At 58.6% G+C, this 56,833-nt stretch carries 49 protein-coding genes and 7 pseudogenes (2 of these 56 only partly in view); 28 read left to right on the top strand and 28 right to left on the bottom strand.

Annotated elements, in window-relative coordinates:
- Positions 1-462, bottom strand: partial view of a DUF692 domain-containing protein gene (locus NVV94_RS14480; RefSeq protein ID WP_258443096.1) — the 5' portion only. It extends 381 nt beyond the left edge of the window; 462 of the gene's 843 nt are visible here — the first part of the coding sequence; it begins with the start codon at positions 460-462; the stop codon falls past the left edge of the window.
- A gap of 46 nt (positions 463-508) precedes the next feature.
- On the bottom strand, positions 509-778 hold the full coding sequence (locus NVV94_RS14485) for a hypothetical protein (protein WP_258447706.1): 270 nt from the start codon (positions 776-778) through the stop codon (positions 509-511).
- 299 nt (positions 779-1,077) lie between these two features.
- On the opposite strand from NVV94_RS14485, the gene NVV94_RS14490 reads away from it, so the two are divergent.
- The 6 genes from NVV94_RS14490 to NVV94_RS14515 all read left to right on the top strand — a co-directional run bounded on the left by NVV94_RS14490 (position 1,078) and on the right by NVV94_RS14515 (position 6,042).
- Entirely contained in the window at positions 1,078-1,284 is a 207-nt protein-coding gene (locus tag NVV94_RS14490; protein WP_258443097.1) for a co-regulatory protein PtrA N-terminal domain-containing protein, read from the top strand.
- 196 nt (positions 1,285-1,480) lie between these two features.
- The gene (locus NVV94_RS14495) at positions 1,481-3,358 is read left to right on the top strand and encodes a copper resistance system multicopper oxidase (protein WP_258443098.1); all 1,878 of its coding nucleotides are present in this window, start codon (positions 1,481-1,483) and stop codon (positions 3,356-3,358) included.
- 12 nt (positions 3,359-3,370) lie between these two features.
- Positions 3,371-3,679, top strand: a complete 309-nt coding sequence (locus NVV94_RS14500; protein ID WP_258443099.1) for a hypothetical protein — start codon at positions 3,371-3,373, stop codon at positions 3,677-3,679.
- Positions 3,669-4,754 (top strand): copper resistance protein B, encoded by a 1,086-nt coding sequence (locus NVV94_RS14505; RefSeq protein WP_258447707.1) that lies wholly within the window; start codon positions 3,669-3,671, stop codon positions 4,752-4,754. Before NVV94_RS14500 ends, NVV94_RS14505 begins: the two co-directional genes overlap by 11 nt.
- A gap of 9 nt (positions 4,755-4,763) precedes the next feature.
- Entirely contained in the window at positions 4,764-5,597 is an 834-nt protein-coding gene (locus NVV94_RS14510; RefSeq protein WP_258443100.1) for a cytochrome c, read from the top strand.
- Positions 5,587-6,042 (top strand): DUF411 domain-containing protein, encoded by a 456-nt coding sequence (locus NVV94_RS14515; RefSeq protein WP_258443101.1) that lies wholly within the window; start codon positions 5,587-5,589, stop codon positions 6,040-6,042. The genes NVV94_RS14510 and NVV94_RS14515 overlap by 11 nt, the downstream gene beginning before the upstream one ends.
- 159 nt (positions 6,043-6,201) lie before the next feature.
- On the opposite strand, the gene tnpC is transcribed toward NVV94_RS14515, so the two are convergent.
- The 3 genes from tnpC to tnpA all read right to left on the bottom strand — a co-directional run bounded on the left by tnpC (position 6,202) and on the right by tnpA (position 8,483).
- Positions 6,202-7,737, bottom strand: a complete 1,536-nt coding sequence (gene tnpC / locus NVV94_RS14520) for an IS66 family transposase (RefSeq protein WP_258443102.1) — start codon at positions 7,735-7,737, stop codon at positions 6,202-6,204.
- A gap of 81 nt (positions 7,738-7,818) precedes the next feature.
- Entirely contained in the window at positions 7,819-8,154 is a 336-nt protein-coding gene (gene tnpB, locus NVV94_RS14525; RefSeq protein WP_258443103.1) for an IS66 family insertion sequence element accessory protein TnpB, read from the bottom strand.
- Entirely contained in the window at positions 8,151-8,483 is a 333-nt protein-coding gene (tnpA, locus tag NVV94_RS14530) for an IS66-like element accessory protein TnpA (protein WP_258443077.1), read from the bottom strand. The genes tnpB and tnpA overlap by 4 nt, the downstream gene beginning before the upstream one ends.
- 249 nt (positions 8,484-8,732) lie before the next feature.
- Here tnpA and NVV94_RS14535 point away from each other — a divergent pair.
- From NVV94_RS14535 to NVV94_RS14555, 5 genes and pseudogenes are all read left to right on the top strand, one after another.
- A protein-coding gene (locus NVV94_RS14535; protein ID WP_258443104.1) for an IS3 family transposase occupies positions 8,733-9,895 on the top strand; the annotation gives its coding sequence in 2 pieces (ribosomal slippage) (positions 8,733-8,988 and positions 8,988-9,895; 1,164 coding nt in all).
- On the top strand, positions 9,837-11,681 hold the full coding sequence (locus NVV94_RS14540) for an alpha/beta hydrolase (RefSeq protein ID WP_258443105.1): 1,845 nt from the start codon (positions 9,837-9,839) through the stop codon (positions 11,679-11,681). Before NVV94_RS14535 ends, NVV94_RS14540 begins: the two co-directional genes overlap by 59 nt.
- Before the next feature lie 176 nt (positions 11,682-11,857).
- Positions 11,858-12,225: pseudogene (locus NVV94_RS14545) on the top strand (integrase core domain-containing protein); the annotation flags it as partial.
- A 75-nt stretch (positions 12,226-12,300) separates the two neighbouring features.
- Positions 12,301-12,525, top strand: a pseudogene (locus tag NVV94_RS14550) (hypothetical protein); the annotation flags it as partial.
- A gap of 8 nt (positions 12,526-12,533) precedes the next feature.
- Entirely contained in the window at positions 12,534-12,764 is a 231-nt protein-coding gene (locus tag NVV94_RS14555; RefSeq protein ID WP_258443106.1) for a hypothetical protein, read from the top strand.
- Between the two features lie 113 nt (positions 12,765-12,877).
- Here NVV94_RS14555 and NVV94_RS14560 read toward each other — a convergent pair whose 3' ends face one another.
- The 3 genes from NVV94_RS14560 to NVV94_RS14570 all read right to left on the bottom strand — a co-directional run bounded on the left by NVV94_RS14560 (position 12,878) and on the right by NVV94_RS14570 (position 13,902).
- Complete coding sequence (locus NVV94_RS14560; protein ID WP_258443107.1) at positions 12,878-13,099, bottom strand: hypothetical protein; 222 nt, start codon at positions 13,097-13,099, stop codon at positions 12,878-12,880.
- 272 nt (positions 13,100-13,371) lie between these two features.
- Positions 13,372-13,518, bottom strand: a complete 147-nt coding sequence (locus NVV94_RS14565; RefSeq protein ID WP_258443108.1) for a hypothetical protein — start codon at positions 13,516-13,518, stop codon at positions 13,372-13,374.
- A gap of 195 nt (positions 13,519-13,713) precedes the next feature.
- Positions 13,714-13,902, bottom strand: a complete 189-nt coding sequence (locus tag NVV94_RS14570) for a hypothetical protein (protein ID WP_258443109.1) — start codon at positions 13,900-13,902, stop codon at positions 13,714-13,716.
- Between the two features lie 654 nt (positions 13,903-14,556).
- Here NVV94_RS14570 and NVV94_RS14575 point away from each other — a divergent pair.
- From NVV94_RS14575 to NVV94_RS14600, 6 genes and pseudogenes are all read left to right on the top strand, one after another.
- A complete protein-coding gene (locus NVV94_RS14575; protein WP_258443110.1) occupies positions 14,557-15,333 on the top strand; it encodes a hypothetical protein in 777 nt (258 codons plus the stop codon).
- Positions 15,334-15,426: 93 nt separating this feature from the next.
- Entirely contained in the window at positions 15,427-16,272 is an 846-nt protein-coding gene (locus NVV94_RS14580) for a DUF6502 family protein (protein ID WP_258443111.1), read from the top strand.
- Complete coding sequence (locus NVV94_RS14585) at positions 16,269-17,765, top strand: DUF5666 domain-containing protein (RefSeq protein ID WP_258443112.1); 1,497 nt, start codon at positions 16,269-16,271, stop codon at positions 17,763-17,765. Before NVV94_RS14580 ends, NVV94_RS14585 begins: the two co-directional genes overlap by 4 nt.
- A gap of 165 nt (positions 17,766-17,930) precedes the next feature.
- Positions 17,931-18,704 (top strand): hypothetical protein, encoded by a 774-nt coding sequence (locus NVV94_RS14590; protein WP_408733404.1) that lies wholly within the window; start codon positions 17,931-17,933, stop codon positions 18,702-18,704.
- Positions 18,705-18,875: 171 nt separating this feature from the next.
- Positions 18,876-19,349: pseudogene (locus NVV94_RS14595) on the top strand (copper chaperone PCu(A)C).
- Between the two features lie 253 nt (positions 19,350-19,602).
- The gene (locus tag NVV94_RS14600) at positions 19,603-19,728 is read left to right on the top strand and encodes a hypothetical protein (RefSeq protein WP_258443113.1); all 126 of its coding nucleotides are present in this window, start codon (positions 19,603-19,605) and stop codon (positions 19,726-19,728) included.
- Between the two features lie 150 nt (positions 19,729-19,878).
- Here the strand turns inward: NVV94_RS14600 and NVV94_RS14605 are convergent, their stop codons facing one another.
- Positions 19,879-20,028 (bottom strand): hypothetical protein, encoded by a 150-nt coding sequence (locus NVV94_RS14605; RefSeq protein ID WP_309304247.1) that lies wholly within the window; start codon positions 20,026-20,028, stop codon positions 19,879-19,881.
- Positions 20,025-20,336, bottom strand: a complete 312-nt coding sequence (locus NVV94_RS14610) for a transcriptional regulator KorA (RefSeq protein WP_258443114.1) — start codon at positions 20,334-20,336, stop codon at positions 20,025-20,027. Before NVV94_RS14610 ends, NVV94_RS14605 begins: the two co-directional genes overlap by 4 nt.
- A gap of 304 nt (positions 20,337-20,640) precedes the next feature.
- Here NVV94_RS14610 and NVV94_RS14615 point away from each other — a divergent pair, with 304 nt between their 5' ends.
- From NVV94_RS14615 to NVV94_RS14630, 5 genes and pseudogenes are all read left to right on the top strand, one after another.
- Positions 20,641-20,946 (top strand): hypothetical protein, encoded by a 306-nt coding sequence (locus NVV94_RS14615; RefSeq protein ID WP_258443115.1) that lies wholly within the window; start codon positions 20,641-20,643, stop codon positions 20,944-20,946.
- 248 nt (positions 20,947-21,194) lie between these two features.
- Positions 21,195-23,054, top strand: a pseudogene (locus NVV94_RS14620) (NAD(P)-binding protein).
- Positions 23,055-23,868: 814 nt separating this feature from the next.
- Positions 23,869-24,117: a copper chaperone PCu(A)C gene (locus NVV94_RS26710; protein WP_309304248.1), complete on the top strand. Its 249-nt coding sequence runs from the start codon at positions 23,869-23,871 to the stop codon at positions 24,115-24,117.
- Positions 24,117-24,362 (top strand): copper chaperone PCu(A)C, encoded by a 246-nt coding sequence (locus NVV94_RS26715; RefSeq protein WP_309304249.1) that lies wholly within the window; start codon positions 24,117-24,119, stop codon positions 24,360-24,362. The genes NVV94_RS26710 and NVV94_RS26715 overlap by 1 nt, the downstream gene beginning before the upstream one ends.
- A gap of 55 nt (positions 24,363-24,417) precedes the next feature.
- Positions 24,418-24,534 (top strand): annotated as a pseudogene (locus tag NVV94_RS14630) (IS110 family transposase); the annotation flags it as partial.
- Here the strand turns inward: NVV94_RS14630 and NVV94_RS14635 are convergent.
- The 8 genes and pseudogenes from NVV94_RS14635 to NVV94_RS14670 all read right to left on the bottom strand — a co-directional run.
- Positions 24,535-25,188 (bottom strand): annotated as a pseudogene (locus tag NVV94_RS14635) (type II/IV secretion system protein); the annotation flags it as partial.
- A gap of 70 nt (positions 25,189-25,258) precedes the next feature.
- Entirely contained in the window at positions 25,259-25,789 is a 531-nt protein-coding gene (locus tag NVV94_RS14640; protein WP_258443116.1) for a response regulator, read from the bottom strand.
- A gap of 341 nt (positions 25,790-26,130) precedes the next feature.
- Positions 26,131-26,736 carry an SCO family protein gene (locus tag NVV94_RS14645; RefSeq protein ID WP_258443117.1) on the bottom strand — a complete coding sequence of 202 codons (606 nt, stop codon included), beginning with the start codon at positions 26,734-26,736 and terminating at the stop codon, positions 26,131-26,133.
- Complete coding sequence (locus NVV94_RS14650; protein WP_408733405.1) at positions 26,733-27,386, bottom strand: SCO family protein; 654 nt, start codon at positions 27,384-27,386, stop codon at positions 26,733-26,735. The genes NVV94_RS14645 and NVV94_RS14650 overlap by 4 nt, the downstream gene beginning before the upstream one ends.
- A 10-nt stretch (positions 27,387-27,396) precedes the next feature.
- Positions 27,397-29,334 (bottom strand): YncE family protein, encoded by a 1,938-nt coding sequence (locus NVV94_RS14655; RefSeq protein ID WP_408733508.1) that lies wholly within the window; start codon positions 29,332-29,334, stop codon positions 27,397-27,399.
- A 148-nt stretch (positions 29,335-29,482) separates the two neighbouring features.
- On the bottom strand, positions 29,483-35,236 hold the full coding sequence (mnxG, locus tag NVV94_RS14660; protein WP_258443119.1) for a manganese-oxidizing multicopper oxidase MnxG: 5,754 nt from the start codon (positions 35,234-35,236) through the stop codon (positions 29,483-29,485).
- 223 nt (positions 35,237-35,459) lie between these two features.
- Complete coding sequence (locus NVV94_RS14665) at positions 35,460-35,942, bottom strand: lytic transglycosylase domain-containing protein (RefSeq protein WP_258443120.1); 483 nt, start codon at positions 35,940-35,942, stop codon at positions 35,460-35,462.
- Between the two features lie 65 nt (positions 35,943-36,007).
- The gene (locus NVV94_RS14670) at positions 36,008-36,946 is read right to left on the bottom strand and encodes a site-specific integrase (RefSeq protein ID WP_258443121.1); all 939 of its coding nucleotides are present in this window, start codon (positions 36,944-36,946) and stop codon (positions 36,008-36,010) included.
- A 175-nt stretch (positions 36,947-37,121) separates the two neighbouring features.
- Here NVV94_RS14670 and NVV94_RS14675 point away from each other — a divergent pair, with 175 nt between their 5' ends.
- Together NVV94_RS14675 and NVV94_RS14680 are read left to right on the top strand one after the other, a co-directional pair.
- Complete coding sequence (locus NVV94_RS14675) at positions 37,122-38,123, top strand: DNA-binding protein (protein WP_258443122.1); 1,002 nt, start codon at positions 37,122-37,124, stop codon at positions 38,121-38,123.
- Positions 38,124-38,161: 38 nt separating this feature from the next.
- The gene (locus NVV94_RS14680) at positions 38,162-38,383 is read left to right on the top strand and encodes a BPSL0761 family protein (RefSeq protein WP_258443123.1); all 222 of its coding nucleotides are present in this window, start codon (positions 38,162-38,164) and stop codon (positions 38,381-38,383) included.
- 50 nt (positions 38,384-38,433) lie between these two features.
- Here NVV94_RS14680 and NVV94_RS14685 read toward each other — a convergent pair whose 3' ends face one another.
- From NVV94_RS14685 to NVV94_RS14715, 7 genes and pseudogenes are all read right to left on the bottom strand, one after another.
- Positions 38,434-38,820 carry an antitoxin Xre/MbcA/ParS toxin-binding domain-containing protein gene (locus NVV94_RS14685; protein ID WP_258443124.1) on the bottom strand — a complete coding sequence of 129 codons (387 nt, stop codon included), beginning with the start codon at positions 38,818-38,820 and terminating at the stop codon, positions 38,434-38,436.
- A 63-nt stretch (positions 38,821-38,883) separates the two neighbouring features.
- Positions 38,884-39,193, bottom strand: a pseudogene (locus NVV94_RS14690) (hypothetical protein).
- Positions 39,194-39,423: 230 nt separating this feature from the next.
- Positions 39,424-39,960 (bottom strand): reverse transcriptase N-terminal domain-containing protein, encoded by a 537-nt coding sequence (locus tag NVV94_RS14695; protein ID WP_258443125.1) that lies wholly within the window; start codon positions 39,958-39,960, stop codon positions 39,424-39,426.
- Positions 39,961-41,384: 1,424 nt separating this feature from the next.
- Positions 41,385-44,507 carry an efflux RND transporter permease subunit gene (locus NVV94_RS14700; RefSeq protein ID WP_258443126.1) on the bottom strand — a complete coding sequence of 1,041 codons (3,123 nt, stop codon included), beginning with the start codon at positions 44,505-44,507 and terminating at the stop codon, positions 41,385-41,387.
- An 11-nt stretch (positions 44,508-44,518) separates the two neighbouring features.
- Positions 44,519-44,860, bottom strand: a complete 342-nt coding sequence (locus NVV94_RS14705; RefSeq protein ID WP_258443127.1) for a P-II family nitrogen regulator — start codon at positions 44,858-44,860, stop codon at positions 44,519-44,521.
- 14 nt (positions 44,861-44,874) lie between these two features.
- On the bottom strand, positions 44,875-46,533 hold the full coding sequence (locus tag NVV94_RS14710) for an efflux RND transporter periplasmic adaptor subunit (protein ID WP_258443128.1): 1,659 nt from the start codon (positions 46,531-46,533) through the stop codon (positions 44,875-44,877).
- 41 nt (positions 46,534-46,574) lie between these two features.
- Entirely contained in the window at positions 46,575-47,807 is a 1,233-nt protein-coding gene (locus NVV94_RS14715; protein ID WP_258443129.1) for a TolC family protein, read from the bottom strand.
- 461 nt (positions 47,808-48,268) lie between these two features.
- Here NVV94_RS14715 and NVV94_RS14720 point away from each other — a divergent pair, with 461 nt between their 5' ends.
- Positions 48,269-48,940, top strand: coding sequence for a heavy metal response regulator transcription factor (locus tag NVV94_RS14720; protein WP_258443131.1), 672 nt, complete (start codon positions 48,269-48,271; stop codon positions 48,938-48,940).
- On the top strand, positions 48,940-50,334 hold the full coding sequence (locus tag NVV94_RS14725) for a heavy metal sensor histidine kinase (protein WP_258443132.1): 1,395 nt from the start codon (positions 48,940-48,942) through the stop codon (positions 50,332-50,334). Before NVV94_RS14720 ends, NVV94_RS14725 begins: the two co-directional genes overlap by 1 nt.
- Positions 50,335-50,571: 237 nt before the next feature.
- Here the strand turns inward: NVV94_RS14725 and NVV94_RS14730 are convergent, their stop codons facing one another.
- From NVV94_RS14730 to NVV94_RS14740, 3 genes are all read right to left on the bottom strand, one after another.
- Positions 50,572-51,897 carry an OprD family porin gene (locus NVV94_RS14730; protein WP_258443133.1) on the bottom strand — a complete coding sequence of 442 codons (1,326 nt, stop codon included), beginning with the start codon at positions 51,895-51,897 and terminating at the stop codon, positions 50,572-50,574.
- 532 nt (positions 51,898-52,429) lie between these two features.
- On the bottom strand, positions 52,430-52,651 hold the full coding sequence (locus NVV94_RS14735) for a hypothetical protein (protein WP_258443134.1): 222 nt from the start codon (positions 52,649-52,651) through the stop codon (positions 52,430-52,432).
- A gap of 213 nt (positions 52,652-52,864) precedes the next feature.
- The gene (locus NVV94_RS14740; RefSeq protein WP_258443135.1) at positions 52,865-54,190 is read right to left on the bottom strand and encodes an OprD family porin; all 1,326 of its coding nucleotides are present in this window, start codon (positions 54,188-54,190) and stop codon (positions 52,865-52,867) included.
- A gap of 427 nt (positions 54,191-54,617) precedes the next feature.
- Between NVV94_RS14740 and istA the strand changes: the two genes are divergently transcribed.
- Both istA and istB read left to right on the top strand, forming a co-directional pair.
- On the top strand, positions 54,618-56,132 hold the full coding sequence (gene istA, locus NVV94_RS14745) for an IS21 family transposase (RefSeq protein ID WP_258443136.1): 1,515 nt from the start codon (positions 54,618-54,620) through the stop codon (positions 56,130-56,132).
- Positions 56,133-56,149: 17 nt separating this feature from the next.
- On the top strand, positions 56,150-56,833 hold the 5' portion of the coding sequence (istB, locus tag NVV94_RS14750; RefSeq protein ID WP_258443137.1) for an IS21-like element helper ATPase IstB. Its footprint extends 72 nt past the window's final position; 684 of the gene's 756 nt are visible here — the first part of the coding sequence; it begins with the start codon at positions 56,150-56,152; its stop codon lies off the right edge, out of view.

The following is a 56,833-nucleotide window of genomic DNA, read 5'->3' on the forward strand; positions in this document are numbered from 1 at the left end:
CATGCTGGACGTCTTCCACTGCACGTAGGCTGAGACGTTTTCCAGAACCAGGGGGCGCTGCAAAACATCCTGAACCAGCCGAACCCGCGCTGCGACATGCAGCAGGCTTTCCTGAGTAAACGGCAGCGGTAGCAGATCATGCAGGTGATGAGCGCTGCCTCTGCTCCAACACAGATGATCGGAAATCCAACGAGGCTGCACCCGGTCGGCCAGGTTTTTCAATTGCCGCAGGTAGTCGGTGTCGACCGCGTGGGGGCCGCCGATCGACAGGGAAACCCCGTGCATGACCAGCGGATACTGTTCTTTGATTGCATCGAGAAAGTAGAGGGCTTTTCCCCCTCCGACCATGTAGTTCTCGGAGATGATCTCGAACCAGTCGACCGCGGGGCGCTGCTCCAGGATCTGCTGGTAATACTCACTGCGCAGGCCCAGACCAAAACCCAGTGCATTGCTCCTGCTCATTCGGGGCTCCAGGTCGAGGGAGTGACTTGCACTCCCTCAGATTGTCTTATTCGCTGGTCTTGCCGCCGGCTTCCTCGCACTTGGCTTGGGTCATCTTCTTGAAACCTTGGCCCTTGCATTCCCCTTGACCCTTGCAGGCGTTCTTCGCGGTCATGCAATCGTTCTGGCCTTTACAGCCATTCACGCCAAAGCACTTCACTTCAGCAGTTTGCGCATCCTGTGCAGCCTGGGCCGGCAGGGTTGCAAACAGACTGGCGGCAACAAGCGCCAACGCGGCACCGGTGGAGGCGGTATGTTTGGTCGACGTATTGACTATCGCATATTGAGCGTAAGGTGGAGGTCAAAACTATTTAGTCCCTGACCCGAAGAAACTTAGGCATCGCTGCCAGGCATGCCTACAACGAATCCGCACAGGCTTCATGACGGCATGAGGAAACACTACAGAGCAGTATGGCGGCTCGACAAGAAAGAAATAGCAACCTGACAGAACTGTAATGTTCAACTCAGGTTTATGACAGGTCGGTTTGGTTAATGTTGCTTCGAGCCTGAAGCTCTACTCCTGATAGCGATCAATCTGGTTGCCGGGATTATTGAACTGAATCGAGGAATATCCAGATGAAACCGATCAAAGCCCTGTTCGTAGTCGCCGCTCTTGCCGCTTCTTCTTTAGCAATGGCCGAAGGTGGCGCTGACCGCACTTTTGCGCGTATGGAGCAGGTCAGCAAAGCATCGATGGAAGCTTATCAAGTAGCTCAGCAGCAGAAAGCAGAGTCGCCGGTTGCAGATAGCAAGGTCAAGTCGGCTGATCACGCTAACTGCTAACAAGTGGTCAACCTTACAGAAATGTAATCACCCGGGCGGTTGGAATATGACAGCTTCTTAAGCTCGCTGTCGAATCTATTTGAAAATAGCGGCAGCGGGTAAGGCTGATAGGGAAAACCTCCCAGGATGAAGCTGCTCATCACCCGATATCATGGTTGTACAGCCCGGGTTCCTCTGACTGATTGGACATAATCGCATGCAATGCAAAACCTCAAGGCGAACCTTCGTTAAAGGCCTGGCCGCCACCGGCATCCTCGGAGGCCTAGGCTTGTGGCGTACACCCGTTTGGGCAGTGACCAGCCCTGGTCAGCCCAACGTGCTGACCGGCTCCGAGTTCGATCTATTTATTGGTGAGACGCCGGTGAATATCACAGGTGCGGCCCGAACCGCGATGACCATCAACGGTTCTATTCCCGGACCCATTCTGCGCTGGCGGGAAGGCGATACCATCACGCTGCGTGTGAAGAACCGTCTGAACGAAGACACCTCAATCCACTGGCACGGTATCCTTTTGCCGGCCAACATGGATGGCGTACCCGGCCTGAGCTTCCACGGCATCGCGCCCGATGGCATGTACGAGTACAAATTCAAGGTCAAACAAAACGGAACCTATTGGTATCACAGCCACTCTGGATTGCAGGAGCAGAGCGGCGTTTACGGTGCTCTAGTCATTGATGCCAAGAAGCCTGAGCCGTTCAGCTATGACCGTGACTACGTGGTGATGTTGTCTGACTGGACTGATGAAGATCCCGCTCGGGTCCTGGCCAAGCTCAAGAAGCAGTCGGACTACTACAACTTTCACAAGCGCACCGTGGGCGACTTCATCAACGACGTGAGTGAGCAAGGCTGGACTGCGGCTGTTGCCGATCGCAAGATGTGGGCCGAGATGAAGATGAGCCCCACCGACCTCGCCGATGTCAGCGGCTACACCTACACCTACCTCATGAACGGCCAGGCACCTAACGGGAACTGGACCGGCATCTTCAAACCGGGCGAAAAACTCCGTTTGCGCTTCATTAACGGCTCGGCCATGAGCTATTTCGATGTCCGAATTCCGGGTCTGAAAATGACAGTGGTAGCCGCCGACGGTCAGTACGTCAATCCGGTCAGCGTCGACGAATTCCGTATCGCCGTGGCCGAGACCTACGACGTCATAGTCGAGCTCGCTAACCAGGAGGCCTACACGATTTTTGCCCAATCCATGGACCGCACCGGCTATGCCCGCGGCACCCTGGCCATCCGTGAAGGTATGAGTGCTCCGGTCCCTGAAATCGATCCTCGTCCCCTAATCGCCATGGGCGACATGGGTATGGATCATGGAAGCATGGGCGGCATGGATCACGGCAGCATGCAAGGCGGCAAGGCCGACATGGACCACAGCAAGATGGCCGGTATGGGCTCTGGTGGTAAGCAAGGTGACATGGTGGGCATGGACCATAGCAAGATGTCTGGCATGGATCATGGCGATATGCAGGGCGACATGGCCGGCATGGATCACAGCAAGATGGCCGGTATGGACCACTCCGGGATGGCCGGAATGGGCGGGGGCATGCAGTCGCATCCGGCCTCTGAAACCAACAGCCCGCTGGTCGACATGCAGACCATGAGCCCGACCCACAAGCTGGACGATCCGGGTATTGGCCTGCGTAACAACGGTCGCCGCGTCCTGACCTATTCCGACCTTAGAAGCACCTTCCTCGACCCGGATGGCCGTGAGCCCAGCCGAACTATCGAGTTACACCTCACTGGGCACATGGAGAAGTTCTCCTGGTCGTTCGACGGCATCAAGTTCTCGGATGCGGAACCGCTGCGCCTGAAGTACGGCGAGCGAGTTCGAATCACCTTAGTCAACGACACCATGATGACCCACCCCATCCACCTCCACGGCATGTGGAGCGACCTTGAGGATGAGAACGGCAAGTTCATGGTTCGCAAGCACACGATCGATATGCCGCCAGGCTCGAAGCGCAGTTATCGAGTCACCGCCGATGCCCTCGGGCGCTGGGCCTACCACTGCCACCTGCTGCTCCACATGGAAATGGGTATGTTCCGTGAAGTTCGTGTGGACGAGTAAAGGAGATTTCTGATGAGTACATTTCTGAAACGAAAAACCCTGATTGGCAGTGCCCTCGCGCTTGGTTTGCTGGCTGCAATGCAAATACCTGCTGTGTTCGCCGGTGAAGGTCAGGGTGAGCACGAGCACTCTTCAGCCGCATCCCACGACTCTGGAGATAAGCCGGCAGTTCAGCCGCATGGGCAATCCTCAGGTAGCCAGCAGATGAACCACGGCCAAATGGATCACGGCTCGATGGACCATGACGACATGGATCACGACAAGATGAAGCATGAGCACGACGCCAACAAAGCTGAAGCGGGTTCGAACCATGACCACTAGGTTTTCACGTCCCACTTTCATCGCGCTGACAGTGTCGTTGTGCGCAATGACTGGCGGCTTGGCCAATGCAGCCGAAACTATGGATCATTCGATGCATAAGTCCCCAGCAGCCAAGCAAAAGCCGTCCAGTACCGCGCAAATGGATCATTCCGCGATGGGACATGGCACGATGCAGCCGGTAGATCACAGCAAAATGGACCACGGCGCTATGGACCATGGCCAAAAGGGCCAGGACAAGCCGGCCGAGACGGACCATAGCAAGATGAATCACGGCGCTATGCAAGGTCAAATGGGTTCCATGGATCACAGCACCATGGATCACAGTCAGATGAATCATGGTGGCGTGGAGACTCCAAGGACCACCAGCCGCAACCCAATCCCGGTTCTGACGGATGCTGATCGTGAAGCAGCGTTTCCGCCCTTGCCGGGCCATAAGGTGCACGACAGCGCCATCAACAACTTTTTTCTGCTTGACCAGCTCGAGTACCAGGATGCCGATGAAGGCAGCACGCTAGCTTGGGATGCGATCGGTTGGATCGGCGGAGACATCAATCGTCTCTGGCTCCGCTCCGAGGGCGAACGCACCAATGGCGTAACCGAAGATGCCGAAGTGCAGGCCTTATACGGGCACTCGATCGGTCCTTGGTGGGATGTCGTCGCGGGCGTCCGCCAGGACTTCAAGCCGGAGTCACCGCAGACGTGGGCCGCCTTCGGCATACAAGGCTTAGCACTGTATGCCTTCGAGGCCGAGGCTACTGCCTTTGTCGGCGAGAACGGCCAGACGGCAGCACGTCTCGAAGGCGATTACGACATTCTGCTGACCAATCGCCTAATTCTCCAGCCGACTGCTGAGGTGAATTTCTACGGCAAGAACGACCCTGAGCGTGGAGTCGGTTCAGGACTCGCTAATACCGAGCTTGGCCTGCGTCTGCGTTACGAGATCGTCCGCCAGTTCGCGCCCTACATAGGCGTCACCTGGAGTCGCTCCTACGGCAACACCGCCGATCTGGTGCGCGATGAGGGTGGCGATATCGATGAGGCGCGTTTTGTCGCTGGTATTCGCATGTGGTTCTAAGGGGCTGACATGAAAAGAACAATTAAGACCTTAGTGGCGGCGGGCGTCGTCGGAAGCGCTGCGGTAGTTGCCGGTGCCTATTTTGGCCTGGTCAATGTTGGTGCCGATGATCCCCACTTCCCAGCCGTGTATGCATTCCTGTCGATGGCCCGTGATCGTTCTATTGAGGTGCGCTCCCAGGACATTCAGGTTCCCAATCTCGACGACGAGGCCCTCATTCGTGCCGGGGCAGGTAACTACAACTCCATGTGCATCGGCTGCCACCTGGGACCAGGTATTGACGAAACCGAGCTGAGCCAGAGCCTCTATCCAGCCCCACCTAATCTGGCCAAGATCGGTGTCGATGGCAGTCCTGCTACAGCTTTCTGGGTGATTAAACACGGCATCAAGGCTACTGGCATGCCGGCCTGGGGCAAGAGCATGGGCGATCAGTACATCTGGGGCATGGTGGCATTCTTAAACGAACTGCCAAAACTTAATGCTGAACAGTATCGAGCCCTGGTTGCATCGAGCGGCGGTCACGAGCATGGGGGCGGCGAAACCCAGATGCACAACCATGAGGGGCAGCATGAAAGCGCCAGTGCCGATCACCATGCTTCGGACAGTTCAGCAGTAAATGCCAATGCCGACCATCACGGCGATGCTGCAGGCAGTGCGGATCATCACTCCTCGAATACCGCTGAACCTGCAAACGGTGCAGATCACCATGCTGCAGATAGCTCAAAGGCGAAAAGCGGTGCCGGTCATCATGACACCGAGCATGCCCATGAGGAAAAGGCCCCGGTAGCTGCGCCCAAAACTCACACCCATGCCGATGGCAAAGAGCACGTACATGAAAGTTAAAAGCAAAGGGGCGCGCCTGGCGGTGCTGGTCGCCTTGTTCGTAGCGTCGACCGCTCAAGCAGCGGATGCCCTGACCATCGATGTGCACCGTGATGCCAACTGCGGGTGCTGTAAGAAATGGATCTCGCACCTCGAAGCGAACGGCTTCCAGGTTATCGATCATGTTGAGCGCGATATGGCCTCGGTGAAGCAGCGCCTGGGCGTCGCTCCGAGGCTGGCTTCATGCCATACCGCAGTGATCGACGGCAAGTTCGTAGAGGGCCACGTGCCTGCTGCCCAAATCATCGAGCTTTCCAAGCGAAATGATCTGGTCGGCATTGCAGTTCCTGGAATGCCGGCGGGCTCGCCTGGAATGGAGGTAGGCGGCACTCAGCACGCCTATCAAGTGATCGGATTGGCCAAGGCCGGTACCGACCAAGTCATTGCCGACTACCCCGCCAAGTAGCATCTCTGCTAGAAGCCGAGCGCTCGACTTTCCCTCTCAAGGTCGGGCGCTCGGAATCCTGGCAACGCGTTCCGTAAACACCCATTTTCTCCAAAAGAAGCCTGCCGCCTGCCGAGATTGATGGCCGCTTTATGGACAATTATGGTAAGCGAATGGGCATTACAGGTTGCGTAACGGCATCCAATTATGTGGCAACAGCTCGGCGATCTGGCTCGCCCGCTGCGTCGGCAGCCGCGCCAGTACGTTCTTCAAGTATTCGTACGGATCATGCCCGTTGAGCTTGGCCGACTGGATCAGGCTCATCAGTGCCGCCGCACGTTTGCCGCTGCGCAACGACCCGGCAAAGAGCCAGTTCTTGCGACCCAGCGCCCACGGCCTTATCTGCTGCTCGGCGTGGTTGTTATCTATGGGTACCGCGCCGTCATCGAGATAGCGTGACAACGCCGCCCAGCGCTTGAGGCTGTAATCCAGAGCCTTGGCGATAGCCACCCCATCGTGCACAAGCTGGCGCTGGGCGGTCATCCAGGCATGCAACGCATCCATCGCTGGCGCGGCTTTTTCCTGGCGTATCCGTCGTCGAGCGTCAGGTGCGAGGTCGCGGACTTCATGCTCTATTTCGTATAGCACCTGGATGTAGCGCAAGGCCTGTTCGGCAAGCTGGCTTTTGTTCGTGACGTGCAGCTCGAAGAACTTGCGCCGGGCATGAGCCATACAGCCGATCTCGGTGACGCCGAGTGCAAAGCTGGCCTTGTAGCCACCAAAATCGTCGCAAACCAGTTGGCCCTTCCAGTCTTGCAGGAAAGCGCGGGCATGTTCACCCGAGCGGCTGGGGCTGAAGTCGTAAACAACCGCCTTTACGTCGGCAAACGAGCTGGTAGCGTAGGCCCAGACATAGGCGCGGTGAGTTTTCTTCGCGCCCGGCGTGAGCATCTGTACCGGCGTTTCGTCAGCGTGCACCACGTTGTGTCCAAGCACCACCTCGCGCAACGCATCAACCAGCGGTTGCAACTGCACACCGCAGGTGCCGACCCACTGCGCCAGGGTTGAGCGCGGGATGGCCAGGCCAGCCCGGGCAAAGATCTTTTCTTGACGATACAGCGGCAAATGATCACCGTACTTGGCGATCATCACCTGGGCCAGCAGGCCTGCTGTCGGGATGCCCTTGTCGATCACCTGCGCCGGAACCGGGGCCTGGATCAGGGTTTCGCACTGATCGCAGACCCACTTGCCACGGATATGGCGTTCGACGGTGAACACGCCCGGCGTGTAGTCGAGTTTCTCGCTGACATCCTCGCCGATGCGCTTGAGGGCGCAGCCGCAGGTGCACTGCGTGTTGTCCGGTTCGTGATGGATCAGGGTGCGCGGAAACTGCGGCGGCAAAGCCGTACGCTTGGGCTTTTGACGAGCCTCGGTCGGCACGGGAGCCGGTTGCAGAGCTGCAAGCTCGGCTTCGATGGCTGCGATGTCAGTGTCGATCAGGTCATCGAGCAGGCTGGCTTGATCCGGGCTTAATTGCTCGCTGCGCTTGGCAAATTTGAAGCGTTTGAGCTGCGCGATCTCGTGGGTCAGTTTCTCGATAACCGTTTGGTGACGATGGATTTGCTTGTCCATCGTCTCGACGCGCTGCATCAACTGCGCGGCCAGCGCGCGCAGTTGGTCAGGGTTTAGTTGGTCGAGATTGGAAAGCGAAGTCATGCCGCCGATTTTGCCAGAGCAGGCCAATACCGGCGATAGACTCATCGGACAATTGCGCGGCCAGGCTGGCCATGGCAGGCGTCACACGATGGAAATAGCGTCGCCCGGCCCGACTCGTTGCCAGGGCAAACCCAGCACCAGAGCGTGCAACTGCTCAGCGCCCAATTCCACGTGAGCGCCGTGTCGAGAACCCGGCCAGAAAAATTTGCCCTGGTGCAGGCGGCGGGCCGCCAGCCAGATACCTAGGCCATCGTGTACCAACACCTTGATGCGCGTGGCGCGACGATTGGCAAACAGATAAGCACAGTGCGGCTGCGCCGCACCGAACACGGCGACCACCCGCGCCAGCGCGGTTTCGGTGCCGGCGCGCATGTCCATGGGCTCCGTCGCCAGCCAGATGGAGTCGATGCGGATCATCGCAACAGATCTCGCAGAAAGGTGGCGCAGGCAGCCGCGCTTTCGGTCGGCCAGTTCACTTTGACAGTGCCACGCGGGTGCTGGATTTCAACGCAGATATTCGATGATGCAGTTTGCGAATTTGCTCCGGCTAGCTGCATGGGGAACGGAATAAAAGCAGGTTGCAGCTCCGTGTTTTTTTGCTTTTGCCCTCGAATCCACTTGTGGACGAGGTTCGCGTTGAGTCTATGGCTCAGCGCGACGCTGGCAATCGAGGCGCCGGGCTGGGCGCACTCTTGAATGACTTGGACTTTGAAGGATTTGGAGTAGGAACGGCGTTGTGGTTGCATGAAATACCCGCTTGAAAGGCTCGAACTGGTGCCCACTTAAATTTAAGTGCACACCATGTCTTGGCTTTGCAGGGCTGGGTAGATGACTTGGCCGGACGGATACCAATTATGCTCGCGTTTATAATTTATGCTGCCGAGCATAATTGTCTATAAAGCTAAGCATCCTCTTTCCTCTTCAGGCCCTGTGTAGTGGTCTAATGAAACCGGACACCCATTTAGGCGAGAATGCTCGCCAGATCGAGGTGTCAAATGACCAAACAACGCCGTTCCTTTTCCGCTGAATTCAAACGCGAGGCTGCCGACCTCGTGCTCAAGCAAAACTACAGCTACATCGAAGCCAGTCGTTCACTCGGCGTCGGCGAGTCGGCACTACGCCGCTGGGTTGAGCAGGTTCAGAAGGAGCGCCAAGGTGTCACCCCGCTAAGCAAAGCGCTGACCCCGGAGCAGCAGAAAATCCAGGAACTGGAAGCCCGGATCGCCCGCCTTGAACGGGAAAAATCGATACTAAAAAAGGCTACCGCGCTCTTGATGTCGGAAGATCACGAGCGTACGCGCTGATCAATCAGCTTAGCGTCCACGAGCCGATTGATTGGCTGTGCAAAGTGTTTGAAGTCACCCGCTCGTGTTACTACGCCCAGCGTCTCAGGCGCCGGACTCCTGATATTGAGCGGCTTCGGCTGCGCAGTCGGGTCAATGAACTGTTCACAGAAAGTCGTAGTGCTGCGGGCAGCCGCAGCATCTTGTCGATCATGCGTGAAGACGGCGAGCAACTGGGGCGATTTAAGGTACGCAGCTTGATGCGTGAGCTTGACCTCGTGAGCAAACAGCCAGGTTCTCATGCCTATAAACGAGCGACGGTCGAACGGTTGGATATCCCGAACATCTTGAATCGGGAGTTCGATGTCTCGGCCCCCAACCAAGTGTGGTGCGGCGACATCACCTACATTTGGGCCCAAGGGAAATGGCATTATCTGGCTGTTGTCCTGGATCTTTGCGCACGCCGGATAGTGGGTTGGGCATTGTCGGAAAAGCCGGACGCCGAGCTGGTTATCAAGGCACTGGATATGGCCTATGAGCAACGAGGAAGACCTCAGGGCCTGCTGTTTCACTCGGATCAAGGGTCGCAGTATGGGAGTCGTTTATTTCGCCAGCGGCTGTGGCGTTATCGCATGCGCCAGAGCATGAGCCGCCGGGGTAATTGCTGGGACAATGCGCCGATGGAGCGTGTGTTCCGCAGCGTGAAAACTGAATGGATACCGACCATGGGCTACCGAACTGCTCAAGAAGCCCAGCGCGATATCAGCCATTTCTTGATGCATCGGTACAACTGGATTCGCCCCCATCAATTCAACGGTGGGCTGGCGCCAGCTCAGGCCGAAGAAAAACTTAACGTCGTGTCCGGGATTAGTTGACCACTACATAGTGACGCGGAGCGTGGGAACGAGAGCAAACCCTCATCAAAGCGGACCATGCGCCAACGACACGGTTACCCTAAGCTCTTCAAAACCCAGCTCGTCCAAAACAGGAACCCATGCAATGAGCAAAAAAAGAACGAGCAATCAGGTCATTGTCGGCCCGCCGCGTAAAAGAACTCAGGCTAAGGCAACCAAGAAGGAATCGCTTTTCGCACGCTTGGCGCGTCTGGCAAAAAACAGCGCCCAGGTCGTCTCGGCCAGTGCTGAACTGACGACCCAACTGGCTTCAATCGGCCTTGGCACTTCACAGATTGAGCCTGAGAAGTCCGATAGGCGTTTCAACCACCCGGCCTGGCGCGAACATCCTGGTTACCGCCGTCTGGGTCAGGCCTATCTGGCTTGGTCACGCAGTGTCAATGGCCTGGCCGATCGACTCGAAACACCTGATTGGCGTACCAAGGAGCAACTGCGCTTTGCCCTCGATCTATGGACCAGTGTCGCCGCACCGACCAATACCTTGCTGGGTAATCCGGCGGCCTTGCAAAAAGCTTTCGATTCGGGCGGAACCAGCCTGCTACGAGGGAGCAAAAACTGGCTCCACGACGTGCTGCATAATCGCGGCATGCCAACTCAGGTGGACTCCAGCCACTTTAAAATCGGCGAGAATCTGGCGGTCACCCCCGGCTCGGTGGTGTATCGCTGTGAGGTGTTCGAGCTTATCGAGTATCGCCCGGTCACCACGACGGTGCGTGAGCGTCCGGTCCTGCTGGTGCCGCCGATGATCGGCAAGTACTACTTCCTCGACATGGCGCCGGGACGTAGCTTTATCGAATACGCGGTCAGCCGCGGCTTGCACTTCTTCACTATCAGTTGGCGCAACCCAAACCCTGAACAGGCCGCATGGAGTCTCGACACCTATGCCGCAGCCGTGCTTGAAGCGCTGGAGGTGGTGCGGGAGATTGCCGATGGCGCCGAAGTGAATGCCCATGGCTTCTGTGCCGGTGGCCTCGTTCTCAGCGCTGCCCTGAACCACAGTGTGGCTCAGGGTAAGTGCCCGGTGAATGCAGCGTCCTTTGGTGTGATGTTATTGGACTTTGAGTATCCAATGTCTCTCGGCGCGTTTTCGCCGGCCCCCTTGCTGAAGTTGGCTCGTCAGCGCTCCGCCAAGTCCGGCGTGATGAGTTCGAGCGATATGGCCGCGGCTTTTGCCTGGTTGCGTCCTAACGACCTGGTGTGGAATTACTGGCACAACAATTACCTGATGGGTGAATCGCCACCCTCTATTGATGTTATGGCCTGGAATGCCGATGGCACTCGCCTGCCAGCGGCGTTGCACAGTCAGTTCCTCGATATTTTCAGCGATAACGCCCTGGTCGACGGGCCATTGGCGGTGCTCGGCTCACCCTTTCAGGCAGGCGCTATCCACTGCGATAGCTATTTCATGGCGGCAGAGGGGGACCATTTGACACCCTGGCAAGGCTGTTATCGCTCGGCTCAGCTATTTGGTGGAGAACGCAGCTTCGTGCTCAGCAACGCGGGGCATATTGCCAGCCTGGTCAATCCACCGAGCAACCCCAAGGCGCGCCACTTTACCGGCCCGGCTCCGACCCTGGACGCAGACAACTGGTTGGCGCAGGCCAGTGAGCAATCTGGCACTTGGTGGAAACATTGGGCTGACTGGGTTACTGAGCGCGCTGGAGCAGAACGATCGGCACCGGAAATGGCTGGGCGCAAACGCCATGGCGAACTGGAGCCCGCTCCAGGCCGCTACATCCATGAGTGAGAAAGCGAGCGTGATTCAAAAGGGCGCCACTGAGCAAGCGTGGGTTGTGGCGGTGTTCGGTGCGGCGAAGCCAAAGAGCCAGGGGTAACAAACTTCGTTCTCGTTCCCACGCTCTGCGTCAGTAGTGTCCGGTTAAAGTTGAAGGAAAGTCGTGTCGCCCCTTGCTCTGTTTGGGCATCGGCTGGGTCGCCAGCCCGGCCGGGTACAGCGGTGATGATATCCGCGACTTGATGCTGGAAAGCGTGGAGAAGCGCTTCGGTGATCAACTGCCCACCACGCCGGTGCAATGGCTAAGCGATAACGGCTCGGCATACACCGCCGAACAGACGCGCCTGTTTACTCGGCAGATCGGTTTGCAGCCGGTGACCACACCTGTGGCATGGCAGAGAGTTTCGTGAAGACGATCAAGCGTGATTACGTGGCGCATATGCCTAAGCCGGATCGAGAAACGGCGCTACGCAACCTGGCAATTGCCTTCGAACATTACAACGAGCAGCATCCGCACAGCGCCTTGAACTATCGCTCACCGAGCCATAGCGCCCGCCAGGGTAAAACCCCGGTGTTGGAGCCGAGCGAGGCGCGGCAACTGCTCGACAGCCTCGACATCAGCACGCCCAGCGGCCTGCGCGATCGGGCGCTGATCGCGCTGATGGTGTTTTACTTTGCCCGGATCGGCGCGGCCTTGGCGATGCGCGTCGAAGACGTCTACACGCAGAATCGGCGGCTGTGGGTGCGCCTGCGTGGGAAGGGCGGCAAACGCCATGCGATGCCCTGCCCTGCCATCACACGTTGGAGGCCTACCTGCATGCCTATCTGGTGGAAACCGGGATCGAGGACGATCTAAAAGGCCCATTGTTTCGCACCATTCGGCGCGGTACCGGGCTGCTGAGCCATACCGCCCTCCCACAGGCCAATGCACATGCAATGGTCCGCCGGCGGGCGCTGGCAGCGGGGATCCAGACGCTGATCGGCAATCACAGCTTTCGGACCACCGGGATCACCGCCTACGTGAAGAACGGCGGCACCTTGGAAAACGCTGCGGCCATGGCCAACCATGCCTCGACCCGCACCACCCAGCTCTAAGACCGGCGCCGCGACGAGATCAACCTGGATGAAGTGGAACGGATTCGGGGGCTGATCCCAGGGGCCCTAGGCGGCCTCTTGATGTTAGGTCAGGAGGCTCGCGCCGGGCGGAATCAGGTCGAAGACTCGACGGCCAGCGGCGGAGTCTCAAGAGCGGCGCGCTCTTTCTCGATTCTTGTCAGTTCCTCAGCAAAAGCCAGTTCGCTCCTGGAGGGTCGTTTCCGCCACGGCGCGCGGGAAGGCATCGGCTGCTCGGCATAACGTGTGGTTTCCCCCTGGAACTGCTGAGCCAAGCGCTCCAGTTCTTCGCGGATTTCCTGCTTAGTTAGGGTCATTGGTTTTTTTCTATCCTTGAAGATGGGTTTCGTAGTTCTTCGCCATTTCCTTGATCTGCTTGACCTGTCTCAGGCGGCAGCCAGACCAGCACCGGAACCAGGCCGAGTGCTTTAGGGATCATGCCGAGATAAGGGAAAAATTAGGACAATTGCGCCGTAAGCGGTTGATCTATAGGGGCTCGTTCAGGACATCCCCTCCCGTTCTGATAAAATAAATAACCTTGCAAAATCAGAAAGTTACAGGAAGACTTTCCTATTATTGCCTTATCTCGTCATGCCCCCTCGATCAGGCGCATCGCTTGGCGAAGCTCGGCCATTTCCACCCGTAGAGCCTTCAGTTCGGCCAGGATTATGGCCATTTCCTGTGTGCAATTGGCTGTGTCGCCATGTGCCGTTTTTTCGGCTTCTGGCTGTGCCATGGGCAGAAGCGCGCCATAGACACGTATCAGCTCTGATGTTTCAAGCCGTCTGGCGCTATCGCCCTCTGGTGCCCATGATAGGCGGCCTGCGGCCATATCACGGTAGAGCGTTCTACGGCTTTTTCCGTCAGTTTTTGCGCCTCCTGGATGGTGTGCCAGGCCATGTGTCACCTCGCCTTGTTGGACTGTGCCACTTTACTCGCGCTTGCTCTGGGCGGCGATGAAGGTGGCGTGCATGAGCTTCGTCACTTGGTCCTGCATCTCCTCGCACGCCTCGAAGAAAGCGAGCGGCGCCTCGCCTGTGTCATCGTCCAGGAGGATCTCCATCTCGTTGACCAGCGCGCCGAGGTCGCGGAGGCGCTGCCGCAGTTCGTTTAGGGTCATTGATCCATCTCCTTGCCTTGGGCTTCAGGCTCTCTTACACAAGGCACCTCGTCCCTTGTGAGTGGCAACAGCTCCGTTTGGTCTGGCGGAGGCAGATCGCCCGTAGATATGGGATGTTCGCCAGCCTGCAGGACTGGGACGTGCCGCAGCTCGACGTTATCCCAGTCCTCAACCGGCCTCCCTTGGTCGCTTTCACTGGCCACGACCTCTACATAGAACGAAGCATAGCTGTAACGGCTTGCAATCGAAAACGGTCGGGCTCGCAATCAACGCGAATTTGAGCTCAGATTATCTGCGACTGACGAAGGGGTCGGGCTCAGATTAATTGCGAGCGAGCTTGCATTCAGCAACGCCGGCTTGCATTTCATCCAAGCAGGCTCACGCTTTCTGCGAATGAGCGATCCTCGATTTGCCCGTCCAATAAACCAGGGTTTGTTGGACGGCAACCATGCTTTCAGTGGGCAGCGCACCACGCATGGTGGCTCGTTTCCACAAACTGAGCACATATTTCAACGTCCAGATACAGAGCAGCGGTCGTCTGCCCCAGGCTCGACCGCCGGTCGGCATGCTCGTGCACGGTTTGAAACTTGTTCAGTACGGGCTAGTCTTCCGCTTGCGGGATATTTTCCCACGTACAATTCGGGAGACGAAGAAATGAAACGTACATGGTTTGCTACCTCGCTCTGCGCCAGCACTGTCCTCTTCCTGGCCCTGGGTGGTACAAGCGCCTTCGCCGCGGGCGCCGACGACGTCAATAGCCAAGGCATTAAACTGCGCGGCGATGGCAGCATCGACGATGTCCGATCAGGTGTCGCGCCAGCTAGAGGCGACCTCGTCAACGGCGTGAAGCTGCGCGGTGACGGCAGCGTCGACGACAGTCAGCCGGGCGCCAGACCGGTCAACGACGACCTCGTCAATGGTGTGAAGCTGCGCGGTGACGGCAGTGTCGACGACAGTCAGCCGGGCGCCGGACCGGTCAACGACGACCTCGTCAATGGTGTGAAGTTGCGCGGTGACGGCAGCGTCGACGACAGTCAGCCGGGCGAAACCCACAAACACACCGTCACCAGAACGACCAGCCCCGATGGCTCAACCGCCCAAATCCGAACCAACGCAGCTGGCACCGTCATCCGCGAAAAGACCACCAGCCTGAAGAATATCGATGGCACCCTGGTGCGTATTCGCACGGAAATCCGTCGCAACGACACAGGTGAGATAGTGCGCAGCCGGGAGCGCATGGATGTACGTGATCGTACTGAGCGCCACGAACGTCCGGAAAAAGCTGAACGTACTGAAAAAGCCGAGCGCGCTGAGAAAGTTCAGCGCCCGGAAAAGGTCGAACGCGCTGAGAGGGTTGAGCGCCCGGAAAAAGTCGAACGCGCTGAGAAGGTTGAGCGCCCGGAAAAAGTCGAGCGTAGCGGTCGCAGCTGAAAATGGGCGAGGTGGATGATGGCACGATTGGGACATTCGTGGGATTTCTTCCCTCATGCCTATACTGCCTTCATCTCTCAAGGAATGTACTGAATGCAATCGCCCACGCTAGCCGCCTCGCTACTGAACGCCCTGCGGCACGTCATGCGCCCCTTGGTACGGCTGATGCTCCGTAAGGGCGTCACCTATACAGTGTTCGCTGATCTGCTCAAGGATGTTTTTGTCGACGTGGCGGATCGCGAGTTCCGCCTCGATGACAAGCCGCCGAGCGACAGCCGCATCAGCCTGCTCACCGGCGTACACCGTAAGGATGTGCGACGTTTGCGGGCAACAACCGACATAATTGCCTCTGCGCTCCCCGAGAGCGTCACTTTGGGTGCACAACTGGTCAACCTCTGGACGAACAGCATGCCTTTCTGTAAGCGCTCCGGCCGGCCGCGGCCCCTGCCGCGCTTGGCCAGCGTCGGAGGCGACTGTTCCTTCGACGCCCTGGTGGCAAACGTCAGTAAGGACATCCGCGCGCGGGTGGTGCTGGACGAATGGCTGCGCCTGGGCATTGTCCGAGTCGACGAACAGGACTGCGTTCATCTCGAAACCCAAGCTTTCGTACCGCAGAAGGGGTTTGAGGAGAAAACCGCATACTTCAGCCATAACCTGCATGATCACGCCAGCGCAGCGGTGCATAACCTGACAGTGGAGGGGTCGGCTTTTTTCGAGCGCAGTGTCCATTACGACATGCTGGCCCCAGCCAGCGTCGACGAGCTGCGCGAGGCGGTCGCCAACGAAGGCATGCAGGTTCTGCTCGGTTTCAATCGGATCGCCGCCGAACTCGAAAGCCACGACGTCTCCAGCAGCGAGCCACGGCAACGTATCACCGTCGGTCTTTACTTCTACACTGAGCCCACCGCTCCCATACCGCCGGCGACCAACCAGCCATGACCATTGCCACAGGCCTCGTTCGTGCCATTGTCTTCAGTCTCGGGCTGAGCCTCGCGGCTCCCGCCTCAGTGCTGGCAGCGCCAGCCTGTGTCGACCCGGGCGGTATCGGCGGCACCGGTGCGCCGCGGCACGAAGGCGGCATGGGCGGTACCGGCGCCCCTCAGCGCAACGGTGGCATCGGTGGCACAGGCGCACCTCTCAGTCAGCGCCCCGGTGGCATCGGTGGCACCGGCGAGATGGCCGGTGCTGGCCACCTTGACAACGGCGGACTCGGCGGCACCGGCATCGTCGGCACCATCACCGGTTTCGCCTCGATCTGTATTAACGGCGTGGAAGTGCACTTCGGCGACAAGGTGCCGGTCAGCGAGAATGGCCTCCTATCCAGCAGCGTGCAGCTGGCGGTGGGCCAGGTCGTCGCTGTGGAAGCCGACACCTCGCGCCGCGGCCTCGAGGCTCGGCGCATCTCGATCCTGCACGCCTACGAAGGACCGCTTACCGCCCTGCCGGGCGCCTCGACGCCTCTGCGGGTCATGGGCCAGCCGGTGCGCCTGGCCAGCGGTGCACGGGTGGCCGAAGGTCTACGTCCGGGCGAGCCGGTGCGGGTCAGCGGCCTACGCAATGCCCAGGGCGAGGTGGTGGCCACTCGCATCGACCGAGCGCCCGGCCTCAAAGACGTCAGCGCCATCGGCCCGGTCGACCGTGCCGGCACGATCCAGGGGCTTGCATTGAGCACGCGACCGCCGTCGACGACCGAGGTGCTAGTGCGCGGCCACTGGACCGGACACCGCCTGACCGTCGCCCAAAGCCGCCCCGACCCCAGCATTCCCTTCGCTGGCAGGGTACGCCAGGCGGTAATCGAAGGGTTGGTGCACGGACAGCGGAACGGGCATCTGGTCATCAGCGGGTTCAGTGTGGAGCTTGAGCGCGACACCGCCTTTGCCGGCGGCCAGCCAGCCGATCTGGCGCGGGATCGGCGCGTGCGGGTGAGCGGAGTGTTCAGCGGTGCGCGGGCGGTGCGAGCGACGCGGGTCGAGTTCCCTCGTGAACTCTCCGAGACACCGAGCAAGGGGCGCCATGGACAAGCTGGGTTCGCCGCCGAGGATGCTGACCAAGGTAGAGATGAAGCGGACGATGACAAGAGTACGCGTAGCCGCACGGAAACCAACGACGGCTTGAGCCGCGAAAGCCGTCGCGAGAACGATGACAGCCGGGAAAGAATCGAGCTGCGCGGCGAAAGCTCCAGCGGCGATCTCGAGCGGCGTGAGCGCCGCGAGATCCGTGACTCGGGTGATCGCGTGGAAACACGCGAGCGTATCGAAGTGTTCGAGAATGGTGAACGGGTGGAGCGGATCGAACGAATCGAGAAAATCGAGAAACCGGAGAAGGTCGAGAAACCAGAGAAAGTCGAGCGGGCTGAGAAGGTCGAACGACCGGAAAAAGTGGAACGGCCTGAGAAGGTCGAACGACCGGAGCGACCCGAGAAACGGGACTAAGCAGTGCGGCCGTCATGCACAACCGTCATAAGCGGCTACGCTGGGAGAGAAAACTGCCAGGTTTCCTCGCTCCCCGCGAGCCAAAGGAAAGCTGGCGCCCGTCATGTATGCGTACTTATCAGTGCCACCGAATCGCGGGAACAACAAAATGTGGTGTGAACTTCAATGACTGGAGACTTACAAGTGAACTTGAAAACCAAGCGCACGTTGCTCGCCACCCTGCTTGCTAGCCTGACCTTGCCGGCCTTGGCCGACGAGTTCAGCACCTCAATCGGCATGGACTATTCACAGGGGGACTATGGCACTGGTACCACATCCGAAATCTGGTACGTCCCGGTCGTCGGCAAGTACGAAACCGGCCCCATGACATACAAGCTTACCGTCCCTTGGCTGCGCATCACCAACCCATCGGTCGGCCCTGATGGCGAGCCGTTGCAGGGCGGCTGCGAAAGCACCGAAAGCGGCCTTGGCGATACCGTGGCCAGTGCTGGCTATGCCATGCTCGACGGCAGCCAGGGCGGCGTGCTGCTGGATCTCGTCGGCAAGGTCAAGCTCCCCACCGCCGACGAGGACAAATGTCTGGGCACCGGCGAAACCGACTATTCGGCGCAGATCGATGTGGCCAAGGCCTTCGGTCCGGTGACCGGCTTCGCCACCCTGGGCTGGAAGAAATTCGGCGACCCCTCCGGATCCGACTTCGACGACCCGGTCTACGCCAGCCTTGGTTTCACCACGAAAGTCGCTGTCGCCACCACCGTGGGTGCGGCTTACGACTGGCGGCAGAAGGTCATCTCGACAGGGGACGAGATCCAGGAACTCACGCTGTTCGTTTCCCAGAGGCTCAACGAGGCCTGGAAGGTCCAGTTGTATGCGATAAAGGGCTTCTCCGACGCCAGCCCGGACGCCGGTGGTGGCTTGCTGCTCAGCCACATTTTCTGAGGGTTTACACGGCATCAAATAGTGGACCGGCCTATTTTTCCTACAGGGCGTTCTCACTCCTGGCATTCTGTGCGATCGCCTTCTGAGCATGACAATTTGCATTTGAGATACCGGCTACCTAATTCGTGTGCAACACCCCCATGTACAGTCTCTGACGACAAGGAACTCGCTATGGTTATTCGGATTCTGGGTCTTGCCGCTCTGCTCACTTGCGCCGTGCCGAGCTTTGCCCATGAGTACAAGGTCGGCGATTTGCTGATCGAACACCCTTGGTCGCGGGAGCTACCGGTCGACCTTCCGGGAGGCGCTGCGTATTTCACCGTGCACAACCAGGGTAGCCAGGCCGACCGCCTGATGGGGGTCAGTAGCCCTCGTGCGCAGAAATGTGAGCTGCACTCCTAGGCACCCCAGAATGGCCTGATGGATATGCAGCAAACTACTGCCGTGGATATCCCCGCCCATGGCGAGGTGACCTTCCAGCCCGGCGCAAACCATGTGATGCTGTCCGGTCTGGACAAGCCGCTGAAAGCCGGTGAGCCGTTCCTGCTGACTCTGGAGTTCGAGAAGGCCGGCAAGGTTGAAGTACAAGTCACAGTCGAGTCAGCCGATGCACAGACCAGCCACGACGCCCATAGCGGTCACTGAGCGGCTCAATCTATAAGAGTCGGCGCCGCGTTGGCGATGATGGTTGAGGATGTCTATACGCAGAACTGGCGACTGTAGGTACGCTTGTCCGAAAAAGGTGGCCAGCGGCATGAGATGCCTTGCCACCACACACTGGAGGCCTACCTGCATGCGTAGCTGGTCGAGCTCGCCTCGAGACCGATTTGAAAAGGCCGCTGTTGCGGACCATTCAGCGCGGTACCTGGCTGCTGGGCCGCAGGCCAATGCGCATGCTATGGTGCGCCGACGTGTGCTGGCTGCCGGGATCAAAACCGCGATCGGCAACCACACCTTTCGGGCCACCGGGATCACCGCCGACCCGAAGAATGGCGGCACCCTGGAAAACGCGGCGGCGCGATGACATCAGCCTGGATGAGGTGGAACGGATTCGAGTGTGACCCCACGGCGGTCTCTTTAAGGGGGACGCGCCTGGCGGAATCAGGTCGAAGACTCGACGGCCAGCGGCTGAGTCTCACGCGTGGCGCGCTCTTGCTCGATTCTTTCCAGTTCCTCAGCAAAAGCCAGTTCGCTCCTGGACGGTCGTTTCCGCCACGGCGCCCGGGAAGGCATCGGCTGCTCGGCGTAGCGTTTGGTTTCCCCCCTGGAACTGCTGCGCCAAGTGCTCCAGGTCTTCGCGGATTTTCTGTTTGGTTCGGGTCATTGGTTTTTTTTCTGCCCTTGAATAGGCGTTTCGTAGCTCTTCGCCATTTCCTTGACCTGCTCGGCCTGCTCAGGCGGCAGCCAGACCAGCACCGGCACCAGGCCGAGTGCTTTACGTTCGAGAATTTCGCGCACCCGTTTGACAGCGGCGTAAACCAACTGCGAAGACTCGCCCAGCTCGTCTGCGACATCAATCGGCCGTTTACCGTCCACGAGGACCGCGCGGGCTATCTGCACAGTGCCTACATTCATACTGCGCATAGCGGGGGAAAATTGCTCCCATTGCTCGAGGGTAAATCTGAGTTGCATCGATCTGCTCCTTGTTCGATTGGTCTTGCAGCTTAACGGCTTTCTTGATTCGGTTGATAATTTATCCGATTAGCTCGACCCATTCTTTAGACAATAGTCTCGATCAGCTTCTGTTCAGTCTTGGTTGGGCCTCCTCAACCTTGGGCACACCTCCACGCATGTCGATGTCCGGACGGGCGTCTTGCGTTGCCTCTTAATGACAATAGCGACTGGCTACTTCTCCTGAAACGGCTATGTTTTTAAGTCGACGCGAATCGACCTTCACGGCGACCGATCAGTCGCCAAAAAACTCAGGGAGGGGAAAATGCGACACAGAGGCAGTCAATACTGGGCCTGGTCGGACTGTCAGCTTCCCAGTCGATTACATGACGAGGCGCTTAGCGATGGAACTCAGCTAAATGTTCAAGTCAGGGTTTCCCGTCACGGCGTTACGCAACTCTTCATCGGCCTTTACGAAGGCGGGGGGACAATGATGTTCGAGGAGTATTACGATTCACTGCTAGACGAGACGATCAGCCATGCGCTGGTTTGGGGGGTTAATCGAGCCCGAGCACTTGCTATCGGTTCGGTTACCGCGGTGTCGGAGCCGACTCGCCAGAGGGCATTATGATCGGGCATATCTGCGCCTGCTCATGACTTCCTTCCCGCCTGCACTCTACTCATCCTCGGAACGGGTGGTGCTAGCTCGCCTCATCATCGGCAGGCTCTGGGCTCTATCGTGACATAAGAAGGTTGGCCGGCCAACGATGAAGCGGAGGGCACGGGGCGGTTCCAAGAGGGCGGAACTTGTACGGTCCCGTACCACCTTATAAGGCCCAGCGCTTGCCGTTGCCTGCAACCTGCAAGGAGCTGCTTGCTATGACCATCACCCGCCGCGACTTCCTCAACGGCGTCGCCCTGATCATCGCCGCCGGCCTGACACCGCTGGAAATCCTCCGCGCCGCGCCCGGCCGCTACTACCCACCGGCGCTGACCGGCTTGCGCGGCAGCCATGTCGGCTCCTTTGAAATCACGCACCAGCTGGGTTGGGAGAAGAAGGCCTTCGACACCGACAGCCTGCCGATCAGCGAGGAATACGACCTGGTGGTGGTCGGCGGTGGCATCAGCGGGCTGTCGGCGGCCTGGTTCTATCGGCAGAAGCATCCGCAGGCGCGCATTCTGATCCTAGAGAACCACGACGACTTCGGCGGCCACGCCAAGCGCAATGAGTTTGAAGCTGGTGACCGGACGATCATCGGCTACGGCGGCAGCGAGGCGTTCCAGTCGCCCAACCATCTGTTCAGCAAAACCGTGAACGATCTGATGAAGAGCCTGGGGGTGGAAACCAAACGTTTCGAAAGCGCCTTCGACCGTGATTTCTACCCTAACCTGGGCCTATCGCGCGGGGTGTTCTTCGACAAAGACAACTTCGGCGAAGACAAGCTGGTGACTGGCGACCCGACTCCGATGGTCGCTGACGATATCGCCCCGAACAAACTGCACTCCCGCCCGATTGCCGAGTTCATCAACGACTTCCCGTTGCCGGAAGCCGACCGCCAAGCGCTGATTGCCCTGCACAGCGCACCCAAGGACTACCTCGTCGGCAAATCAGCGGACGAGAAAGAGGCCTACCTGGGCAAAACCAGCTACCGCGACTTTCTGCTCAAGGATGTTGGTCTCTCGCCAGCAGCAGTGAAGTATTTCCAGAGCCGCACCAATGATTTCTCGGCTCTGAGCATCGACGCCGTGGCGGCTTACGATGCCTATTACGTCGGCTTCCCCGGTTTCAGCGCGATGAACCTGCCGCCGATCAGCGAGGAAGCCCAGGCCGAGATGGAAGAGCCGTACATCTACCACTTCCCGGACGGTAACGCCTCGGTCGCCCGCCTGCTGGCGCGCGACCTGACTCCGGCCGTGGCGCCGGGCAAAGGCATGGAAGACATCGTCCTGGCGCAGTTCGATTACGCCAAGCTGGACGTGGCCGGCAGCCCGATCCGCCTGCGCCTAAACAGCACCGCGGTCAGCGTGCGCAATGTCTCCGGTTGTGTCGATGTCGGCTACAGCCGTGGCGGTCAGTTGGCCCGCGTACGCAGCAAACACTGCGTATTGGCCTGCTACAACATGATGACTCCGTACTTGCTGCGCGACCTCTCTGCCGGGCAAGCCCACGCCCTGAGCCAGAACGTCAAATTCTCGCTGGTGTACACCAAGGTGATGATCCGCAATTGGTAGTCCTTCACCAAGCTCGGCGTGCATGAAATCTACGCGACGACCCAACCCTACAGCCGGATCAAACTGGACTACCCGGTGGACATCGGCGGTTACCAGCACCCGCGCGACCCCAAGCAGCCGATCTGCCTGCACATGGTCTACGTGCCGACCAGCCCGAACAGCGGCATGAACGCCCGCGACCAGGCTCGCGCCGGGCGCGGCAAGCTCTACGGCATGACCTTCGAGCAACTGGAAGCGCAGTTGCGTGATCAGTTGCAACGCATGCTCAGCCCAGGTGGTTTCAACCATGAGAAGGACATCCTGGCGATCACCGTCAACCGCTGGTCACACGGCTACTCTTACTTCAGCAACAGCCTGTTCGATGACGAAGAGGAAAGCGAGAAGCTGATGAACCTGGCGCGCCAGCGAGTCGGCAACGTCAGCATCGCCAACTCCGATGCGGCTTGGGACGCCTACGCCCACGCGGCAATCGACGAAGCCTGGCGTGCAGTGGGCGAGCTGAACTGATAGGAATCCGAGCGCACCAGGCTGAATGCAGGGCGCTCCACTCCCCTAGCTGTAACGGCTCGCGTTTGAAAACAGCCGGGCTCGCAATCAACGCGATTCTGGGCTCACATTAGCTGCGAGCTTCTACTGGAATAATGAAGGCCACCAGTGCTTCGAGTTCCGCGATTCGAAAGGACCCGTTGAGAGTTACAAGCTTGTCCGTCGAAACGGGGCGTGGTCATGCCATTGACCAGTCCAAGCCGCAACTGACCAAAGAGACTGTCATGTAGCAGAAAGAAATCAAAGCTGAGCGGCAGTTGAGGTCATCGATCTGCCAGATGGCCGAGTGGAAGAGCGTAAGGCGATCTTGGAACCCCTGATAGATACCGTTGTGGCTGCGTTGGGCTCTCCACGCTGACGTAAATGCAAGCCAGCCTGGGAAAAGTAAGATTAATAGGTTTTTCAATGGCCTACATGCCACCAGAACCTTAGCGTAAGATTTTTTCCGAATTCTGAGGGCTCCCCTGGTAGTTCCTTGCCAGTCGTTCATACCGGGTTTCGATACGGCGGAATCGCTTCAATTTCTTGAGAAGGTGCTCCACCAGATTCCGTCTCAAAGTGGTTTCACACAGCCTGGGTCGTCAGCGCCTCGTGTATGGACAATCCAACAGTACGGTGAGCACCTGGACTATTCAGAGCACTCCTCCGCAGTGCGTACCACTCCTGACATTCTGTGCGATCACCTTCTGAACATGGCAATTTGCATTCGGGATGCCTGCTGCCTATGTTGTGTGCAACGCCCCCATGTACAGTCGATTAAGACACGGAGCTCTCTATGGTTATTCGCATCCTGGGTATTGCCGCCCTGCTCGCTTGCACCGTGCCGAGTTTTGCCCATGAGTACAAGGTCGGCGATTTGCTGATCGAACACCCTTGGTCGCGGGAGTTACCGGTCGACCTTCCAGGGGGCGCCGCCTACTTCACCGTGCACAACCAGGGCAGCCAGGCCGACCGCCTGGTTGGGGTCAGCAGCCCTCGTACGCAGAAATGTGAGCTGCACTCTCAGGCCCCAAGAATGGCCTGATGGATATGCAGCAGGCTCCTGCCATGGAGATTCCCGCTCATGGCGAGGTGAGATTCCAACCCGGCGGAAACCACGTGATGCTGTCCGGTCAGGACAAACCGCTGAAAGCCGGTGAGCAGTTCCCGCTGACTCTGGAGTTCGAGAAGGCCGGCAAGGTTGAAGTGCAAATCAAAGTCGAGTCAGCCGATACCCAGATAGGCCACAACGCCCATAGCGGCCACCAAGCGGCTATCAATGGCGGATAGGTTACGGGGTTATCGCACCCCCAGAGAGAAACTGGCCGGGCGTCACGCCAAACCGACGCAGCAAACTCTTTCTGTTCTGCATTGCTTGCGTGAGTCGCTGGTGCGCGATCGCACCAAAACCGCCAATCAAATGCATGGCTTCCTGCTGGAGTTTGGCATCAGCCTGCCCATTGCGGTACTTGATCACCAGACCGCTGCCGGTCATGCCCAGGTGAATATCGCTGGCATGCATATTCAGCGCGTCGTACAGCGTGGAGTTGACCAGCTTGACCACCACGCTGGCGTCTTCGCTGATGCTGGTCAGCGACAGGCTTTCCAGCGCTTCGTGCACAACGCCGGTATCGGCTTGGGCGTTGAGCGACTCAACGGCGTGGAAACTCTCTTCATGGCGGGACAGGAAAGCGCCGAGGTCGGCGGCATGGGCCAGGTACAGCGGTGCGCCACGCAGGTTTTCATCGATCCAGGCCAGGCGGTGTTCATCGAAGGGGTCGGCAAAAACGCCGATCAGCTCTTCACCCTGGCGCACCATGACGAATTCGCGCTTGATGGCCTGGGCCAGGGTGATGTGCTCGAATACCGCAGTGGTGGCGAACAGGCTTTGGCTGTCGAGCACCGGGTAATGGAGCGTGCGGCCAAGGCACTGGGTGAAGGCCTGTGGGTCGAGTGTCGAAAGGGTTTCCAGTGCAGCGAGCGTGCGTTCGCCCTGACTGGCGGCGGTTGCCTTGGCCTGCTGCAACAGGTCCCGGGCAAACCGTGGTGGCGTGGTTTCAAGCTCCGGTATGGCAATGGCTGACGGCGACACGGCAGCAACAGACAGACGTTCCATGGCATGCACTCCAACGCTCCGGGGTTTTCACCCATCCGGCGCGCCAGCACATGCTCGTCTGTACGCGCCCCTATTCCCCGGTAAGCTGTTGCGTGTCGTCGGGATCCGGAGGCGTCGGCACGGTGCGTCGACGATCCGCCAATACCCAACTGCCGTCATACAGCTGCAGCGGGAAACTCTCCTTCCTGCATTGACGCCGCTCGACGAACCCTTCGCCTTGTGTGCCCGGCCTTGCCCCGGATTCCCTGCCCAGCAGGTCACAGACCACTCGTGCCAGTTCCGCCAATGGAAAGGGCTTCAACAGGATGTGGCTGATGCCCAATTGCTCTGCGCGCTTGTAAACCTGGTCACTCGGATGCGCGGTCATCAGTACGAAATGGCAATTCCTGTTGCGGCGGACAGCTTCGAGTACCTGGAACCCCTCCATGTCGGGCAAGCGAAAATCCAGTACGACGACTTCGGGTGCAAAACCTTCGGCAACGCTGATGGCTTTGGCACCGTCATGGGCCACACGGACATCCAGGCACCTGGTCTCAAGGAAAGCCTTGAGGTTTTGCGCAAGGATTTGTTCGTCCTCGACTACCAATACTGTGTTTGTCAAGGTGGACTCCTTGTAACTGTCAGGTCCGGTCTCGGGCCTGGGAGTGCGCGCCTCACTTAGGTTTACGCACACTTCATGCCAGACCGTACATCAATAATGTCGTTTTGCCATGCAACTGATTTAGCTTAATTTTTTGAAGACTGCCCCATCGCCTTCCCCAACTTCGAGGGAAGGCGGTCGACGGTGAATCTGGGTTTCCCCCCAACTTGGGCGCCGGCTGGTTACTGTCCGCGTGCCTGTTTGATCCAGTAACGCGAGTGCAACTGTTCTGTGGCCACACCAATGCAAAGGAGCAGGCCAGTCATCCACAGCGCAATGGGCTTCATGGCGGCCACCGGCACTCAGCGCCCGACCACGGGCAGGGTCAACAATTGCAGGCGCTGGGCGATGGCCGCAGCCGGTGCGTCCGGTCGGATCTTGCTCCAGCGTTTATTGGCGACGTCACCGACGATAAGCTGCGTCGAATGTTGCTCGGGGCTTGGAATAAGGTGGCCCAGACGGCCCAGCACCAGATCAATGTTCGCCTGTTCGCCGGTCAGGAACAGCCAATTGGGATTGTCCGCACCTTGCTTGCGGGCAAAGTCTTTGAGCACCGACGGACTGTCGTTTTGCGGGTCGCTGGTCAGGGAGATGAAATACACCTGGCTGGCCAGGGGCTCGCCCAGGGCGTCGCGTACCTCCTTGAGTTTACGGGTGATCAGCGGGCAGGCATCGTTGCAGTGGGTGAAGATCACATTGAGCAGCACCACGCGATTTTTCAGTACATCACTGTAAAAGCGCAGGGGCTGGCCATTCTGGTCGAGCAGCTGAGTGTCGGTAAAATACGCCTGGGCGTCGTGGGTTCCGCTTGGCGGCTGAGCCGGTGCAGGCGGCACTGCGGCCTCATGTGCCAGCGTCGGCAAGGCCCAGCAGCACAGGGTCAGGGCGATCCATTGAAGGCGCTTCATGGCTGCTCCCCCTGTGCGACGGCGGTATGCCGGGCGTGCACGCGCGCAGCCCCCAGTTCCTGCACGCGCTTGACCAGCAGCGCCGGGTCGGTGAAGCCGTAAAAGCGGGTCCAGTGATCACTGCGGCCATCGCCGACCAGGATCAGCGGCGGATGATTGCGATAATCGGCAGTCCAGGTGCCCAGGCCCTTGAGGGTATCGTTGATCGCCTGGGGGCTGCCGGTCAGCCAGCTCCAGCCGGGGCCGCTCTGGAATTTTTTCGCATAGCCAAGCAAGCGTGGCGGGTCGTCGCGTTGCGGATCGATGCTGATCGAGACCAGTTGCACGTCGTCGCCAACGCGCCCGCCGAGCTGCTGTTGCACTTTGCTCATGATCGATGACACCAACGGGCAAACCGTGGTGCAACTGGTGTAGATGAAGCCCATCACCACGATCCGGTCGCGGACCAGATCCTGGCTCAGGCGCACCGGCTTGCCGTTCTGGTCGAGCAACGACACATCGGCAAACGATACCTGCGTGCCCTCCTGCCGGGTGTCAGCTGCCTGTCGGGCGTGCTGGGCATGCTCGTCCATCGAGTGGGCCTGAACCTGCCCGCCCATCCCCACCAGGCCGAAAAGTGCCAGGGCAATGCTCGCAGTCATGGCTTTCATAGGTTGCTCCTTATGGCTTTGGGGCCGTTTGCTGGGTGGGGGCCGCGATCGGGGTTCCCGGCAAGACCCGCAAGCTGGTATAGGTCTGCTGATCGAAGGCGGCACCCAGGGTGGCCGAGCGGGCATGCAGGTAATAGGCACCGACCTGGGGCAGGTCCAGCGCGGCTTCATAAATGCCGTCGGCCACCTCTTTGGTCAGCACTTCCTGCGGCCGTGAAGAAGGCGCCAGGTAGTAACGCAACTGCAAATCCTTGAGGCCCTTGCGTGGATGACCGCTGCGCCCTTCGACCACCCGCAGGCGCACGGTGAACGGGCTGCCCAGGGGGGCGGCCACTTTGTCCATCAGGAACTCCAGGCGCGGGGTGGCCAGGGCTTTTTCCAGCGCGGGGTTGATCTCGACTTCAGTGTTGAAGCAATGCACGATCTGTGGCTGGTTGAGCAGAAAGGCCACATCGAAGCGCCCGGCCGCCGGCATCTTCACCCGCGAGCTGTACACCCCCGGCTCCACCTCGCGCAGGCTGCGATCGATGACCATGGCCGCCCGGGCGGTGTGCCCGCGGTTGGGGTAACCGGACATGGGAGCGTTCATGCCTTCGGCATAGAAGTAAGTGGTGTTGTCGACCGGATTGACCACGAACACCGAGTTGTCATCGCGCGACGGGCTCAACCCCGGGGCCAATGGCAAATCACCGGCCAGCCTCGGTGCCGCAGGGCCGGCCTCGAAACCCTGGAGGATCGGCTGACGGTCCTTGCCCAGGGTGGACAGGTTGATCATGGTCACTCGCGGCGAGGCCAGGCCGCGAATATAGGCATACGCCTTGGTGAAGGTCAGTTGAAAGGGTTCCGGTGACACTTCCAGGCTATGAATCACTTCGTCACTGGCCGCATCGATCACTTGCGCCCGGTTTTCCAGGGTATTGAGCACGATGCCGAAACGGCCATCTTCACTGAAGCGCATCGGCCCCAGGCCCCGCTGACCCTTGATCACCTTGCGCACCTGCAGGGTGGCGGCATCGATGACGGTGATGGTGCCGTCCTTGCCATCGGCCACATAGACGGCCTGGGACAAGGGTGAATAGGCGACCGACAGCGGGTGCGAGCCGGTTTGCAACTGCTGCACGACCTCCAGGGTGGCCACGTCGATCACGCTCAGCGTGCCGCTGTCGCGGTTGCTGACAAAGGCATGACGCGAGTCCTTGCTGAAGACAATCTCATGGTGCCCCTTGCCGGTGGGCAGGAACTTGAGGGTGTTGAGTGAGCGGGTATCGATGACGGTCACACCGCTCTTGGCTTCGTCGGGCGCGTTGTTGCCGACCCACAACAGGCGTTCGTCCGGTTGCAGGGCGACCCTTACCGGCGCGCTTCCGGCGCTTGCATTGGAGAGTACCTGGAATTTTTCCGCATCGATCACCGCCACCTCCCCGGCAGCCGGCATGGACACGAATACGCGTTTGTCATCGGCGGTTGCCACCCAGTCCATCGGCGGCTGCTTGAGGGCAACCCGGCTCATTGTGCTGGTGACCCCGCCGACTGAAACCGACGGGTCGATCACACTGAGACTGGCGTCCTTGTTCATTACCAACAGGTAGTAACTGTTGAGGTCGAGCAACGGCCGCGCGCCAATGCTGCTCTTGAGGTACAGGGCCACCCGCGCCTTGCAACTCTTGGCCTCATTGGCCGGAAATTGCAGCGCTTGGGCCTGATCGAGCCAGGCCCCGGGGGCGATGCCCGACATCGGCTGTCCCGAAGCACTGTCAGTGACGCGAAAGCGCATATCGGCAAACATGCCCTCGGTCAGCGCCGTGCCATTGACCGGGCGCGCCTCGAACTCGATCGCGACCCCGTCACGCTCCAGCCTCTGCTGGGGTTGAACAGGAGTAATGAGTGGCAAGACATCGTCACACTGTCCCTCGTACCAGTACAGCATCCCGGCAAGGAGCAGCCCCATCAGCATTGCAACAAAGGATCCTTTGACGATTGAGACGTTCACTGCACATCCCTCCTGGACCACCGGCGTGGCGCGGTGGCAGTTTTATTTTTTTGTACGGTGCGGGCCCTGGGTTCGGGCCCGCCCCTCTATCGCAGGCACAGCGTTGTCAAGGTGCTGGCGGTGGTGCCGGTGCCGGTGCCGGTTCAGGTTCGTTGGTCACCCGCAGGATTCCCCAGAGACCGCCAACGTTGCCGAAAGCAGTGTAGTCACGCATCAGGTAGTCGCCGGGAACTGCATTGGCCCCCCCGGCACTGGGCAGCATGAAGCTGAAGTGCGCGGCCGGCAGGACGCTTTCCTGCGCGCCGATGTACATCGCCATCGGGTTGAAACCGAAGCGCACCGACCCGATCCCCGGCGAAGGCAACGGGAAGCCAGCGGCGTCGGACTTCTCGGCTTGCAGCGCATGCAGCGGCCAGACGTGACCGTCGAGCTGGAAGGTCGAGCCGCGACTGCCGCCGCTGGGCATCAGCACATGGCTGCGGAACGGCTGGCCAGGCTTGGCATAGAACACCGGGGTGACCGGATCGCCGCCGACCAGGGCGTTGCTGTAGGCCATGTGGGCGTTGGGCACATCCGCCCAGCCATGGCCGTCGGCATGCCCGAAGGGCGCGTCCGGTGCCAGGCCGAAGCGGTACCACAGCGGCTCGCTCTTGTAGTTGATGGCCATGCCGGAGTTGTCTTTCGGATCGTTGGGTATGCCCATGCCTTCAGGCGCCATGTTCTCCACCGGACGGCCGTTGGCCCAGCGCATGTTCAAGGCCTTCTGCCAGACCATCGCGAAGTCGCGATAGGCCGTCTGCCCCGGAGCCTGCACCGTGGCCGAGGCACGGCTGCGCGCATCTTCGGTCCAGGTCGCCCCCACCGGCAGGACGCTCATGGCAGCGGCCAGGCCTTTCTGCGGTTGCTTGATCATGTCGGCCGCCAGCAGGTTCAGCCCGCCGAACTCGATGGCCGTGGCGTTGATGTTGTCGACGCTGCGCCCCAGTTGCGATACCGGTTTGCCTTCGCGCTCCAGGTGCCCGGCGTAGTACTGGTAGGTCCGGGTCGAGTACGCGCCGTTGCCGGTGCGCGGTGCCACGGTCTGCACCGGGTTGATGCCGACGTTGGCGCCATCGGACTTGGTGATGTCGTAGGCCAGCAACTGGGCGTGCAAGCCGACATGGCTCGACGGCCGCATCAGGTTGTTGTTGAAGGTGGTCGCTCCGTTCGAACTGAAGCGGTCGCGCTTGACCAGGCCTTGCATGATTGCCGTGGTGGGCAGATCCGGCATGACCGAGGGCAGGCGGTTTTCCAGGGTGATGTTGATGCAGTCACCGGATGCGGCGCGCAACACCAGCGGTTCGATCGGCACCCCGGCCTTGAGCTTGCCGGTCAGCGGGTCGAGGTCGGCCTTGCGCACGTACAGGATCGCGGTCGGGTCATGCAGCGGCCCGGATTGGCCACCGATGGTGAAGGTCTCGCCATCTTCGGGGTCGAAAATGGTGGCCTGGGGGATGCTGGTCGGCCGCGAGTTGAACACCAGGGTGCCACCGGCGGGGTTCAGCGGCCCACCCACATGCTGGCCGGTTCCGGCGGCATCACCGATAGTCAGCCCCAGGGGATTGCTCAGGATATCGTTGGCCAGGGCGGCGACCACTTCATAGTTGCGCTGTGGCGTCGGCCGCGTGCCGATCCCGGTCGGGTTGGCGCTGTAACGTGGGCAGATACCGTTGAAAGCAACCGTATTGCGGGCGGCCATGGGCTTGGGATTGTTCGGCAAGGCGAACAGATCGTTACGGCTGGCGGTGTAGTTGCGCATGACGCCCCAGATACCGCTCCAGTAGCCTTCGAGCGATGCATCCATCGAGTACAGGTAGTCGCCGGTGGTGGCCGCCGAACTGGACATCATCGCCACCGGTGCCATGAAGCCCAGCTGCTCGGAGGTGCCGACCATCTGCGACGCGCGCCAGCCCGAGTTGGAGCTGTTGCCGAAGCCCGTGCCGTTCTGCAGCCACTTGACGCCGTGCAGGGTCACGTTGTGCTCCTCTTCATAGCCGCCAGCGATGACCCGCAGCCGCACGTTGTCACCCGAATAGGTGCGCAACATGGGCGTGAACGGATCACCGGGCTCGTCGCCACCGCGGTTGATGTGCGGCGGGAACACCGTGGTGCCGCCGGTTGGCCCGGTGGCGGCGGTGATTGCGCTGGGTGCCAGGTTGAGCGCGGCAATGGCGCGGTCGGTACGGCTCTGCAAGGCGTAGGCGAGGTCGCCGGCCATGCCGTCGGCCTGCATGCCGGGCTTGCCGTCCGGTGCCGTGCGGTTTGGATCGTAGACGCGCAGACCCACCGGCTCGTTGCGGTAATTGACCACGAACATGCCCGGGTCATCGACCGAGATCGCCTGCGGGCAAGGCCGGTTCGGGCAACCGAGGATTTGCCCGCCGGTCACTTCGGTCGTCGACTCCAGCAGGTTGTCGGCGTTCTTGCGCACCGGCGGGTTGATCGCGTAGCGGAAGCTGTCGGCGGTCACCGGGAAGGCGTTGCCGTCAGGTACGCCGTTGGGGCCGGCGCCGACATAGACACCGGCCTCGTAGGCGTGCTGGAAGTCGCTGTACTCCAGGAAGAACTCACGGAAGCTGTCGTTGCGACCATCGCCATCGAGGTCGCCAGTCGAAACCACGGCCTGCCATGAGGTCGGCCCGCCATCCTGGCGCGTACCCAACGGCTCGCCGGTTTCGGCGTGGAACCAGGTGGAGCCGGCAGGTTCGGCCAGCACAGTGGCATACAGCCCCAGTTGCTGGTGCGTCGATGGGCCGAGGTGATCGTGAGTGAAGATAGTGCCCAGGCCACGGTCGATATTGCGCACGTTGACCACGGGATCGACGAACCAACGCTGCATGGCGGTCCGCGCACCGACCCAGTCGGCCCGCCCGTATTGCCCGAAGAACGGATGGTTCTTCGCTTGCGGGCAGGTCGCCGTACCGTCGCGCGGATCGGGCTGTTGGCATCCGTTGAACTCGCGAATGGCGTGGATGCGCTCGACCACCGTGGCTGGCGACAGAATGCCGTCCTCGTAGTTCCAGCCATTGGACGCACCATCGGCTGCGGTCAGGTCCCACTTGGGCAGGTGGATATGCTGGCCGATCACATCGGTCGGCGTGCGCACCTGATAGTCGTCCAGCTCGTAGTACGACGGGATCAGGTTGGTGTGCTGGTACATCACGCAGTCGAAGGTATTGGTGCGCATGACCAGAGGTTCCGGCGGCCGCTGCTTGTTGATGACCGCCCAGGCATCCTCCCAGAGCGAAATCATCCGTTGCTGCGGGAAGTGGTAGCCGACCTTGTTGAACACGGCGTCGAACTGAATGTTGGCACCTTTATAGATACGCGGGTGATCGGCGGAGAACGGCGAGGCGCCGGTGAACGACATGCCATCGATACGCTCGCCACTGTTGAAACTCCCCATGCCTGCGCTGGTGGTCAGGCGCTTTTGCCGGTCGTCCATGCACGGTTCGAAGAACGGCGCACCGGCCACCGGCGTCGCGCCGTTGGTGCGATAGGCACGCGGTTGCACCACGCCGCCTGGCAACACGGCGAAGCTTGGATGCTCGGGCCTGGAGTGGAAAATCATCGCCGCCTGTTCGACGTCGTTGCCCTCCTCCGGCAGATACACAGGCTTGGCCCGGGTGACACGCTTGGACAAGTCCAGGGCGCTGGTGATGACTTCTGCCACGCCCCCAGCGGCCACGCCGTCCAGGGCATGGCGTGGCAGGCCGCCATCCCAGCCGGCGACCTGATTGGGGTCCAGGTTCGCCCACAAGGCCTTGCCGCTGTCTTTCAGGGCCTGGGCCTTGGCCGGGTCGAGCATGTCCAGCGGTGGCGTCGGTGGCCGTTGGCCGACGGTGCTCTCGATGCCACCGATCCAGAATGGATAACCCGGGTTCTTCAGGGTGCCGTCACCATTGCGGTTGGCTTCGCTGCGATCGACCAGCGCTACTGAGCCGATCACCGCCGGTTCGCTGTTGGCGATCAAGCGTTCACCGAACTTGGGCACCACCGCGACCTTGCCCGGCATCGGCGGCATGGCCTTGCCGGGCAACGGCACCACGGCCGGAATCGGCGTACCGGCAACGATCTCGCCATCGGGCAAGGCCCGTGCTCCGGCCGCAGGTTTACCGCTGCGCAGCGCAAAGGGCGTGGTGTGATAACCGTCCTCGCCTTGCTGGGATACTTCAAGCCGCGTGCCCTCCTCGAACACATCGTGCACGCGCCACATGCTCCACATGCCTTGGGCGAAGTGCGGATAGAAGTGGCAGTGGTAGATCGAGTCGCCCGACACCCGGTTGCGGTTGCCCGAACCGCCGTTGGCGATTTCATAGGTGTAGCCGGCCCCTGGGCCTATGCCCTGCGCATCCATGTAATCGGAGTTGTCGTCATTGGGGTTGAACAGCCACTGGTGACCGTGCAAGTGGAAAATGTGTTGTTCGTAACCGTTGTGACTGTTGCGGAATTTGACGAAGTCGCCGATGTAGCTGTGGTTGACGTTCGAGGGTTCAGACGGGAACAGCGCCATCGAGGCCTTGATCCCGACCTGGTCGGCCGGCGGCACCTGGCCGGGAGACAAACGCTCCAGGCCGACGTTGGCCGGCACGTCCACCAGCATGGCGACATCGCCGACGGTGTGGGCGCTGAGGAAGAACTCTTCATAGGCACACGACAGGCAGTCGTGCATCGGCCCGACCCCCAGACGGTTGGCAATGACCTCGGCACCGATGCCGCCCGAGCCATAGTTGATCATGAACGAGTCACGGGTCGGCTCGAGCATGTGAGCCATGACCGGGTCCGCCCAGTAACCGGGGAAGGCCTGGGTGACGGCGGTTTCATCGTTGAACACCGCGGCGAAGTCACGGAACGGCTCGAGCCGGTTAGGGATGGCAGGGTTGCGCTTGCCCTGGCTTTCCAGCGGGTAAGTCGATGGTGGGAAGCTGCCGTCGGCGTTGGGCCCCAGGACGATGGCATCGGTTTCGCTGGAAATGATTTCGTTGCCGTCGACCATGCTCAGGATCGGCGTGCCGGCCTTGCCTTCGCTGATCCAGGGTTGGCGTTGCGGGAAGCGGCTTTCGTAGTTGACGATCGGCTGCCCGGCGGGTGTTCGGCCGCTGCTGGCCAGGCGCATTTCTTCTTCAGTGACGACGTTGCGGTAGGTCTTGCCGCCCTTGGGCACGACCACCACCTGGGCGAACAGACCGTTGGCAACGTTGCCGGCGGTGCCTTCGCCACCGAAGGTGGCGCCAAGGCTGCTGGCAGCAAAGGCGCCTTCGCGCTCGGCGTATAGGGTGTAGGAACGACTGGCGCCCGGGGCGAGGAGGAAATTGCCGTTGCGGCCGGTGTTGGCGGAGATGTCTTCGATGCTGCTCAACGCCTGCATGCCGTTGACCACGAACCCTACATGGCGATCGGTGACCTGGGCATCGACGCCATGTTCGTCCTCTTCCCCGCCCAGGTGCTTGTTGGGGTTGGCCTGGTGGGTCAGCAGGTTCTGCAGGTTGATGGTCAGGCAATCGCCCGCCGCGACGCGCAGTACCATCGGCCGCGGACGTTTGTCCGGGCGCAGGGTGACTTTGCCCGGTACGGCGGCGCCGCCCTGGGTCAGGGGCACATTGTGCTCATCGACCACGTCGCGGCGCAGGGCGAAGATCATGCCGTTGACGTTCTGCGCGCCCAGGCGGTTGAACATCAGCGGTTGGTCGAACGCGACGACATTGGCGACCAGCGTTCGCTCGCAACGCGCGGCGGCCTCGGCGAAGGAACCTGTGCCCAGCAAGGCAACTGCCAGCAGGCTCAGGTTTATCAGGCGATGGGGTTGGGTGTGCCATTTCATGGTGGCGGGCCTCCGGGGTCGTTGCGCCGCTGCAGGGATCGATAGAACCGCTTGAGCAAGGCCCGTGCCACACATTTTTCTTATTTGTATTCAGATAGTTATGAGTTATTACTCGAAATTGCGTTGGGATTTTACCCCCAACCCCCAGTATTCGGGGGCTGGCCATACGCGATGGAGGCTGTACCCGGTTATGGGTGCAGCTGGGGCATTGCTGCGCCGGCCTTCACAGCGGTGCATCCGGAGCAAGGCCTTGCAAGGCGCGGTAGGTGCGCAGCACGCTGGGCACATAGCGCTGGGTCTCACTGAACGGAGGGATGACCCGCCCCCGGCGCAATACCGCCGCAGGCCCGGCGTTATAGGCCGCCAGCGCCAGGGCCATATCGTTATCGAACATCACCATCAGGCGCTTGAGGTAACGCGCCCCGCCTTGGATATTCGAGGCCGGGTCGAGCACGTTGCTGACCCCCAGTTCCCGGGCGGTGCCGGGCATCAATTGCATCAGGCCTGCTGCGCCCTTGTCCGAACGTGCCTTGGGGTTGTACCGCGACTCGGCCTGGATGACCGCGTGCAGCAAGGCCGCCGGCAGCTGGAGTGGGACGGCATCGTTTATCGCAAACGATTCATCAGCCTTACGCTGGCCTGGCTTGCAGGTGAAGCCGGTCGGTAACCCCGCTCGCCAACGTCGAAGGCAGCCACTTATCAGCATGACACTCTCAGCCAGCCGCGCGCCGACCCAGTTTGCCTTTTTCAAGCGATGACATACATGAGGCCCTATTCCGCGATAAGTGGGGTGGCCGGTGGCAACTGAAACTCCATGCGGGCATCGACATAGCGTAACGCGGACTTGCTGTCCTTCCAGCCGACGTAACTCATCAGCGACTTCTGATCCCAGCCACTCTGACTGGCCCAGTTGGCGAAGCCGCGCCTAAGGGAGTGGCTGCTGTACAGTTCGCCCGCCACGCCCGCCCCTGCCAAAGCCTCGCGCAGGATAGGCGCCACGCTATAGGGATGCAGCGCCTGGTCGGATAGCCGCCCCCAGCGATCAATGCCGCGAAACACCGGTCCCTTGGCAATCCCCGCCGTGCTGATCCAGTCGTTATAGGCCTCGACGGGACACAGTCGCTCCAGCGCCGGGGCCGCATAGGTCGCCCCATTGCTGTCGCGATCGCCTTTGCTCCAGGGCAGAAAGATACGCATGCCCTCCCCGCGTTTGACCTGGATGAACTCCACCTCCAGCCGACAGAGCTCCTCGCTGCGAAAGGCGCGCCAGAAGCCGAGCAGAATCAAGGCGCGATCGCGTCGGCTGCGCAGCAGGCGCTTGTGATCCTGGGCGATCAACGCCACCTCGGCTTCTTTTTCAAGCCAACCAATGCAGCGCTCCAGTGCCAGCAATTGCAGCGGCTCGGCTTGTTTCTCCTGCTGCGGATGCAGGGTGCGGATGCCCTTCAACACCTGTTTGACCACTGGGCTCTTGGTGGGGTCGAGGAAACCCTGGCTCAGGTGCCACTGCGCCAACGCGGCCAGACGCAGGCGCAAGGTATTCAGCGACAACTTGCCGGCGTAGGCCACCAGGTAATCGGCCACCGCCGTGCTGGTGGCCGGCAGGAAGCCACCCCAGCTCACCTCGAAGTGCTCGACCGCGGCCTGATAGCTGCGTCGGGTGTTGTCGCGGGTACCGGCGGCGATGTAGCGATCAAGCTCGGAAAGCATGGGAGATGGGCCTGTGCGTACCGTTTCGGAGGGCAAAACCAGGCAAAAAGCGTCTGGCCTTGGATAATCTTATATTATCAAAAATGAGCTAACCTGAAATATCTGAATTTAATATGCAAATTGTGGTATGTATTTACATGGTATGTAATTCACTACGAAATCGTCGGAGCAAACCATGGCCCGTGGCGGCATCAACAAGGCGCTGGTTCAGAAGGCCCGACAGGCCATCCTGGCGCGGGGCGAGAACCCCAGCATCGACGCGATACGGGTCGAACTGGGCAATACCGGCTCGAAAACCACCATTCACCGCTATCTGAAAGAACTCGAAGACGCCGAGTGCGGCCGGAATGCGGCCGCAATACCGCTCAGCGAGCAGTTGGCCAACCTGGTCGGCCAGTTGGCGGATCAGCTAAAGGAGGAAGCGCAGGCCGCCGTGGCCCAGGAGCGCGAGCAGCTGGCACGCGAACGCCTCGACTATCAAAACCAGGTTCGGCAGGCCGAAAGCCGCATCCAGCAGTTGGAAAGTCAGTGCACTGGGCTCACAGAGCAGCTCCAGACTGCCCAGCAAGCACTACAGCAGGAACAGCAGCAGCGCCAACAGACCGAGGTTGAGAATGCCCGCTTGCAGCAAGCCAACCGCGATCAGGAAGCGCGCCTGCAGGACCGCGACGGGCAAATTCGCTCACTGGAGGACAAGCATCAGCATGCCCGTGATGCCCTGGAGCACTATCGCCAGGCCAGCAAGGAACAGCGTGAGCAGGAACAGCGCCGGCACGAGTCACAGATGCAACAACTACAACTGGAGCTGCGGCAGCTGCAGCAGACCCTGATCATCAAACAGGACGAGCTGACCCAACTGAACCGCGACAACGCGCGCCTGCTCGCCGAGGCGCGGCAGCTGCAGAAGGATCAGCATGCGCAGCAGCAGCTACTGGCACAGAAGACGCAGGCCCTGGAGACCGCCCAGAACGCTCTAGCCGGCGTCGAGCGCACGAACGAAGCCCTGGCGCAGCGTTGTCATACCTTGCAGGAGGAAGTGGCCCGGTTTGATGAAGCCTCCGCGATTCAGGCACAGCAAGCGCAGGGCCTGCAGGAGCGCTTGGTCGAAGCCACCGCACAGCTGAAACTGCTCGGACATGCGCCGCCCGCGAACAGCGGTGGTGCAAGTAGCCCATGATCCGGCACACTGAGGCCAGAAGCTGAGTGGAGGTGCAGATGACGCTACCCTACGAACGTACCCACGCCGTGGTGCAGACCCGCGAGTTTCTCGTCGAGGTCTCTCGTGACACCACCTTGCCGGAATCCATCCGCAATGAGGCCCAGCGGTTGTTACGTCACTATCCGAGCCAGGATGATGGGCTCCTGGCCGGCCGGATTGAGGAGCAAGCGGAAGGTTCGATTTTCGAGCCAATCTTCAGCTCCTCGATTGAACGCTGAACAGCCACCACTACCACGCCAGCCGCCGCCCGCTAACCCCACGCGATGGATCAAACCGGCAGGCCATATTCAATCGCATGAATGGCCTGCTGTACAGTACGCCTGCCAGTCTCTGTGACCAGCAGATCGGCCGGTCGCTCATTGGCCAGCGCCATATTCGGTGTTGTCGGCCAGTGGAGCGCACCCTCCAGGTTGTCGTCATACCGCTCCAGAAGAACATCCAGAGTCTCGACGAGACGACAGAAAATCTCGCCTGGCTGCATGGGCATCGTGGCAGGTCGGGTGGATGCCCCGACCCATTTCGTCACTCGTGCGGGCGGCAGCCCAAGCTCCCGCGCCAGATCGGCAGCCAGCGATACTGGCAGCCCCGCCAGTAGAGCGTGATGCAGCCGATAATGGCCTTTCGGCAATCCCAGCTTATCGTAGAGTTTGTCCATGCCGCCTCCGGGATCGCGATTCTTATCCCGTACCATTAGATACCGATATCTGCGCGGCCAGGCTCAGCCGTCGCCCCAGAATTCGCCACGGCGCACCAGACCGAACTCATCCTCTGTGGTATTGGGCTCCTCGTCGAACATGGTGTTGACCATACGTTCGCGACGCAAAGCGCTCAGCGTGCGGAAAAAGCAAGGCTCGCAAAGATGAACCTCATAGCGCTCACCATCATGCTTGGAACCAGACCCCCCACTGGGCTTGAAGGGTTCCAAACTGTTGGCCATAGCCTTCCACACGAGCGCTCTGGCCGCAGACATCACCGGTAATGTCTGCGACCGTTTCAGCCGGTTGAGTAACAATGTGCTCCACGGTCAGTACCTCCAGCGGCGGTCGAGAAGGGGCGCCATCCAAAAGCTTCAGAATCGATTCATTGCTACAGATTTCCTTAACTTGGCCTAGAAAATCTTCACTTATGAGGGAATAGGCAATTTTTTCTTCACTCATGGATTTCTGTACGACCATCATCGCGCAACAGAGCACTCAGCAGAAGGCGGAGGCGGAGGCGGAGGCGGAGGCGATTTGATGCGCTCGTCCTTCTGAAAAAACTAATTTAAATACAGCCACTTACAGAGCGAATGCCCTAGTTTTTGCCTTGTCTCGGCATTGCGCTGAGAGGGGCAGGCCTGAATTAGCCTCAACCACCACAGGCATGAACATAAACCGTTAAATAACAGTTGGTTACAGACAAAATGAATGAATTTCCCCCTTATCTCGGCATGACCCCAAATACGTCGAAGCGGCAACGCACGGTAGCTGCGATGTCGCATTGACTCCATCCCGCTCCACTTGGCCGCCGGGGTCGACCAGATTTTGCCATCGACGCCCGGCGTTCTCTTGCCACGATTTTCTGTCACTCGTTTGACAGCTAACATCTTGCCGCTGTGCGAGCGGGTCAGCAGGTGTTGCAGGGCTTTCACCTTGCCCCATCTGCCTTCCATTGTTGCCTTAGCGATACGCGCCTGGAGTCGTTTCACTTCTTCTTTGATGAGGCCCCAGTTAGCCTGAAGCCACATCTTTTCAGCGTGCGAAGGTGCACCAGTACCGATCGCATCTGTTTTCGCAGCGCTACCAATAGCCGTCATCTGCTTTCCTTCGAGTAACGATTAATCAAGTTCTCTCGCCATGAATGACCATACGGAAGTCTGCCCACTTTCGCGTCGAGCAATGTTTCAGCCCGTATCCCGCCCATTACAGGCAGGCCTTCGCTTTTTCCGCATTCCTCTACCCGCAGCACCCACAGCGTTCCTTGCGGTTCGCCTGCCGTTTCCGGCGGCACTAAGGGCTTACCCTGTTCCGCCTGAATTTCTGAGCGGGGCGGACCCCTCCTGTTCGCCGGCGGCCTACTGTCCATGATGACCCAGGAATAAAGGGGTCATACCTTACCGCGTACCGTTTTGGTTCAAGCCTGTCAGCACATTTGGCTTGTTGAGCATGACGACGTTTAACAGAGGTTCACATATGTTGGTCGTAGCCGCTCGTTCCTAGCCCCTCACCACCTTTGTGCTGGTAGATTCCGCTTCCCCTCGCGGGTAGGCGTACCGAGTAAATCGGCGGGTACATTGTCCCCAGAGCTTCACACCGAGCTGTTACCGGCCCCGCATGTCCAGGTAGGAAACGGTTGATGGAACAACCGGTTTCATCGGGAGAAAACTCTCCAGTAAAACAGAAATTCAGACGACCTCAGGTCGCACTGTTCCGTTGCTCCCCCAACCCCTATCCCGCCCATTACAGGCAGGCCTTCGCTTTTTCCGCATTCCTCTACCCGCAGCACCCACAGCGTTCCTTGCGGTTCGCCTGCCGTTTCCGGCGGCACTACGGGCTTACCCTGTTCCGCCTGAAATTCTGAGCGGGGCGGACCCTTCCTATTCGCCGGCGGCCTACTGTCCATGATGACCCAGGAATCAAGGGGTCATACCTTGCCGCGTACCGTTTTGGTTCAAGCCTGTCAGCACATTTGGCTTGTTGAGCATGACGACGTTTAACAGAGGTTCACATATGTTGGTCGTAGCCGCTCGTTCCTAGCCCCTCACCACCCTTGTGCTGGTAGATTCCGCTTCCCCTCGCGGGTAGGCGTACCGAGTAAATCGGCGGGTACATTGTCCCCAGAGCTTCACACCGAGCTGTTACCGGCCCCGCATGTCCAGGTAGGAAACGGTTGATGGAACAACCGGTTTCATCGGGAGAAAACTCTCCAGTAAAACAGAAATTCAGACGACCTCAGGTCGCACGGTTCCGTTGCTCCCCAAACCCCAAAATCGCACGTACGGTTCTCAGGGGGCCCTGGATCAGTAATGACCCGGGGCTACCCGACTAGCGTACTATTTTTGCCGAATTCTGTGGGCACCCGCAGAACAGCGCTCAAATCCTGTGCTACGGGCATAAAAATCCGGAATCCTTATCAGATTCCGGATTTTCCTGCTGCTCGAGGATTAGTCAACAATCCTTCAGTGAACAGCATTGCGCTTTTGAGCGGGGCTTTTGCTTGTACACGAATAGCGTTGTGAACTTAACGCATGCGATGGGCCAAGCGGTAGAGCAATGGCAGCACCAGCAGCGTCAGCGCCGTTGATGACAGGATTCCGCCAATTACCACCGTGGCCAGAGGCCGCTGAACCTCCGCACCCGTGCCAATGGCCGTGGCCATTGGAATAAAGCCCAGAGACGCCACCAAGGCAGTCATCAGCACAGGCCGCAGACGAGTCAACGCGCCTTCGCGAATGGCCTCGTCCAGCCCCATGCCGTTCTCACGCAAACTACGAATGAAGGAAATCATGACCAGGCCGTTGAGTACCGCCACACCCGACAATGCAATGAAGCCCACCCCCGCAGAGATCGAGAGCGGAATATCACGCAGCCACAAGGCCATGATCCCGCCTGTCAGTGCGAAGGGCACGCCGGTGAATACCAGCAGACCATCTTTGACATTGCCGAACATCATGAAAAGCAGCGTGAACACCAGCAGCAGCGACACTGGCACGACAATTTGCAGGCGCTTGGCAGCCGATTGAAGCTGCTCGAAGGTCCCCCCCCAGGTTGTCCAGTAACCTGTAGGGACACTTACCGCCTGGGCGATTTTGCTCTCGGCCTCGGCGAAAAAAGAGCCAATATCGCGGCCACGAACGTTGGCAGTAACTACCACACGGCGCTTGCCACTTTCACGGCTGATCTGGTTCGGACCAGGGGCGGAAATCACACTCGCCACATCAGCCAAGCGCACAAACCCTGGGCTATCTAGGCCGTCGCCATTGGCCAGGCGAATAGGCAGCTGCTGGATTTTGTCGACGTCATTTCGCCACTCGTCTGCCAGGCGAACCTGGATATCGAAGCGCCGGTCACCTTCAAACAGCGCTCCAGCTTCGCGCCCGCCGATGGCGGTGGAAATGGCGTCCTGAATCTCCGAGACATTCAAACCGAATCGCGCGGCTTTCTCACGGTCGATTTGTACACTGAGCATCGGCAGCCCCGTGGTCTGCTCAACCTTCACATCGGCGGCACCCGGAATACCCTCCAGCACCTCAGCGATTTGCTCGGCGGTCTCATTCATCACGTCCATGTCGTCGCCAAACACTTTCACCGCGACGTCACTGCGCACGCCGGAGATCAGTTCGTTGAAGCGCATCTGGATGGGCTGAGTGAATTCGTAGTTGTTGCCGGAAACCTGTTCGACCGCTTCCTGCATCGCCGCAACCAGATCGGCTTTGCTACGATCAGGGTCGGGCCATTGGTCGCGCGGCTTGAGCATGACAAAGTTGTCCGCCACGTTCGGCGGCATCGGGTCAGTCGCGATTTCAGCGGTTCCCAGCTTGGCGAACACCGTATCAACCTCGGCAAAGGATTTGACCCTTTGTTCGAGTTGCACCTGCATGTCAATCGCTTGCGAGAGGCTGGTACCTGGAATGCGCAGGGCATGCAGCGCGATATCGCCTTCATCCAGACTCGGCACAAACTCGCTACCCATCCGCGAAGCAGCCAAGCCTGAAAGCACCATGATGACTGCCACAATGGTCAACACCAGTGGCTTGCTGACCATGACCCAATCCAGCAACGGCGCGTAGCCTTGCTTGACCCAGACCATCAAGCGGTTTTCTTTCTCGCTGACGTTGCCATTGAGGAATAGCGCAACAGCCGCCGGGACGAACGTCACAGAGAGGATCATGGCCCCCAGCAGGGCAGTCACCACGGTGAACGCCATCGGGTGGAACATCTTGCCTTCCACACCCGTCAGCGCAAAGATCGGCAGGTACACCACCATGATGATCAGTTGACCGAACAGCAGCGGACGACGCGCTTCCTTCGAGGCCGCGAAAACCTCATGAAAACGCTCGTTACGGGTCAGCGTTCGGCCCGCGGCGGCCTGAGCGTGGGCCAGACGCCGCACGCAGTTCTCAACGATCACCACAGCACCATCGATGATGATGCCGAAGTCGAGCGCGCCGAGGCTCATCAGGTTCGCGCTGACCTTGTTGCTGACCATGCCCGTGAAGGTGAACAACATCGATAGCGGAATCACCATCGCAGTGATGAGGGCAGCACGGATGTTGCCCAGGAACAGGAACAGGATCGCGATAACCAGTAGAGCACCTTCGATCAGGTTCTTTTTGACCGTGCTGATGGCTTTGTCGACCAATACGGTGCGGTCATAGACAGTCTTCGCCATGACCCCTTTCGGCAGGTTGCGGTTAATCTCCTTCAGGCGCTGGTCGACAGCCTGCGATACATAACGACTGTTCTCGCCAATCAACATGAACGCCGTGCCGAGCACTACCTCCTGACCGTTTTCAGTGGCGGCACCGGTACGCAGTTCTTTACCCAGGCCAACCTCGGCCACATCACCGATACGCACAGGAACGCCATCGGTGTTCTTGATGATGATATTGGCGATGTCCGCGATAGTGCCGACCTGCCCTGGAGCGCGGATCAGGTACTGCTCGCCGCTGCGTTCGATGTAACCCGCCCCAACGTTGGCGTTGTTGTTTTCCAGCGCCGCAACAATGTCCTGCAGGCTAAGGCCATGGGCGACCAGACGCTCCGGCATAGGCGAAACCTGGAACTCCTTGGCATAGCCGCCAATGGTGTTGATCTCGGTAACGCCTTTAACGGTTCGCAGTTGCGGCTTGACGATCCAGTCCTGAATCTCACGCAGATCCATCGGCGTATAGCGGCTGCCATCCGGCTTTTTCGCGCCGTCTACCGACTCGATGGTCCACATGTAGATCTCGCCCAGACCAGAGGCGATGGGTCCCATGCCCGGCGACAGATCGCTGGGAAGATTGCCGCGGGCTTCCTGTATCCGCTCATTCACCAACTGGCGCGCGAAGTAGATGTCCGTACCGTCTTCAAAGATGACGGTGACCTGCGACAGCCCATAACGCGAGATGGAGCGCGTTTCCTGCAAGTTGGGGAGCCCCGCCATGACCGTCTCAATCGGGAAAGTCACACGTTGCTCGGTCTCCAGCGGCGAGTAGCCCTTGGCCTCGGTATTGATCTGCACCTGCACGTTGGTGATATCGGGAACCGCATCAATCGGCAGTTTCTGATAGCTGTAAACACCCAACGCTGCCATGCCGAGCACAGCCAGCAAAACCAGCCAGCGCTGATCGATGGCGAAGCGAATTAATCGTTCATACATGTCAATTTCCCCTAAAGCGCAGCATCACCGCGCTCTCCAGTACGGATGCGCAATGCGTCAGTCAAAGGGGATACGGTAACGATTCCGTCACCGGGCACACCTGTGTGGGCAGCCTTCTCTATGGCCTGAACGATCTCATCGGCAACCTCGTCGGAACAGAACGTCAATAGCACGAGATGCTGGTGAGAGTCGGGGTTCCACTCGTCTGCGATGTAGCCGTGATCCTTGCCGTGGCCACGTGGATGGCCATGGGCAGGCAGAATGGTAAATCCAGGCAGATGCGGCAGTGCGTGCAACGCTTGCTCGACGGCCTCAAGCCGGATCTGGCGAAAAATAGCTGTAACTTGTTTCATGGCTCGACTCCGGATTAGTGGTCATGGCTCGCGCCGGCTTTGCCAAGCTCAGCTTTGATCAGGAAACTGTTCTTCAGTGCGTAACGATCACCCACCTTCAGACCCGAGATAACCTCGACGAAGCGTCCGTCGGATTTGCCCAGCTCAAGAGGCCGAGCTTCCAGCTGGTTATCGAAGCGGCCGAACACCACTTGCCAATCGCGAACGGTCTGGATTGCTTCGACCGCCACAGCAACAGGCACGTCGTTTTCCTCAGTAACCACTTCGACCATCACCGGCAAGCCGGGACGCCATACCCGATCTGGGTTAGTGAGAACGATGCGAGCCGTCGCCGAGCGGGTCTGTGCCCCAACCAGAGCGCTGACATACGAAATGGTGCCCTCAGCTTTGGTGGCGAATCCGCTGAAGCTCACGACAACTTTCTGCCCTTCGGCAATTACGCCCAGGTCCTTCGCCGCGATGGTTGAATCCACCCAGACGGTCGATAAATCGGAAACGGTAAAGACTGCAGAGTCCTCTTTGAGAACCTCACCAACCGAGATGCTTTTGCTGGTTATCACGCCATCAATAGGGGCGCGAATCTCGAACTCGGTGAGGTTCCGGCCTTTGGCCGGGGCACCGCCCAGCGAGGCAATTTGTTGCTGGACGCGCTGCACCGCGATAGCAGCCTCCTGCATGGCAACCTGCGCCTGCAGGAAATCCTGTTCGGCAGAAATCTTCTCCTCCCACAATTGTTTTTCACGCGCATAGGTCGTGCGGGCAAGCGCCGAACGCTGCTGGGCAGCAAGCAGTTCGCCACGCAGTTCGGCAAGCGCCTGGCTGGAGATCTTGGCCAGCACCTGGCCCTTGCGGACCGTATCGCCAGCACTAACCGCCACCGAATCGACCCGACCGGCAAGTTGCGGGGTCACCTGAACCGTGCGGTCGCCGTTGTAACGAACCTCACCCAGCACCTGCAGCGTGGAGGCAATTTTCGCGGGACCAACAGTAGCGAGCGTGACACCGCCCTGCTCAAGCTGTGCATCCGTCATAGTCACGCGCGCCTCAACCTGCTCGTAACCGAACGAGTAGCTTTTGCCACTGTGCTTGGCGCTGATGGAAACCTGGAACGAATGCGGCTCTACAACCACGGCATCGCCACGCAGATAGTCATTCTCTTTGCTGAAGTTGATGATTTGCGCAGGCTGACCAAGCCGCGACAATGTCACTTGCACCGTGCTGTCCGCAGGATTTAGAAGCTTGCCGTCCAGGTAGGTATAGAGTCGGAACTGAGGTTCTACGCCTTCCTCAAAAATCGTCACTTCAAGCGCGTAATCACCCTCAGTGAAAAGCTTGCCGCCATGTTCGCCCCTGGTGGGTTCTACGGCTTCATGGTGCTCTTTATCTGCATGCTCGTCGGCCTCTTCATGCGCCTCTGCCGAAGCATCCCCGTGGTGCTCGGGATCTGCGTGAGCCGACGCCCCGGACTGACCAGGGCTACCACTTAGAATCAGACCCGCCACGGCCAAACCGATGGCGACAACGGCCGCGATCATCAGCCACTGCTTTCTGGGAGTTGTTGATGCCATTGGTAACTCCAAATTATCAAAAGTATTGAATTTGGCCCAGCGGTGACTAAACGCGCTCAATAAACATGAAGCCGCCTGGTAAACAGGCAAGGCTTTATGCCGCATGACGCGACCGTCTAAGGCGTTATGTAGGTGTGCAGGGATGCTTATTTTTTGAATTCGACGTTGAGCTGGGAGCCGTAAATCTTCTCCAAGCTCACCCAAGCCGAAATAGCTTCATCCAGGGTATTCAGGTATTGGGAGCGCATGCTTACAAGGGTGCGCTGAGCATCGAGCACATCGATAAAGGCAAACTTGCCCATCTCAAATCCCCGAACGGCCCCCTCTACCGCTTGCTGCGCAGTCGGAAGCAACGTGCTGCTGATCGAGTCGACTTCGCTTCTAGCACTTTCCCATTGCTCAAACGCCTGCTGAGCCTCCGCCCGCAGGCGAAGTTCTGTGGCATTGCGCAGATCGCTCGCCTGGTCAGCCCCCCGAGCAGCGGCCAGCACATTGCCCTGGTTGCGATTGAACAACGGAATAGGCATCGACAAGCCGAGCAAATTGACTCGTTCGCCAAGCCCTTCGTCGTATTGGCTGCCAACGCTGACGTTGATGTCGGGAATGCGTTGCGACTTTTCGAGCTCCAAGGAAGACTCGGCACGCCGGATTTGCATGCTGGCCAGCCGCACATCCGCTGTATCCGTTATGCGCGCGAGCATCTCAGCCTGCGATGGCAGGTACGGCAGGCGCTCAAGATCACCCTCGACATGCTCGAAGTTCGGCGTCGTTGCACCAGTTATGAGCGCCAGTTGCTTGTAGGCATTGCTTCGATTGAGGCGCGCGCGGTTCAGCTCTAGTTGAATTTCCGAGAGCTGCACCTGAGCACGCGAAATTTCGATTGGAGAAGCCTTGCCGGCTTTTACGCGCCCTTCGACCACCTGGAGTCCGCGACTGGCAAGGTCCTGCGACTGGGTGGAAAGCTGCAGTCCTTCCTGGGCACGCAGTGCTGAGTAAAAGGCCTGGATTACCTCTGCGCGCAGGATATTTTTCTTACGCTCAAGGTCAATAGCTACAGCGTCCTGATCACGCTCAGAAACATCGATTCGCGCGCCACGCTTGCCGCCCAACTCAATTGACTGGGATACCTGAATGCTGGTGATGCGGGACTCACTGCGCGTGTCCTCAACGCTCCAGGACAACTCAGGATTGGGGATCAGCCCGGCTTGAGTACGAGCGCCTTCGGCAATGCCTGTATTCCACTGGGCTGCCGCGAACGCTGGGTTCTCTGTGAGCGCTTGCGCCAACGCATCTTCAATCGTTATTGATTGCCCGACTGATTCGGCAGCAATTGTTGTTACTGAGGCAATCAACAATGCAGCCAGCAGGCCTGAAAACATACAGAACTTACCTATACCTACCCCATGAACGGCCATTGGTTTTACGTACACTTAAAAGCCCTCTGCGGCACTAGCGCTGCGTGGATAAACGAAGGCTTTACTACTTACTGAGCCCGATTGATTAATCAATTATTGCCCGGAGAAAACAAGTAGAAGACCAATTCTTGGAATAATGTAGTTCCTGATACCTATCAGCAAGGTGACTGTAACATTACAAATTCGTCATCAAGAGTTTTTTCTTGGAGTTTTGCACTACCATGCACGGAGATCCTGCCGTAGCGAGTGACAGCAATGCAGCAAAATGCCGTTACACAATACAGGCGGCCACTGCCGATTATGCCTATGCTGGCTTCGCCGAAGCATGATAGCGCCAGGCTCAGCCTGGTCTGTGTAGTGCCCGCTGGGGCCTATGTCCAATCTGTGCGAAGCAATACTTCATATTCATTTTATAGGTGAACCACATGCGAATCCTTGTAATTGAGGACGAGCCGAAAACTGCTGAGTATTTGCACCAAGGGCTCAGCGAAAGCGGATATGTTGTCGACTGCGCTTCCACGGGAGAGGATGGACTTCATCTTGCAAACCAACATGCATACGACTTGGTAATTCTTGATGTAAATCTCCCTGAAGTTGATGGTTGGACAGTCCTTGAACATCTGCGCAAAAAAAGCTCGACCCGCGTAATGATGGTCACTGCGAGAGGGCGGTTGGTCGATAAGGTTAGAGGATTAGATTCTGGGGCGGATGATTATCTGGTAAAGCCATTTGAGTTTCCAGAACTGCTCGCACGAGTCAGAACATTAATGCGACGCAACGATCAAATGCCAACGCCAGAAATATTGAGAGTCGCTGATCTTGAGCTCGATCAAGGTCGACATCGCGCATTCCGTGGATCGCAACGTATAGATCTCACAACTAAAGAGTTCGCCTTATTGCATCTTTTGATGAGGCAAGCTGGCGTGGTATTGACACGCACTCAAATAATATCTCAAGTGTGGGATATGAATTTTGACTGCGACACGAACGTGGTTGAGGTTTCAATGCGCCGGCTGCGGGCTAAGATCGACGATCCGTTTGAAATCAAGTTAATTCACACCCTCCGAGGCGTTGGCTATGTCTTGGAGGAGAGGTGATGAAGCCAACTAGCTTGTCCACACGGCTAGGTTTGACAGTCAGTCTCATGGGGGCTGGACTCGTAATATTATTAGCTGCTTTGGTTTTTTTATCGCTTTCGCTTGCCTTGGAAAAACAGACTAAAATAAGTCTTAACAAGAAGATGGAGCAGATTCAACACATTTTAGTTACGGACATAGATAAAGAGCAGATTTACCTGAAGCCTCATGCGCTTCAAGATTTAGTGATGGGTCATGATAATTTGTACCTTTCAATTTTTGACCAAGACCTGACAAAATCGCCGCTCTTAGATATCGGGTCGAAAGTTATAAATATAAATGCGTTGGACGTTGAACTCGGCGAAACCTTGGCGTATGTAAATTGGGTGGATGATGCCGGCAATCGTATCCTTACTGCATCGAAACGGATGCGGTCGCAGGGTGGGGAAAACGTATACGTTTTGCTTTCTACCGATCGTTCATATGATGAAGGGTTACTCAGGAGCTACCTGAGTGCGACTACCATCGCTGTTCCTTTTCTGATAATTTTAATCGGCTTGGTAGCATGGTGGATAGTTCAAAGAGGTCTGTCGCCGCTGGAGCAGTTCAGTAGAGTAGCGGCTTTGGTATCCGCGCAAGATCTCACTCACCGTATTTCAGTTGACAAACTGCCTCAAGAGCTTGGTGAGCTGGCATGCGCTATAAATTTTATGTTGCACAGGCTGAACAGTGATGTTCAACAGCTCTCTCAGTTCTCAGATGATTTGGCTCATGAGTTGAGATCCCCCATTACCAATTTGATGGGCAAAGCTCAAGTTACCCTTTCGAGGGAGAGACCGCCAGAGGAGTATAAAGCTGTTCTTGAGTCGTGCACAGAAGAGCTGGAGCGCGTGACTCGAATAGTTTCGGACATGCTGTTTCTGGCTCAAGTCAGTGATCCTGCTTCTCAAATTCAGTTTGAGAAAATATCTCTTCTGGATGAAGCTTTAAAAGTTGTCGATCTATTTAGTATTTCAGCGGATGAGAAGAAAGTTTCCTTGAAGGTCGTTGGTAAAGGATGGGTGCTTGGTGATAGGATAATGGTTCAGCAAGCGATTTCTAACCTTCTGTCTAACGCTATTAGACACAGTCCGCTCGCGAGCGAAATATTAATTTTAATTGAAACCCATGCTGACACAACCTCGTTGTCTGTGAGCAATCCCGGCATTGGTATCCCTGCGCAGCATATTCCGCATTTATTTGAGCGCTTCTATAGGGTCGACCCTAGCCGAGCACGACAAGAAGGTGGTACTGGGTTGGGGTTAGCAATAGTTAGATCCATAATGAGCCTTCATCAAGGGTCTACAGAAGTGCGGAGTTTACCCGGCAGCATTACGGTATTTCGTCTTATCTTTCCAAAATGTACAAGTGGGTAATCGGGTCAGTAGTGCAATCCTGCATTGCTATTGAAATTCAGGCTTCAGGCAATGATGGGGTACAGTGCTCGCCTGTAGCCCGCTTGGACAGGGCAAGAGAAGCATCCCGCCCCATGAGAGAGTACAAGGCCGTCCATAAATGGCTGGCGGCAGGGCGGGTATGCTGATTTTTGGCCTGAGATAAAAACCTGCTCACATTGAAAAGCCTCATCAATCGAGGCCTTTATTTACGCGCGATTACAGGAAGCTATACGTGTAGTTGAAGATTAGGCGAGTCTGGTCTTGGTCGGCAATACTTTCGCCGCTGCCACGATAGGTACCGTGACGCACGGTGGCGCCGAAGCCCTTGAGCACGCCTTCCGGGAAGACGTAGTCGACACGCATGTCGCGTTCCCACTCGGAGTAGTTGCCATTGCCACTCTTGCTCTTGATGTCGTCGCCGCTCAGGTAGGCGATCGACGCCTTCAAGCCTGGCACGCCGAGGCGGGCGAAGTCATAGGAGTACTGGCCGAAGGTGGTGTTCTCACCGGCGCGGGCGAACTGATTGACCATGCTGTCGGTGAAAAGGTAAAAGCTGGAACCCCCGGCGCCTTCATTACGACCGTTTCCATCTACGACCCCACTTTGGTTCACCCAGACGAAGCCGCCATCATCACCCACTTGCTGGTGGCCCAGCAGAAATGCATGACCACCCAAGGTATAGGTGAACATGGCACTCCAGGTCTTGTTGTCGACCTCGTTCGCGTTCTTGGCAAAACCACCATTGTTGTCAAAGAAATAGCCGGTCTGGCCGTTCTTGCCATCAGAGCGACTGTCGAAGTAGCGTAAGTCAGTCTTGAACGATTGGTCGGTGCCGATCGGGAAGACATGAACCAGGCCCAGGAAGTTTTGCGTGTAGTAGTTTTCCAGGTTCGAGTAGTAGTACTGCAGGGTCAGGTCTTTGGTGACCTTCCAGTCTGCACCGCCAAAACGGAACTGGTTGCTGTCCTGCTGACCACCGGAGACTGCAAGGCCCGTACGGTTGCTCGAAGCACGGCCATAGGCGTGTTCAATCTGGCCGGCAGTGATGGTCAGGTTGTCGATTTCTTTGGAAGTAACGATGCCGCCATCAAAGGTCTGCGGCAGCAGGCGACCGTCGTTGGCGACCAGGATTGGCAGGTTTGGTGCCAGGGCGCTGCCCAGGCGGCCTTCGGTCTTGGAGATGCGCGCCTTGACGTTGCCGCCGAAACGGCTCCATTCATCTACAGCCGAGCCATCGGTATCGCTGGGAAAGAAGGTGTTGTTGTTTGGATGATGCCCCTTGCCGCCATCCAGGTGTATACCCCACAGTGCTTGAGCGTCAAAGCCGATACCGATGGTACCTGGCGTGAAGCCGGATACGTAATCGAGCTTGAAGCCCTGGGCCGATTCCTTCTGGTCGGGGCCAGTCTCACGGTTGTCAGCATTGAAATACATGGTTCGGGAACTGAGTGCGGCTTTGCTGTCCTCGAAAAAGCCTGCAGCGCCGGCTTGCTGGGTCAATACCCCAACGGCCACGGCAAGCGTCAAGCTGGATTTGTACATGTTCTGCTCCTCTGGTTTCTAATTCTTGTGTTCATAGGCGGGGGCTTGTGCGACCTGGCCGCTAATGCGCGTTTAGTGCTATAGCATCAGTCCTAAGTCAATCATCATTGGTGACCTCAATAACTTGCTCTAGCACTGGTGTACTGAACGTTAATATTCTCATCGAGCTTTAAATATAACATCGCTCTTTCCAAGGTGATTGTGAAAGTGTTTAATTTCACAATCAGCGCATGAGGCCGTGGCCGGCGCAGCGCACAAATGCTCGCAGCATTAAATTATTTGAGCAGCCATTCAAACTAACAAAATATATCGGCTAGTCAGCGTGGAGATCACGCTCAGCGGTCAGACCCGGAAGATGGCAGCCGAACCTCCCAAGCAAATACTTTAGGTGGGGTAAGCTAAATGTAACTATACGCTACAGGCGGGAGGGGCGGAAGTGATTTCAAAAAAAAAGCGCCCTAAAGGGCGCTAAAGATTCACCTCTTTCCAAAGGAGCACTAAGCTTCTAAAGGTGAATTTGGTTGAATCCAGCTCAATTTTTTGGTTTTTGCTCTTCTGCTAATTGATTGCTTGATTCAGTTTTTTTCTTCGCGACCTCGGAAGTCTTTGGTTGGTCAGGTTTCCCATGGATTTTTTCCTGATTGGCCCTAAATTCTTTCCAATATGCTTGAGACCGTTCAATGCCGTCTTCCGCCATTGCAGATGTGGAGCCGATGGCAACAACACCGATAAGGAATAGTTTAACTAGGTTCATATATGGCGACCTCTCATTTGTCCGGAGAACCAGACATGCTGCGTGCTACTTCTGGATTTGTTTGAAGTATAGAGAGATCAACCTAACACCACGATGAGTGAAAAATTACAATATTGACATGTTTGATGGGTTTGCGGGCAGTTCGGCCTGTGATGCGTGCACTGTTTTGATTCATCCGATGAGTGGTGAAACCACTCATCGGATACCGATGGGTTAAAGGAGAGCCAGCGGATATTCGACAATCAGGCGAACCTCGTCCAGGTCGGACTCAAACTCGGTTGCGCGGGTGTTCATTTGTCGAATTCGGAAGGACATGTCCTTGATTGCCCCCGTTTGAACCACGTACTTAACTTCAATGTCACGCTCCCAACGCTTCTGATCTGTCAATGGGTTTCCATCGGCATCACGGCGCATGTAGACGGAGTTGGCGTTGGAATAGTCCGCATCTGTACCCTTGGCGTAGCGGGTCATGAACGTAAGCCCCGGTATGCCATAAGTCGCCATGTTCAAATCGTAGCGAACCATCCAGGAGCGTTCTTTCGGGGAGTTAAAGTCGCTGTATTGGATCGAGTTATCCAGGAAAATCGAGTCAGACTGACGTAGGTAATCGAAATCATCGTCACCATTGTTACGCTGATGGGACAGAGCAACACTATGTGCTCCTACTGCTATACCGACTCTGCCGCTCCAGATGTCGTTGTCAAACTCGCCTAGAAGTTTTTTGCCCTCGTCCACTGCTTTATAATAATTGAATCCACCGAAAATGCGGGCGTTATCCGAAAGTGGATAACTGATAGTAGTTGCTGCGTAGTACTGATTCCAGGCATCCTTGAGCTCGCTGGAGTACAGGCTAAGCAGAACGTTGGTATTCAGATTGTAGTCGCCACCGAAGTATGCGATCCAAGGAGAGTCAACCGGGCCGGCATAAAAAGTGGCGAAACCGTCGTTCATGTCACTTGAGGTTGGTTGGCTCATTGCGTGCAAACGGCCACCCTGAACTGTGAGCCCTTCAATACTGGTGTTTTCTGCGGTCACACCGCGAAAGCTCTCGGGCAGCAATCGAGAGTCCCCCGCCGCTACTACCGGGTTCGAAGGGAAAACATCCCCCACTTTTACAACAGTATCGAATGCGCGTACCTTTACGGCCCCACCAACTTTCGACCAATCATCGCTTGCTTCACCCTCACTGTTAACGGGAAGCACATCAAACGAACTACGACCACCATTACGACCGTTGCCAGTGTCCAGTTTCAGACCAATCATTGCAAAGGCGTCAACCCCAACTCCAACAGTACCTTGCGTAAAACCAGACTCGAACTTACCGATGATGCCGTGCGCCCAAGCTTCAGAGTAACCATTTCCAGTTGCGCTGGACTGGCCATTGCGGTGATCGCGGTTAAAGTAGAAGTTTCGATTCAGTACGTTGAGGCTGCTCCCCTCAATAAAACCCTCTGCTTTATCTTGTGCTATGGCTGCGAGAGGACTCGAACTTACAATCGCCGCAAAAACTGCAAGGGATAGCTTCGACTTTTTATTCATTTTTACTCCTTTGATTTTGGCAGCTATTAGTGTCTTTTTCGACCTACAGCTTTTTTATAATTCTGCCCCACAGGGTATGCACCGACCGTGGCGGCCGAACCCTATCTTTGCAATTCCCAGATAACAGGAAGGTGACTCAATAATTACAATTCTGTAATTATCAATAGCGATTAATTTTTCAGTCAACGTGCGCCTGCCATCACCGAGCCCGGCTGGCGAGTAAGTTTACGCTTTGCAGCTCAAGGCTGCGGATTCCGCGGCCATCCGGCCACCTATTCCACGATGATCCGGCCACCCATTCCACGCGCATCCGGCCACTGATTCCACAGCCATCCGGCCACCCTTCAGGCAGGCAGCCACGCAGGATTAATTCACTACCATCGACCTCTTTTTTCGAAGCAGAGAGGTCGTCGTGGAGCGTTTATCCATGCGTAAGATTCGAGAAGTTCTGCGCCTCAAGTTTGAGGTGCGTCTATCTGCTCGCCAGATCGCGGTCAGCTTGCAAGTGGGGCGAGCCACCATCGGTGACTACCTCAATCGCTTTGCTGCCTGCGGGCTGACTTGGCCCTCTGCGCTGACCGACGCCGAATTGGAACGTCAGTTGTTTCCGCCTGCGCCGACCATCCCCAGTGAGCAGCGTCCGATGCCTGACTGGGCATGGGCTCACGCCGAACTGCGCCGCCCCGGCGTCACCCTGGCTCTGCTTTGGCAAGAGTACCGGCTCAGCCACCCGCAAGGCTTCCAATACAGTTGGTTCTGCGAGCACTACCGGCTCTGGGCCGCCAAGGTCGACGTGGCCATGCGCCAGGAACATCGCGCCGGCGAAAAGCTGTTCGTCGACTATGCCGGCCAGACCGTGCCGGTCATTGACCGGCACACCGGCGAAATCCGCCAGGCCCAGGTCTTCGTCGCTGTCCTCGGCGCCTCCAGCTACACCTTTGCCGAGGCCACCTGGTCGCAGCAACTGCCCGATTGGCTGGGCTCGCACGCCCGCTGCCTCGCGTTTCTCGGTGGAGCGCCCGAGATCCTGGTGCCGGATAATTTGCGCAGCGGCGTCACCAAAGCGCATCGCTACGAACCGGACATCAACCCCAGCTATCGCGATCTGGCCGAGCATTACGGGGTCGCCGTGTTGCCCGCTCGCGCCCGCAAGCCCAAGGACAAGGCCAAGGTCGAAGTCGGCGTGCAGGTGGTCGAACGCTGGATCCTCGCGGCCTTGCGCAACCGCCAGTTCTTCTCGCTGGGCGAACTCAACACCGCAATCGGCGTGCTGCTGGAGCGACTGAATCAACGACCCTTCAATAAGCTGCCCGGCTCGCGCCGCTCGGCCTTCGAGGCGCTCGACCAACCCGCGCTGCAACCCCTGCCGGAACAGCCCTATGTCTACGCCGAATGGAAAAAGGTGCGGGCGCACATCGACTACCACGTCGAAGTCGACGGCCATTACTACTCGGTACCGTACCAACTGGTGAAGCACCAACTCGAAGTGCGCCTGACCGCACAGACCGTCGAGTGCTTCCACGCCAACCAGCGCGTGGCCAGCCATGTGCGATCGCCGCACAAAGGTCGCCACACCACCCAAACCGAGCACATGCCCAAGAGCCACCGCGAACATGCCGAGTGGACGCCGCAACGGCTGATCCGCTGGGCAGAGCAGACCGGGCCAAACACCGCGGGTGTCATCGCCCACATCCTCGAGCGCCGAATCCATCCGCAGCACGGCTTCCGTGCTTGCCTGGGCATCCTGCGCCTGGGCAAACAGCACGGTGAAGAACGGCTGGAAGCCGCTTGCCAGCGCGCCCTGGCGCTGGGCGCATGCAGTTACAAGAGCCTCGAATCGATCCTGCGCCAAGGGCTGGAGCGGCTACCGCTGGCCCAGCAGAACCTGCCGCTGTTGCCCGATGAACACATCAACCTGCGCGGCCCCGGCTACTACCACTGACCTGAAGGAATACGCCCATGCTCCCCAATCCCACCCTGGACAAGCTACAAACCCTGCGCCTGCACGGCATGCTCAAGGCGCTGAGCGAGCAACACGCAACGCCCGACATCAACAGCCTCAGCTTCGATGAGCGCCTGGGGCTGATGGTCGATCGCGAGCTGACCGAACGTGAAGATGCGCGCCTGAGCACTCGCCTCAAAGCCGCCCGACTGCGCCACAACGCCTGCCTGGAAGACATCGATTACCGCAGCCCGCGTGGGCTGGACAAGTCCCTGATCCTGCAACTGGGCAGCGGCCAATGGCTGCGCGACGGCCTGAACCTGATCATCGGCGGCCCCACCGGCGTGGGCAAAACCTGGCTGGCCTGCGCACTGGCCCACAAGGCCTGCCGGGACGGCTACAGCGTGCGCTATCTGCGCCTGCCGCGCTTGATGGAAGAACTGGGTCTGGCCCACGGCGACGGTCGCTTCGCCAAACTGATGGCCGGTTATGCCAAGACCGATCTGATCATTCTGGACGACTGGGGAGTGGCGGCGTTTACCGCTGCGCAACGGCGCGACATGTTGGAGCTGCTGGACGACCGCTACGGGCACCGCTCGACACTGGTGACCAGCCAGATGCCGGTAGACAAATGGCATGAACTGATCGGCGATCCGACCTTGGCCGACGCCATCCTCGACCGGCTGGTGCATAACGCTTAC

It is taken from the genome of Pseudomonas sp. LS1212, from assembly GCF_024741815.1.
GTDB lineage: Bacteria > Pseudomonadota > Gammaproteobacteria > Pseudomonadales > Pseudomonadaceae > Aquipseudomonas.

What these genes read in the sequence shown, in the direction of transcription:
- NVV94_RS14490 (WP_258443097.1), top strand. Translation starts at nt 1,078, where the DNA reads ATGAAACCGATCAAAGCCCTGTTCGTAGTCGCCGCTCTTGCCGCTTCT.
- NVV94_RS14495 (WP_258443098.1), top strand. Translation starts at nt 1,481, where the DNA reads ATGCAATGCAAAACCTCAAGGCGAACCTTCGTTAAAGGCCTGGCCGCC.
- NVV94_RS14500 (WP_258443099.1), top strand. Translation starts at nt 3,371, where the DNA reads ATGAGTACATTTCTGAAACGAAAAACCCTGATTGGCAGTGCCCTCGCG.
- NVV94_RS14505 (WP_258447707.1), top strand. Translation starts at nt 3,669, where the DNA reads ATGACCACTAGGTTTTCACGTCCCACTTTCATCGCGCTGACAGTGTCG.
- NVV94_RS14510 (WP_258443100.1), top strand. Translation starts at nt 4,764, where the DNA reads ATGAAAAGAACAATTAAGACCTTAGTGGCGGCGGGCGTCGTCGGAAGC.
- NVV94_RS14515 (WP_258443101.1), top strand. Translation starts at nt 5,587, where the DNA reads ATGAAAGTTAAAAGCAAAGGGGCGCGCCTGGCGGTGCTGGTCGCCTTG.
- tnpC (WP_258443102.1), bottom strand. Translation starts at nt 7,737, where the DNA reads ATGACTTCGCTTTCCAATCTCGACCAACTAAACCCTGACCAACTGCGC.
- tnpB (WP_258443103.1), bottom strand. Translation starts at nt 8,154, where the DNA reads ATGATCCGCATCGACTCCATCTGGCTGGCGACGGAGCCCATGGACATG.
- tnpA (WP_258443077.1), bottom strand. Translation starts at nt 8,483, where the DNA reads ATGCAACCACAACGCCGTTCCTACTCCAAATCCTTCAAAGTCCAAGTC.
- NVV94_RS14560 (WP_258443107.1), bottom strand. Translation starts at nt 13,099, where the DNA reads ATGACCCTAACTAAGCAGGAAATCCGCGAAGAACTGGAGCGCTTGGCT.
- NVV94_RS14565 (WP_258443108.1), bottom strand. Translation starts at nt 13,518, where the DNA reads ATGGCACAGCCAGAAGCCGAAAAAACGGCACATGGCGACACAGCCAAT.
- NVV94_RS14570 (WP_258443109.1), bottom strand. Translation starts at nt 13,902, where the DNA reads ATGACCCTAAACGAACTGCGGCAGCGCCTCCGCGACCTCGGCGCGCTG.
- NVV94_RS14575 (WP_258443110.1), top strand. Translation starts at nt 14,557, where the DNA reads ATGAAACGTACATGGTTTGCTACCTCGCTCTGCGCCAGCACTGTCCTC.
- NVV94_RS14580 (WP_258443111.1), top strand. Translation starts at nt 15,427, where the DNA reads ATGCAATCGCCCACGCTAGCCGCCTCGCTACTGAACGCCCTGCGGCAC.
- NVV94_RS14585 (WP_258443112.1), top strand. Translation starts at nt 16,269, where the DNA reads ATGACCATTGCCACAGGCCTCGTTCGTGCCATTGTCTTCAGTCTCGGG.
- NVV94_RS14590 (WP_408733404.1), top strand. Translation starts at nt 17,931, where the DNA reads ATGACTGGAGACTTACAAGTGAACTTGAAAACCAAGCGCACGTTGCTC.
- NVV94_RS14600 (WP_258443113.1), top strand. Translation starts at nt 19,603, where the DNA reads ATGGTGCGCCGACGTGTGCTGGCTGCCGGGATCAAAACCGCGATCGGC.
- NVV94_RS14605 (WP_309304247.1), bottom strand. Translation starts at nt 20,028, where the DNA reads ATGACCCGAACCAAACAGAAAATCCGCGAAGACCTGGAGCACTTGGCG.
- NVV94_RS14610 (WP_258443114.1), bottom strand. Translation starts at nt 20,336, where the DNA reads ATGCAACTCAGATTTACCCTCGAGCAATGGGAGCAATTTTCCCCCGCT.
- NVV94_RS14615 (WP_258443115.1), top strand. Translation starts at nt 20,641, where the DNA reads ATGCGACACAGAGGCAGTCAATACTGGGCCTGGTCGGACTGTCAGCTT.
- NVV94_RS26710 (WP_309304248.1), top strand. Translation starts at nt 23,869, where the DNA reads ATGGTTATTCGCATCCTGGGTATTGCCGCCCTGCTCGCTTGCACCGTG.
- NVV94_RS26715 (WP_309304249.1), top strand. Translation starts at nt 24,117, where the DNA reads ATGGATATGCAGCAGGCTCCTGCCATGGAGATTCCCGCTCATGGCGAG.
- NVV94_RS14645 (WP_258443117.1), bottom strand. Translation starts at nt 26,736, where the DNA reads ATGAAGCGCCTTCAATGGATCGCCCTGACCCTGTGCTGCTGGGCCTTG.
- NVV94_RS14650 (WP_408733405.1), bottom strand. Translation starts at nt 27,386, where the DNA reads ATGAAAGCCATGACTGCGAGCATTGCCCTGGCACTTTTCGGCCTGGTG.
- NVV94_RS14655 (WP_408733508.1), bottom strand. Translation starts at nt 29,334, where the DNA reads ATGGGGCTGCTCCTTGCCGGGATGCTGTACTGGTACGAGGGACAGTGT.
- mnxG (WP_258443119.1), bottom strand. Translation starts at nt 35,236, where the DNA reads ATGAAATGGCACACCCAACCCCATCGCCTGATAAACCTGAGCCTGCTG.
- NVV94_RS14665 (WP_258443120.1), bottom strand. Translation starts at nt 35,942, where the DNA reads ATGCTGATAAGTGGCTGCCTTCGACGTTGGCGAGCGGGGTTACCGACC.
- NVV94_RS14670 (WP_258443121.1), bottom strand. Translation starts at nt 36,946, where the DNA reads ATGCTTTCCGAGCTTGATCGCTACATCGCCGCCGGTACCCGCGACAAC.
- NVV94_RS14675 (WP_258443122.1), top strand. Translation starts at nt 37,122, where the DNA reads ATGGCCCGTGGCGGCATCAACAAGGCGCTGGTTCAGAAGGCCCGACAG.
- NVV94_RS14680 (WP_258443123.1), top strand. Translation starts at nt 38,162, where the DNA reads ATGACGCTACCCTACGAACGTACCCACGCCGTGGTGCAGACCCGCGAG.
- NVV94_RS14685 (WP_258443124.1), bottom strand. Translation starts at nt 38,820, where the DNA reads ATGGACAAACTCTACGATAAGCTGGGATTGCCGAAAGGCCATTATCGG.
- NVV94_RS14695 (WP_258443125.1), bottom strand. Translation starts at nt 39,960, where the DNA reads ATGACGGCTATTGGTAGCGCTGCGAAAACAGATGCGATCGGTACTGGT.
- NVV94_RS14700 (WP_258443126.1), bottom strand. Translation starts at nt 44,507, where the DNA reads ATGTATGAACGATTAATTCGCTTCGCCATCGATCAGCGCTGGCTGGTT.
- NVV94_RS14705 (WP_258443127.1), bottom strand. Translation starts at nt 44,860, where the DNA reads ATGAAACAAGTTACAGCTATTTTTCGCCAGATCCGGCTTGAGGCCGTC.
- NVV94_RS14710 (WP_258443128.1), bottom strand. Translation starts at nt 46,533, where the DNA reads ATGCGGCATAAAGCCTTGCCTGTTTACCAGGCGGCTTCATGTTTATTG.
- NVV94_RS14715 (WP_258443129.1), bottom strand. Translation starts at nt 47,807, where the DNA reads ATGTTTTCAGGCCTGCTGGCTGCATTGTTGATTGCCTCAGTAACAACA.
- NVV94_RS14720 (WP_258443131.1), top strand. Translation starts at nt 48,269, where the DNA reads ATGCGAATCCTTGTAATTGAGGACGAGCCGAAAACTGCTGAGTATTTG.
- NVV94_RS14725 (WP_258443132.1), top strand. Translation starts at nt 48,940, where the DNA reads ATGAAGCCAACTAGCTTGTCCACACGGCTAGGTTTGACAGTCAGTCTC.
- NVV94_RS14730 (WP_258443133.1), bottom strand. Translation starts at nt 51,897, where the DNA reads ATGTACAAATCCAGCTTGACGCTTGCCGTGGCCGTTGGGGTATTGACC.
- NVV94_RS14735 (WP_258443134.1), bottom strand. Translation starts at nt 52,651, where the DNA reads ATGAACCTAGTTAAACTATTCCTTATCGGTGTTGTTGCCATCGGCTCC.
- NVV94_RS14740 (WP_258443135.1), bottom strand. Translation starts at nt 54,190, where the DNA reads ATGAATAAAAAGTCGAAGCTATCCCTTGCAGTTTTTGCGGCGATTGTA.
- istA (WP_258443136.1), top strand. Translation starts at nt 54,618, where the DNA reads ATGCGTAAGATTCGAGAAGTTCTGCGCCTCAAGTTTGAGGTGCGTCTA.